This window comes from Nonomuraea candida, assembly GCF_000725485.1.
Lineage (GTDB): Bacteria > Actinomycetota > Actinomycetes > Streptosporangiales > Streptosporangiaceae > Nonomuraea > Nonomuraea candida.
The window spans coordinates 56709-112697 of record NZ_JOAG01000008.1 but is presented as its reverse complement, the minus strand read 5'-3'; the positions used below and the strand labels follow the sequence as shown (position 1 = coordinate 112697).

Here is a 55989-nt window from a genome sequence, read left to right as displayed (position 1 = left end):
GCCTGGCGGCCGAGCTCGCGCCCGACGTCGTCCTCATGGACCTGCGCATGCCCGGCCTGGACGGGGTGGACGCCATCCGCCTGCTGCGCGGCACGGGGCCGAGGGTGCTGGTGCTGACCACGTTCGACACCGACGTGCTGCCCGCGCTGGAGGCGGGGGCCGGCGGCTACCTGCTCAAGGACGCGCCGCCGGAGGAGCTCGTCCGCGCCGTGCGCGCCACCCACCGGGGGGAGACCGTGCTCGCCCCGGCCGTGGCGGGCCGCCTGGCCGAGCACCTGCGCAGGCCCGCCAGGGGCCGGCTGAGCAGGCGCGAGCTGGAGGTGCTGCGGCTGGTGGCGGAGGGGGCCACGAACAAGCAGGCGGCGCGGGCGCTGTTCATCAGCGAGGCCAGCGTGAAGACGCACCTGCTGCACATCTACACCAAGCTCGACGTACGCGACCGCGCCGCCGCCGTCGGCGAGGCCTACCGCCGCGGCCTGCTCAACCGGTAGCCGCATCGCTCCGGGTGGCCGCATCGACCCGGTAGCCGCATCGCTCCGAGTGGCCGTATCGCCCCCGGTAACCGCTCGCCCCCGGGGCCGCCGGCGCGGGATCGGGCCGGGAGTTACGGGCCCGATCTGATGGGCTGATAAGCGGTTTGGTGTGGTCTTCGGGGTGCGGTAGAGTTACCTGCGTCGCCGGGGAAGCCCGGCGAAACAGCTTGTGGACAGGGTCCCGTCGTCTAGTGGCCCAGGACGCCGCCCTCTCAAGGCGGTAGCGCCGGTTCGAATCCGGTCGGGACTACCACTGCCACAAGCGCGCGAAGGTCCCGTCGTCTAGTGGCCCAGGACGCCGCCCTCTCAAGGCGGTAGCGCCGGTTCGAATCCGGTCGGGACTACGCCGCCCTCTTCTCACGAAGAGGGCTTTTCGCTTTTCCAGACCGTTGCTTTTCTGCAGCCGTCTCACGGCGCCTTTCTTTTACGGCAGGGGGGGGGCGCCCCCCCCCCCCCCAGACGCCCCGCCCCCCTCCACGGAGACGCTCCTCCCCTTCTCCCCCCGTCCCCGGCCTCTTTTTTTTGCGGGCAGGCGCCGCCCCCCCCCCCCCGCCGTAGACGCCCGGCCTCCATCCAGGGAGACGCTCCTCCCGTTCACGCCCCGCCCGCCGTTACGCGCGCCCTCTTGACCGCCCGCGTGAGAGTCGTCGGCCGAACGACGCTCCCCTCGCAAGCCGCCGGCCGATCGACCATCCCCCCGAGAACGGTCCGCGCGCCTGCGGGGAGCGTGACGGAGCTGGTCCTCCAGCCGCTTCTCCTGCTCCAGATGCTCGAACAGCTCGCGTCGAGTCCCGCCACAGCGCACGTTCGACAACCCGCTCCCACGAGGAACCAGGACGATGCGGTAAGCGATGTAGCCGCCCCCGCTACCCTCCTGGATCACCCAGCCGGGCCAGTCCCTGCGTTCACCCGTCCCTGCTTCGTCAGCGGTGTTGATGGAACGTTCCATTGTCGCCTTTCGCATGTACTGTCAGAAGGCTTCGGGGTGCCGTGCTGGACGGGACCCAGCGGCGGCGGGCATCCGCACGACCGCCACGCTCATGGGGCGTCGTCCGTGGGCGCGGGGGAGCGCTGCAGGCCCCGCCGACTCCGGACAAGGGCCGTCTGCAGGGTGAGTGCGGCGGCCAGGGAGACGGCAGTCGACCGGCGGACCGTACGGTCGACACCGGCCGTCGCCATCTCCAGCGACACCTCCTGCAACAGGCGTGCCGTCCACCACGCCTGCCCGGACGCGTCCGTCTCGCAGGCGATCGCCCACTCGGGATAGGTACGTCGCAGCACCGCCAGTTGGCGAGCCGTCCAGTCCGTGAGGTCCAAGGCGCGCTTCCTGATCTCCAGCAACTCCGTCTCTGAGCGGCAGAGCAGGTCGTACATCTCGGCGTCGGTCAGCGCCATCTCCACCATCCATCGCGGCTGTTGACGGGTTATGTCGGGAATCGCGCGCACCAGCTTTGACCAGGAGGTTCGCGCCGTCCAAGAACTTTCCGCGCTTCGATGAAAAGCGCAGTGCCATAGTGGAAGAGTTCGGGGAGAACAAACCAGAGGGCTGATTGTGGAAGGACCGATTCCACGAATCCCACGAACAAGGAGGCCGCGGATGCCTCGCCGCTCCGACGATGTGGATCCAGCGGCTTCGCCGTGGCATCTGCTCGGCTCCGAGTTGCGGCATTGGCGGGAAGACGTGTGCCGTCTCAGTCAGCAGGAGGCGGCGGCGCATGCGTTGTGCGATCGCGGCGACCTGTCACGGTGGGAGCGTGGTCTCGCCCGAGTTCACCAGGACGTGGTTCGGCGCCTGGATGGGCTATATGGTGCCCAAGGGCGGCTTGAAGCGCTGCGTGCCTTCGCCGCACAGTTCGATCGCCTTCTGCAGAACGTTCCCGAGGCTTCCGTCTCCGATCTCGCGGAGGATGGTGACATGCATCGGCGTGCAGCGATGCAATTGCTCGTCGCGTTGGGCGCGGGCGCGGTCATACCGCCGGGCACCCTGGAGACGCTCTTCTCCGGGATCGATCACGCCTCCCGGGAACTCGACTCCGACGGCTGGGAAGAGGCCGTGTGGGAGCACGGCCTGTCCTACTACATTCAGCAGCCCGGCACTATCACGTGGTCGGTGACGGCCGACCTCGCCGAAGTGTCCCGGCTCCTCCACCGGACATCCTCGCCGCCGGTCCGCGCCGGGCTGCTGCGAGCCGGCGCGCAACTCGCGGTCGTGCTGGGCATGGAGATGAGTGACATCGGCGAGCAGCGCGCAGCACTCCAGTCGTGGAGGATGGCCCGCCGCGCGGCCGACGCGACCGGCGACCGCGGCTTGCGCGTGTGGGTGCGCGGACACGAAGCGAAATATGGGTTCTGGTCCGGACGTCCCGCCCCGGTCATCGCCCGCGTGGCCGATGACGCTCTGGACATCGCCGATGGCAAACCAAGCGTCGGCCTCGCGGCGGCGTTGCGCGCCAAGGCGTTCATCTCCGCCGGACGTGGCGACGCCCCAACCGCCAGGGCAACCCTGGACGCGCTGAAGGACGTGTGCGAGAAACTCCCCGGCGACAGCGACGAGATATCGCCTTTGTGGAGCTTCGGGGAGAGAGCCGCAGCGTGGGCGAGGGCTTACTCGTCCGCCCTCATCGGCGACACGAGAGAAGCGGGCGCGGCGGTGGATGAGGCGATCGCGCTGTGCCCGGCGACGTTCACCGCCGACATCACCCACTACGAGCTGGTGCGCGCTCTGGCGCTGGTCGGCGGTGGCGACCCTTCGGGAGGGCTCGTTCATGCGGTGACGGCCGCGAGGGGGTGGCCGATCAGCACGATGCGGACCTTCACCATCGGGCGCATCCTCGACGCGCTGCCGGAGAACGCCCGGGCTCTGGAACCTGCCCAGGAGTTGCGGGCGTTGACTGTCGCCCCTCGTCCGGAAGGATGATCAGCCGGCTGGGTGACCGCGCGTACGAGAAGCCCCGCCGGCCGTACGGGCCCCCGCCGTGGGCGGTGAGGGCACGTAGGCCGGCGCGGAGATGGCCTCAGCCGGCCGAGCGGGCCTTGAACAGGGCGCGGCGGGCGGCCTTGGCCACCTGCTTGTCCGGGTGGACCTGGGAGATCAGGTCGAGGAGCTCCTCCACGTGGGCGTGGGGGATCTTCCAGATGACCTCCAGGAGGTTGTTGACCATCTCGGGGCCGATGTCGCGCAGGCTGGTGACGAACTCCGAGCGGCCCAGGCCGGCCGAGATCGTCCACATGTCGAGGATCAGCCAGTGCGTGTCGTCCTGCGTCGGCTCGGGCGCGCCCTCCACCCCGAGCTGGCTCAGGTGGGTGGCCGCGTAGGGCCGCAGCGACGGCTGCTTGAGCGCCTCCTGCCAGGCCGGGATCGCCGCCTCGCCCAGCGTGCCGACGACGCTGGCCGCCTGCACCCTGATCAGCGCGTCGCTCTCGTCCTCGGCCGCCGCCTCCAGCAGCTCCTCGGCCGCCTTGGCGGGCTCGCGCAGCCGCATCCAGGCCGCGAACTCGGCGTCGGCCTCGTCCTCCGGCAGCTCCGCGCTCAGCGCGAGCAGCTCGTGGGCGCTCATGGACTCGATCGCGGGCCGGGCGTCCACCTCGATGTCGGCGTCGTCGATCAGGTGGACGACGCCTTCGGTGCCGAGCGGCGTGAGGCGGACGACGTCGTCCTCGACCTCGACCATGCCGTAGCCGGTCAGCCACTCCAGCGCGGAGTCGAGCGGGTCGCCCGCCGCCTCCCAGGCGTCGCCGCCCAGCTCGTCGAGGTCGGCGGCGGCCTCGGCCAGCTCACGCGCCAGCTCGGCGCGCGGGCGCGAGCCGCCGGCCAGCAGCAGCCGGACCAGCAGGCCGCGCGTCAGGCCGGCCAGGGCCATGGTGAGGTCGTCGTCGTCGAGCTCCGGGTCGCCGTAGTCGACCGAGTGCAGCCCGAGCATCCAGGCGTCGAGCACGTCCTCGTCGTCGTCGAACGGCCACTCCGCCGTGTCGTCCTGGACCGCCACCGTGCCGGCCTCGCCCGGCTCGAGGAACTCCAGGTCGACGGCGAGGTTCCAGATGTTCCACAACTGGGGCACGGCCTCGGACACCGGGCCGTCGGTCACGGGCCTGGGCAGGCCCGTGGCGGCCAGCGCCTCCTCGACCTCGGCGTCGGTGAGCAGCGTCTCCTCGCCCACCTTCCGCCCCGACCCCACCCACACGGCCAGATCGCGGGCCTTGGCGATCAGCGGCGCACGCCGTGCCGCCTCGGCCAGCTCGGAGTCGGGCCGGAGCCTGATCGTGTCGAGCTCGGCCAGGTCGTCGGCGAACGGCTCGAAGTCGCCCAGGTCGCCGGTCTCGTCCTCCTCGTCGTCGCCGTCGGACTCGTCGAGCAGCTCCTCCATGAGATCGACGAACTCGTCCTCGACGTCGTCCAGCTCGGCCTGCAGCTCCTCCAGGGAGTCGGAGCCCTTGTTCAGCCGGCCGGTCTGGGAGAGGAACGTCAGGTACGCGTCCACGGCCGGGAGCATCCCGTCGGCGGCTGCGTCGGGATCCTCCACGACCTTGGGCATGCGGTCCAGCAGCAGGTTACGCAGGTCGGCACGCTTCCACGTGCCGAGGTCCTGCGAGAAGGCGAGACGGTGCCACAGCGCCGCAGGCCCCACGAGCTCGGGGTCGCTACCGGGGGCGTTCGCACGCGCCCACATGATGAACTCTTCGAGCAGGGGTCGCAGCTCAGTGGCGGCTACCTCGATGCGATCGGTCACGCACTCAGGCTAGTGCGCCGGGGAGGCAGTCGGCTCCCCAAATACATCCTTTTGCTGATCATGACGTGCGCCGCATGGCCTCGGTGATCCGTTCGGCGGCGGCCATCACGGGCACCGCGTGGAGCCGTCCGGGCGCCCGCGTGAGCCGCTCGATGGGGCCGGAGACGGACACCGCCGCGATCACCTTGCCGCCGCTGCCCCTTATCGGCGCGGAGACGCTGGCCACCCCCTGCTCGCGCTCGCCCACGCTGTGGGCCCAGCCCCGGCGCCGCACGGAGGCGAGCGTGGCGGCGGTGAACTTGGCGCCGCGCAACCCGCGGTGCAGCCGGTCGGGCTCCTCCCAGGCCAGCAGGATCTGCGCCGCGGAGCCTGCCGTCATGGGCAGCGCCGAACCCACCGGAACCGTGTCACGCAGGCCGCTGGCCCGTTCGGCCGCGGCCACGCAGACCCGCTCGTCACCCTGGCGGCGATAGAGTTGCGCACTTTCTCCCGTCAGATCCCTGAGCTGCATCAGCACCGGCGCGGCCACAGCCAGCAGCCGGTCCTCGCCGGCCGCCGTGGACAACTCGGAAAGCCTCGGGCCCAGCACGAACCGGCCCTGTGTGTCACGACTCACAATGCGGTGGTGCTCAAGAGCGACGGCCAGCCGGTGGGCAGTGGGTCGGGCCAGGCCGGTGGCCTGAACGAGCTGAGCCAGAGAAGCGGGTCCCGCTTCCAGGGCGTTGAGTACAAGAACGGCCTTGTCGAGTACTCCGACTCCGCTAGAGTTGTCCATACACCGATACTGCAGTCTCGACATATGAGAAAGCAAGTCGGATGATTCTCAAGGAGGAGATCATGGGCCGCACACTGGCCGAGAAGGTCTGGGAGCAACACGTAGTCCGTCGCGCGGAGGGCGAGCCGGACCTGCTCTATATCGACCTGCACCTCATCCACGAGGTGACCAGCCCGCAGGCGTTCGACGGGCTCCGTCTCGCCGGCCGGAAGGTGCGGCGGCCCGATCTCACCATCGCGACCGAGGACCACAACGTCCCGACCGTGCTCGGCCCGATCGCCGACCCGGTGTCGAAGACGCAGGTCGAGACGTTGCGCAAGAACGCCGCGGAGTTCGGCATCCGGCTGCATCCGATGGGCGACGCCGGTCAGGGCGTCGTGCACATCATCGGCCCGCAGTTCGGCCTGACCCAGCCCGGCATGACGATCGTGTGTGGCGACTCTCACACCTCCACGCACGGCGCGTTCGGCGGCATCGCGTTCGGCATCGGCACCTCCGAGGTCGAGCACGTGCTGGCCACGCAGACGCTGCCCGCCTACCGGCCCAAGACGATGGCCATCGAGGTCTCCGGCGAGCTGCCCGCCGGCGTCACCGCGAAGGACCTGATCCTGGCCATCATCGCCAAGATCGGCACCGGCGGCGGCCAGGGCTACATCGTGGAGTACCGCGGCGAGGCCGTGCGCAAGCTCTCCATGGAGGGCCGCATGACCATCTGCAACATGTCGATCGAGGCAGGCGCCCGGGCCGGCATGATCGCGCCGGACGAGACCACGTTCGCCTACCTCAAGGGCCGCAAGCACGCCCCGCAGGGCGAGGCGTGGGACCAGGCGGTCGCATACTGGAAGACGCTGCGCACCGACGACGACGCCGTGTTCGACAAGGTCGTGGAGATCGACGCCTCGACGCTGACCCCGTTCGTCACGTGGGGCACCAACCCGGGCCAGGGCCTGCCGCTGAGCGAGTCCGTCCCGAGCCCCGAGTCGTTCGACGACCCGGTCGCCCGCTCGGCCGCCGAGCGCGCGCTGGAGTACATGGGGCTGACCGCCGGCACGCCGCTGCGCGAGATCGAGGTCGACACGGTCTTCGTCGGCTCGTGCACCAACGGCCGCATCGAGGACCTGCGCTCGGCCGCCGAGATCCTGCGCGGCCGCCAGGTCAAGACCCGCACGCTCATCGTGCCCGGCTCGATGATGGTCAAGAAACAGGCCGAGGAGGAGGGCCTGCACGAGGTGTTCAAGGCCGCCGGCGCCGAGTGGCGCGAGGCCGGCTGCTCGATGTGCCTGGGCATGAACCCCGACACGCTCAAGCCCGGCGAGCGCAGCGCCTCCACCTCCAACCGCAACTTCGAGGGCCGCCAGGGCAAGGGTGGCCGCACCCACCTGGTGTCGCCGCAGGTCGCCGCCGCGACCGCCGTCACCGGCCGCCTGACCGCGCCCGCCGACCTGTAAGGGAGATCACCGTCATGGAAGCCTTCACCACCCACACCGGTACGGCGGTGCCGCTGCGCCGCAGCAACGTCGACACCGACCAGATCATCCCGGCCGTCTGGCTCAAGCAGGTCAGCCGCACCGGTTTCGAGAAGGGCCTGTTCGCCGCCTGGCGCGAGGACCCGACGTTCGTGCTCAACGACCCCGCCTACGAGGGCGGCTCGATCCTGGTCTCCGGCCCCGACTTCGGCACCGGCTCCTCCCGCGAGCACGCGGTGTGGGCGCTGCAGCAGTACGGGTTCCGCGTCGTGATCGCCGCCCGCTTCGGCGACATCTTCCGCAACAACTCCACCAAGATGGGCCTGCTGCCGGTCGTCCTGCCGGGCGAGAAGGTCGAGGCCCTGCAGGCGGCCGTCGAGGCGGACCCGAAGCTGGAGGTGACCGTCGACCTGGTCGAGCGCCAGGTGCGCTGGGCCGATGAGGCCGTGCCCTTCGAGATCGACGACTACACCCGCTGGCGGCTGATGGAGGGGCTCGACGACATCGGGCTGACCCTGCGTCACGCCGACGACGTGGCCGCGTACGAGAATGGTCGGCAGCCATGGCTGCCGACGACCGTCTAGAAGACGACGAACTGGCGCGGCGGTTGCGCGATGCGCACCGCCGCGTCCGCATGCTGCCCACCGCCGCCAAGGAGCGCCTCGGGCGTCGCTACATCGCCATCTGCGATCTGGCCAAACACGATCCGGAACGGGCCGCCGCCCGCCTCGACGCGTTCCTGGCCTCCCTCGACGCTGCTTTCGACACGCCACGCGAGGGCGAAAACACGCTGGGTGATTGAGTTCCCCCGCGATCCCGCCTACTTTCGAGCGCGTAAGGGGTTTCTACGTCGAAGTCGTGAGCTGGAACCCCGAGCCGTAACTGGGGGAGCGGACTTTCATGAACAAGCGAGAACTCGTCGAGGCCATCACGGATCGGGTGGGCGACAGGAAGACGGCCACGGAGGCCGTCAACGCGGTCATCGACGCGATCCAGAAAGCCGTGGCCGGCGGCGACAAGGTCTCGATCACGGGCTTCGGCGCGTTCGAGATGGTGAACAAGCCCGCCCGCACGGCGAGGAATCCGTCGACCGGCGCCGAGATCAACGTCGCCGAGAGCTGGGCGCCGAAGTTCCGTCCCGGCTCCGATTTCAAGGAGCTCGTGAACGAGGGCGGCAAGAAAATCGGCAAGAGCAAGTAGATCCGGCCGTTCGCCACGCCCGGGCTCCGGCCCGGGCGTGCAGCATGTCCGGAAGTCCCGCGCGCCTGCGGTCACACCTCTCGGAGCCGGTCACGCCTTTCCGCGAGCCGCCCGTGCCCGCCGCGCCGCCCGTGCCCGCCGCGCCGCCCGTGCCCGCCGCGCGTCACGCGTCCGGCAGCGGGAAGGTGGACAGCGTGACGTAGGTGATCTGCCCGCCGGACATCGCGAGATTGACCCGCTGGCCCGTGCGCAGCAGCCGCAGCGGGCCCGCGTCGAAGGCGGGGGCGCCGAACTCCAGCACGCTCCCGTCGTCGAGGAAGACGGTGCCGGAGCGAGTGGTCTCGTCGAAGCTGCGTACCGTCGCCTGCACGCGATCAGAGTAATCGGTTGCCCGCCCGCGAGACGAGCGTTTGTCAGGCGGGCGGGGCGGTGGTGTCGGGCCAGAGTTCGGCGACGACGGCGGCCGTGTGGGCGCCCAGGCCCAGCGCGATGGCGGCGCGCAGGTCGTCGGGGGTGTCCACGTCGCGCCTGACCGAGTCGATCCCCGGCACGCACAGCTCCTTGGCCCCGCCGGCCAGGTGCCTGGCCCGCGACTCCCCGCCGAACCCGGGCGTGAACGGCATGCCGGCGCGTACGCCGTAGAACGTCGTGCCCACGTCGAGCGCGTCGGGCACGAACGCCTGGTCGAACTCGGCCGCCGCCTCCAGCGCCAGCGCCAGCTCGGCGGGCCGCAGGGCGGGCAGGTCGGCCTGGAGCGCGCCCACCGCGTCGCCGGGCGCCACGTCCACGGCGTGCGCGGCCCCCGTGCGCAGGGCGGTGTTCAGCCCCCGGTCGGGGTCGTGCACCACGTCGGCGCCCAGCGCGGCCAGCGGCCCGGCGGCGGCGGGGTCGGCCGTGACCACGATGACCCGCGCGACCGGCGGGCAGGCCAGCGCCGCCGCCACGGTGTCGCAGGCCACGGCCACGGCCAGCCGGGTGCGGTGCGGGCCCGTCGCGGCGGCCAGCCGGGTCTTCGCCGCGACGAGCGTCTTCACGGGAACGACCAGGGACCAGCGGATGCTCATCGAATCACCTTAAGCCTCAAGGGGGCTCTCCTCGGCGGGCGGCCGGTGGTGGAGCCGGAATCCCTATTCTTCAAGGGGGGGACCTGACAGAGGGTCAAGCATCGCGATCCCCCGCCTCGACATCCCGTGCGGCCAACCGGGAGACTGGGTCGCATCCCGTACGTGCTGGAGGAGTCCATGAGCCGCCCCACGCGACCATCGCGTTTTTGGGAGACCTTTGCCGTCGCCGTGGTGAAGCCGCTGTCACGGCTCCTGGTCAAGAAGGACTGGCGCAGGGGCGAGCGCATCCCGCGGACCGGCGGCGTCATCATCGCGACCAACCACCTGTCCTGGGCCGATCCGGTGCTGCTGTCGCACTTTCTCTACAACAACGGCCGCTGGCCGGTGATCCTGGCCAAGTCGGGTCTGTTCAGGGTGCCGTTCCTGGGCCGGGCCGTGACGGGGCTGCTGGCGATCCCGGTCGAGCGGGGCAGCGCCGAGGCGGCCAAGTCGCTGCGCATCTCGGCCCAGCGGCTCAGCGACGGGTGCGCGATCCTGTTCTACCCGGAGGGCACCTGCACGCGCGATCCGGACCTGTGGCCGATGGTCGGCAAGACGGGCGCGGCCAGGCTGGCGCTGGAGAGCGGCGCGCCGGTCATCCCGGTGGCCCATTGGGGCGCACACGAGCTGTTGCCGTACGGTGAGAAGAAGCCCAGGCTGTTTCCGCGCAAGACCTTCCGGGTCAGCGTGGGGCCGCCCGTGGACCTGTCGAAATACGCCGGCAAGTCGCCGCACGCCGACGTGCTTCGCGAGGCGACGGCCGACATCATGGCGGCGATCACCGAACAGCTCGCGGAGCTGCGCGGCGAGAAGGCGCCCGCGACTCCCTACGATCCCGCCGGACGGTGACGAGATGACGAAAGTGGCCGTGTTCGGCACGGGTTCGTGGGGCACCACGTTCGCCATGATCCTGGCGGAGGCGGGCAACGCGGTCACGCTCTGGGGCCGCAGGCCCGAGCTGGTCGAGGCGATCGAGCGCGACCACGTCAACCCCGACTACCTGCCGGGCGTGCCGCTCCCGGCCACGCTGCGGGCCACCACCGACCCCGAGCGGGCGCTGGCGGACGCCGACTTCGTGGTGCTCGCCGTCCCCTCGCAGGTGTTGCGCCCCAACCTGGCCGCCTGGCGCCCGCACATCCCGGCCAAGGCCGTGCTGGTGAGCCTGATGAAGGGCATCGAGCTGGGCACGACCAAGCGCATGAGCGAGGTGATCGGCGAGGTCGCCGAGGTGCCGCGGGAGCGGGTCGCGGTGGTCTCCGGCCCCAACCTGGCCCAGGAGATCGCCCAGCGCCAGCCCGCCGCCACCGTCGTGGCCTGCACCGACGAGTCGGTGGCCGAGCGGCTGCAGGCGATCTGCCACCTGCCGCCGTGGTTCCGCCCCTACACCAACCCCGACGTGGTCGGGGTCGAGCTGGGCGGCGCGGTGAAGAACGTGATCGCCCTGGCCGTGGGCGTCTCCGCGGGCATGGGCATGGGCGACAACGTCAGCGCCATGCTCATCACCCGGGGGCTGGCCGAGATCTCCCGCCTGGGGGCGGCGCTCGGGGCCGACGCGCACACGTTCGCCGGGCTGGCCGGGATGGGCGACCTGGTGGCGACCTGCACGTCCCCGCTGTCGCGCAACCGCACCTTCGGCGAGAACCTGGGCCGGGGCATGACGCTGGCCGAGGTCGTCGCCGCCACCAAGCAGACGGCGGAAGGCGTCAAGTCGTGCGAGTCGGTCCTGGAGCTGGCCAGGAAGCACGACGTGGAGATGCCGATCACCGAGGTCGTCGTCGGCGTCGTGCACGACGGCATGTCGCCGTCGGAGGCGGGCATGCTCCTCATGTCGCGCTCGCCCAAGCCCGAGCGGTACGGCGTGTGACCCCGGCCCGCGCCCCCGGGGCGCCCGCGGTGCGGACCCGGGCCCGGAGCGGCGCGGTCTACGTGTGAGAATGACCTGAATACGGCGTGCTTGGCTCGCTGTGACACGGACACCCCGGTAGATTCGGACACCATGAGCAAGCCACGCGTCGCCGTCGTTTTCGGAGGCCGCAATTCCGAGCACGCCGTGTCCCTGATGGGCGCGGGCAGCGTGCTGGATGCGATCGACAGGACCAAGTACGAGGTGATCCCGATCGGGATCGCCCAGGACGGCAGGTGGGTGCTGGCCGCCGCTGACCAGCGGTTCGCCATCGAGTCCGGCGAGCTCCCCGTCGTCGACACCAGCGGCGCGGCGCTGGCGCTGCCCTCGGGCGGCAGCTCGCTGGTGGCCTACGACCCCGGCAGCATCCCCGTCGAGCTCGGCTCGGTGGACGTGGTGTTCCCGGTGATGCACGGGCCGTTCGCCGAGGACGGGACGATTCAGGGGCTGCTGGAGATGGCCGGGGTGCGCTACGTCGGCTCCGGCGTGCTGGCCAGCGCCGTGGGCATGGACAAGGCCCACATGAAGACCGTCATGGCCGCCGCCGGCCTGCCGACCGGCCCTTACGTCGTCGTGCGTGACCGTGACTGGCGGCTCAACCGCGAGCTGGTGCTCAAGGAGGCCGAGGAGCTCGGCTACCCGGTCTTCGTCAAGCCGGCCAGGGCCGGTTCCTCGCAGGGCATCTCCAAGGCCGGTGACCGGGCCGAGCTGGAGGCGGCCGTGGAGTTCGCCCGGCAGCACGACCCCAAGGTGCTCATCGAGGCCGCGATCGTCGGCCGCGAGATCGAGTGCGCGGTGCTGCAGTCGCCGGGCGACGAGCCGGCGGCCGCGTCGCTGCCCGGCGAGGTGAGGGTCGAGGGCGGGCAGGACTTCTTCGACTTCGAGGCGAAGTACTACCCCGACCAGATGTCGCTGACCGTGCCCGCCGACATCCCGCAGGAGACGGCCGAGGAGCTGCGCGCGATGGCCGTGCGGGCGTTCGAGGCGCTGGAGTGCGAGGGGCTGGCGCGGGTCGACTTCTTCTACACCCCCGACGGCAAGCTGATCTTCAACGAGATCAACACCATGCCGGGGTTCACGTCGCTGTCGGTCGCGCCGCAGCTCTGGGCGGCCTCGGGCCTGCCCTACCCGGCGCTGGTCGACCGGCTCATCCAGCTCGCGCTGTCACGCTCAGCCGGGCTGCGCTGAGCCGCGCGGTCGTGCCGTGGCCTGGGCGATCGGGTCGGACAGGTCGGCGAGCACCTCGGCGGCCACGTGCTCGCCGCCGACCGTGACCTCCACGTAGGCGATGTCGGTCACGGCCGTGAACAGCGCGGGCCGCTCCGGATCGGCGAACCAGCCCACGCCGCGGATCTCCTGGAGCCGGTCGGTGGGCGCCATCCTCGCCGGCCGCGGCACGCCGCAGCGCAGCGCGATGGTGCCCGGCCCCCAGACGGCGACGTACGGCGACTCGGGCGTGGAGTCGCCGCGCTCGTCGCCGTCGAGGGTGGCGGGCAGCAGGGTGGCGAGCTTGTCGCAGGCCGCGACCGCCTCGCCCTGCGGGACGGGCGGATCGACCTGGACGGTGCCGCCGCAACCGGCGAGCGCTAGGAGAACGAGCAGGACGGCGACGGCACGCATGGAACGACTACTACCTTCAGATGTGGACGATCGGACACGTAAGCGTACGCGTGATTCCGCTCACGGCCTGAATCTGCGCGACGACGAGCTTGCCCAGCTCGTCGACGTTGTGGGCCTCCGCGCGCACGATCACATCGTAGGGGCCCGTCACGTCCTCCGCCTGAGTGACCCCGGGGATCCCGGAGATCTCGCGGGCCACGGCGGCGGCCTTGCCGACCTCGGTCTGGATAAGGATGTAGGCCTGCACCATCACGTCCTCCCGGGCGATTCGATCACGCCGAAGGGCCACCGTACCCTGTGTGCATCAGGAGGTGCGTCATCACAGTCGGAGATTTCGGCGAATTCGGTGTGGTAAATCGTATTACTGCTCGTCTTCCCCAGGGCGAGGCGGTGATGCTCGGTCCGGGTGACGACGCCGCGATGATCAGCGCCCCGGACGGCCGGGTCGTCGTCTCGACCGACCTCCTGCTGGAGGGCAGGCACTTCCGCCTCGACTGGTCCGGCGGCTACGACGTGGGCCGCAAGGCCGCCGCCCAGAACCTCGCCGACGTGGCCGCCATGGGGGCGACGCCGACGGCCGTCGTGGTCGGCCTGGGCCTGCCCGCCGACCTGCCCGTGGACTGGCTCGACGCGCTGACGGACGGCTTTCGCGACGAGTGCGCCACGGTCGGCGCGAGCGTGGCCGGGGGCGACGTCACCCGCTGCGACCTGGTGGTCATCGGGGTGACGGCGCTGGGCGACCTGGGCGGGCGGGCTCCCGTGCTGCGCTCGGGGGCCAGGCCGGGGCAGGTGGTGGCGGTCGCGGGGCGGCTGGGCTACTCGGCGGCGGGCTGGGCGCTGCTGGAGTCGGGGGTGCCGGCGGACTCGCCCGCCCTGCGGGAGGCCGTGGCCGGGCATCGCCGGCCGTGCCCGCCGTACCCGATGGGGCCGGTCGCGGCCGGGCTGGGGGCCAGCGCGATGCTGGACGTCAGCGACGGGCTGCTGCAGGACCTCGGCCACATCGCCGCGGCCAGCGGCGTGCGCGTCGAGCTGGACCCGCAGGCGTTCGCCGTGGACGAGCCGGTGGCGGCGGCGGCCAAGGAGCTGGGGGCCGATCCGCTGGAGTGGGTGCTCTCGGGTGGCGAGGATCACGCCCTGGCGGCGGTGTTCCCGGCCGGGGCCCGGCTGCCGGAGGGGTGGCGGGTCGTGGGCCGGGTGGTCGAGGGCGAGGGCGTGCTGGTGTACGGGCGGGAGCTCGGGGCGCGCGGCTGGGATCACTTTCGGTGATTACTTGTCCCGATTTAAGTGAAATTTTCCTAGTTTGGGGTAGCACTAGTGGGAATGCTGTGACAACGGCGTAGCAAAGGTGTTATGAAGATTGGCGGCCACTGTAACCGGAAGAAAGGGCAGCCATGGGCCGCCACGGCACAGGTGGATCCGACGACGGGGACGAACGGGGGAACAGCGCTTTCTGGGGTCCTGACGAGCAGGCCGAGCCGCCGGGCTGGCCGTCGCTGCCGGACCAGCCCGAGGTGACGGGGCAGTGGGCCCCGATGCCGCGGCGTACCGACCCGCCGCCCCCTCGCGGGCCCGAGCCGGAGCCGTTCGAGACCACCGGGGCTTTCGCGCTGCCCAACGACCTCGCCGGACCGCCGGCCAACGACCCTGCGGGTGCCTTCCCGCCGCCGAGAGGACCGAGGGAGGACGAGGCCGGGCCCTTCGAGGTGACCGGCGCCTTCGCCGTGCCGCCGGAGTGGAACCCGAACCGCCAGGGCGACGGCCCGCAGAACGGCCCTGCCACCGGTCCCGCCGGCGGCCCTCCGAGCGATCCTTTCCGCAGCCCCGACCAGACGGCCGTCTTCGGCGGTCCCGCGCAGGGGCGGCCCGGTCCCGGCCCCGGCCAGGGGCAGCCCAGCCCCGGCCAGGGGCAGCCCGGCCAGGGGCAGCCCGGCCCCTTCGACCGGCCGGGGCCCTTCGACGGGCCGGCCGAGCGGACGGCCTTCTTCGACGGCCCCCTTGATGGCCCCCTTGATGGCTCCCTTGATGGCTCCGGGCCCTTCGACGGGCCGGCGGAGCGTACCGCGTTCTTCGACGGCCCCGGCGACCGTCCCGGGCCGTTCGACGGGCCGGACGACCGCCGTGACCCCTTCGGCGACCCGGAGCGTACGGCCAGGTTCGACGCGCCACCCGGCCCCGGCTCCGGCCCCTTTCACGGCGGCCCGCCGGAGCCCGGCGACGTCAAGGTGGCCGGCGAGCCGACCACCGGACCGGCCCCGGCGTGGGCGAGCGCCGAGACGGGCTTCCTCGGCTCCGGCTGGACGGACGACTCCGCCGCCGCGCCGGAGGAGCCCCAGGGCCGCCGCGGGCGCCGCAGGTCCGGCCGTGGCGGCGGTGGCGGCGGCGACGATGCCCTGGCCGCGCCCTCGGGGCCCGGCAAGGGCCGGGTGGCGCTGCTCTCGGTCGCGGCCGTGGCCGTCGTGCTCGGCGGCACCGTGATGGGCGTCAAGCTCATGAGCTCGGGCGACCCGGCCAAGTGCGAGGGCACGACCTGCGCCGCCGTGCAGTCCAGCAGCGGTCGGCCGGCGCCCTCGATCTCCGAGCCCGCCGAGGAGGAGACCGAGCCGGTCTCCGAGGAGGAGCCGGTGGAGGAGGCCGACGAAGAGGAGAGCGAGCCCTCCAAGACGCCGACGCCGACGGTCACGTCCAACGTGCGCACGCCGCCCCGCGCGACCTCCGCCACGCCCACGCCGACCAAGAGCAAGGTCAGGAAGAGCACCAGGCCCGAGGCGGAGCCGCCGGCGGACCGGCCGGCCAGGGAGAGCGCGCCGGAGACGCCGGACGCGACGACGACGCTGGACGAGACCGACCCCAACGTCGCGCCGAACGACGGCACCACTCCCGCCCCGGTCGTGACCACGACGCCCGAGTCCGTCGGCATCAGCGGCGGCTCCGTCAACGTCAAGCAGACGATCCGGCAGCGGGTGGCCAGCTACTCGGCCAAGCTGCAGCTCTCCAACACCTCCGCGCAGACGCTGGCCGCCCCCACGATCTCCGTCCCCGTGGACGGCAAGGTCGTGAAGGTGGACGGCGCCGAGTGGACGCAGGACGGCGACCTGCTGATCATGGACGTGCCGGAGACGCTGGCCGCGGGCGACACCGTCGAGGTCACGTTCACGGCCACGGGCCGCGGCTCCGAGGCCCAGAACTGCGGCCTGGTCGAGGGGGAGTGCGTCGTCACCTGAGGATGACGGCCGGGCGTCGTCACCTGAGGATCACGGCCGGGCGTCGTCACCTGAGGATCACGGCTGGGCGCCGCCTGAAGGTGCGGGTCGCGGCGTCCGATCGCCTGGCCGGGCAGGCCGGACGTCCCCGCCTGGCAGGTGAGGTTGGATGGGGTACATGACGGTTTCGACCCCTCCACGCGTGCTGACGGTCGCCGGCTCAGACTCCGGGGGCGGCGCCGGCATCCAGGCCGACCTCAAGACCATGCTGGCCCTGGGCGTCCACGGCATGAGCGTCATCGCCGCGGTGACGGCCCAGAACTCGCTGGGCGTCCAGGGATACTGGGAGCTGCCGCCCGAGGCCGTACGCGCGCAGCTCGACTCGGTGCTCGGCGACATCGGCGCGCAGGCGGTCAAGACCGGCATGCTGGCCTCGCCCGCGCTCGTGGAGACGGTCGCGGACGTGCTCGGCCGCCATGCCGCCCCGCTGGTCGTCGACCCCGTCGGCGTGTCCAAGCACGGCGACTCGCTGCTCGCGCCCGAGGCCGTCGAGACGCTGCGCACGCGCCTGCTGCCCGTGGCGACCGTGGTGACGCCCAACCTGCCGGAGGTCGAGCAGCTCACCTCCGTCAAGGTCGAGGACGAGAACGGGCTGCGCCGGGCCGCGGAGGCCGTGCTGGCGCTGGGGCCGACGTGGGCGCTGATCAAGGGCGGTCACCTGCCGGGGCCGCCGGTGGACCTGCTCACCGACGGCGACCGCGAATACCGCTTCGCCGCCGAACGCCTCGACAACCGTCACACCCACGGCACCGGCTGCACGCTCGCCTCCGCCGTCGCCGCCCGCCTCGCGCTGGGCGACGACGTGTCGGCGGCGGTGGGCGCGGCGAAGGAGTACGTCACGGGCGCGATCGCCGGGGGCTTCCCGCTGGGCGCCGGCATCGGCCCGGTGGACCACGCCTGGCGCTGGCGCTCCTAGAACGGCTTCGCGAACGGCGGCGCGGGCGTGGCGAAGAACCGCTTGGCGAACGGGGGCGCGGGCGTGGCGAAGAACCGCATCGCGAACAGCGGCGCGGGCATGACAAAGGCCCGCTGCTCCCCTGCGGGAGGCGGGCCTTCGTGTGACGCGCGAGCTAGCGGGTGACCTTGCCCGCCTTGATGCACGAGGTGCACACGTTCAGCTTCTTCGGCGTGCCGCCGACGACCGCGCGGACCGTCTGGATGTTGGGGTTCCAACGACGACGGGTGCGGCGGTGCGAGTGGGAAACGTTGTTGCCGAAGGTCGGCCCCTTGCGGCAGACATCGCAGACGGAAGCCACGGTATCGCTCCTTAAAACAGTCGATGTAGCCCTGTCCGCTGATGCATTCCGGGCGGAGGGCATGCCGGGACAACCGGCCAGCCAGACGAGAATATCTGATCCACGCCGATGGGCGCGAACCGACGCATCTGGACCGGAGCCCGGGCGGCGATATTCTCCTCGACAACGGTAGCGCACCTTGGGAGGTCGGAGGGCACCTATGAAGATCCTCGACCCGCCCGCGGTGCGGCGCTGGGCGCGGCTGGCCGCCGACGCCCTCGGCCGGGCCCGGACGGAGATCGACGCGCTCAACGTCTTCCCGGTCGCCGACGGCGACACCGGCACCAACCTCCACCTGACCATGCTGTCCGCCGCCGAGGCCGTCGAGTCGCTGCCCGACGACGTGGACGCCGCCGTGGTGTGGCAGACGCTGTCGTACGGGGCGCTGGTGGGCGCGCGCGGCAACTCCGGGGTGATCGTCAGCCAGGCGCTGCGCGGGCTGGCGGAGGTGCTGAAGGACGGCCCCGACCTGCGCGCCGGGCTGCTGCGCGCGGCCCTGCTCGCCAGGGAGGCGGTGGCCAGGCCGGTCGAGGGCACGGTGCTGAGCGTGCTGGAGTCGGCGGCGCGGGCCGTGCAGGAGGTGGAGGGCGGCCTGCCCGAGGTGGCGCGGCAGGCGGCGGGAGAGGCGCGCGCGGCGCTGCGCCGTACGCCCGACCAGCTTGAGGTGCTGGCCCGCAGCGGCGTGGTGGACGCCGGCGGCGCCGGGGCGGCGATCGTGCTGGAGACCCTCGCCGCGGTGATCACCGGTGTGCCGGCCGGCCACTACGACGTGCCGGCGCCCACCTCGCGGGTGACGCCGAGGACGGAGGTGGGGGCGGGCTACGAGGTGATGTACCTGCTCGACGCCGGCGACCGGGCGGTGGCGGCGCTGCGTGAGGAGCTCGACGCCATGGGCGACTCGCTGGTCGTGGTCGGCGGCGACGGGCTGTGGAACGTGCACGTCCACGTGCCGGAGGCGGGGCCCGCGGTCGAGGCGGGGGTGCGGGCGGGCAGGCCGCACCGGATCAGGATCACGTACCTGGCGGAGCGCGCCCACAAGGGCTCGGCGGGCAGGGGCGTCGTGGCGGTCGCCGAGGGAGACGGGATCGCGGCGCTGTTCGAGGAGTGCGGTGCGGTCGTGGTGCGCCGCGCGTCCGGCACGCGGCCCGCGCTGCCCGAGATGCTGGCCGCGATCAGGCAGGCGGGCGGCGAGGTCGCGGTGCTGCCCGACGACGACGGCGTGCGGGCGGTGGCCGCGGCGGCGGCGGAGATCGCCCGCGAGGACGGGATGACGGTCAGCGTCCTGCCGACCGAGGCGACCGTGCAGGGGCTGGCCGCGCTGGCCGTGCACGACCCGCTGCGCCGCTTCGACGACGACGTGGTGGCGATGGCGGACGCGGCGGGCCACACGAGGTACGCGCACGTCGCGGTGGCCGACAGGGAGGCGTTCACGAGCGCCGGGATGTGCCGGCCGGGCGACGTGCTGGGCCTGATCGGCGGGGACGTCGCGGTGATCGGCGGCTCGGTCGACGCCGTGGCCGCCATGGTCGTGGACCGGATGCTGGCCGGCGGCGGCGAGCTGGTCACGCTGGTCACGGGCGCCGGAGCGCCGGCGGGCCTGACCGGCCGCCTGGAGGACCACCTGGCGCGTACGCGGCCCGACGTGGACCTGGCCGTCTACGACGGCGAGCAGGCCGGCCACCCGCTCCTGATCGGCGTGGAGTGACCCCGGGGGCGTCGCCAGGGTGATCGCCGCAGCGTGTCGCCGGCCTGATGACCTCCAGGTCTCGCCGGGGTGATGACCCAGGGCGTCGCCGGGGTGGTGCCCCGGGGGCGTCGCCGGGATTCCTGTCGGCCCGGCGCGGTAGAACTTAATGCCGTGAGCCGTTTCGACGAGCCTCTGACGAAGGCGCTCGACCCGAAGACCGCCAAGCTGCTGCACAGCGTGCTCGGCCTGGAGACGGTCGGCGACCTGCTGCGCCACTACCCGCGACGCTACGCCGAGCGCGGCGAGCTGACCTCGTTCGACGCGCTGGAGGTCGACGAGCACGTCACCGTGGTCGGCGAGGTGACCAGGCTGATGCGCAAACCCATGCGCAACCGCGGCGGCACCTGGCTGGAGGTCGAGGTCGTCGACGGCGACCGCAACAGGATCTACCTGTCGTTCTTCGGCAAGGGCTCCCACGTGGCCGAGTCCCGGCTCAAGCCGGGCCGGCGCGGGATGTTCGCCGGGAAGGTGGGGCTGTTCGGGGCGCGCGCCAACCCGCGCTGGCAGCTCGCCCACCCCGAGTTCGAGCTGTTCGAGGAGAGCGAGGCGAGCGCGGAGGAGTTCGCGTCGGTGCCGGTGCCGATCTACCCGGCGGGCAAGGACCTGACGCCGTGGGCGATCAGGCGCGCGATCGGCGTCGTGCTCGACACGCTCGGCCCGCTGGACGATCCGCTGCCCGCCGCCCTGCGGGCCCGCCACGGCCTCCAGGAGCTGGGCGAGGCGCTGGTCTCCATCCACCGGCCGAAGGACTTCGCGGAGGTGGCGCGGGCGCGCGACAGGCTGAAGTTCGACGAGGCGTTCGTGCTGCAGGCCGTGCTGCTGCAGCGGCGGCAGGCCGCCACCGCCTGGCCCGCCAGGCCCAGGCCGCGGCGTCCCGACGGGCTGCTGGCCGACTTCGACGGGCGGCTGCCGTTCTCGCTCACCGAGGGGCAGGCCCAGGTGGGCGAGGAGATCGCCGCCGACCTGGCGCGCGAGCACCCCATGCACCGGCTGCTGCAGGGCGAGGTCGGCGCGGGCAAGACGGTGGTGGCGCTGCGGGCGATGCTCCAGGTGGTCGACGCCGGGGGTCAGGCGGCCCTGCTGGCGCCCACCGAGGTGCTGGCCCAGCAGCACCACCGCTCGATCACCAACATGCTGGGCGACCTGGCGCAGGGCGGCATGTTCGGCGGCACGGCGGTCACGCTGCTGACCGGCTCGATGGGCGCGGCGGCCAGGCGCGCGGCGCTGCTCGACGCGGCGTCCGGCACGGCGGGGATCGTCGTCGGCACCCACGCGCTGCTGCAGGAGCACGTGCAGTTCGCCGACCTGGGGCTGGTCGTGGTGGACGAGCAGCACCGCTTCGGGGTGGAGCAGCGTGACGCGCTGCGCGAGAAGGGGGGCGGGGGCCGGCCGCACGTCCTGGTCATGACCGCCACCCCGATCCCGCGCACGGTGGCCATGACGGTCTTCGGCGACCTGGAGGTCTCGACGCTGTCGCAGCTCCCGTCGGGCCGCGCGCCCATCACCACCCACGTGGTGCCCGCCGCCGAGAAGCCCCACTACCTGGAGCGCACCTGGCAGCGGGTCCGGGAGGAGGTGGCGCTGGGGCGGCAGGCCTACATCGTGTGCCCCCGCATCGGCGACCTGGAGGGCGACGAGGGCGACCTGTCGGCGGCGGCCTCCGACGACGACCGCCGCCCGCCGCTGGCGGTCCTCGACGTGGCCGAGCTGCTGACCCAGGGGCCCTTCCACGACCTGCGGGTCGGCACGCTGCACGGCAAGCTCCCGCCCGAGGAGAAGGACGCCGTCATGCGTTCGTTCACGCGCGGCGAGCTCGACGTGCTGGTGGCCACGACCGTGATCGAGGTCGGCGTCGACGTGCCCAACTCCTCCGTCATGATCATCATGGACGCCGACCGCTTCGGCGTCTCCCAGCTCCACCAGCTCCGCGGCCGGGTCGGCCGGGGCGGACTGCCCGGCCTGTGCCTGCTGGTCTCCGACTTCCCGGAGGGCACCCCCGCCCGGGCCCGCCTCGACGCGGTGGCCGCCACGCTCGACGGGTTCGAGCTGTCGCGGGTCGACCTGGAGCAGCGGCGGGAGGGCGACGTGCTGGGGGCGGCGCAGTCGGGCAAACGCTCCTCGCTGAAGCTGCTGCAACTGCTGCGCGACGAAGACGTGATCGGCACGGCGCGCGACGAGGCGGCGGCGCTCCTGGCGCAGGACCCCGAGCTGACGGGCCACGAGGGCCTGCGGGCCGAGATCGATCGCCTGCTGGCGGACGAGCGCGCCGAATACCTGGAAAAGACCTGATCCCGGCGCCCGGCTTCGCTGAACCGGACGCCTGGTCGGCGGCGCGGGTGTGGCGGTGCCCGCGCAGGGCCGGGGAGGGTGCGCGCGAGATCGCGAGAGCGCGCGGCTGAAGCGAGAAAAGAACCCAGCCGCGGGGACGGCCTCCCCCCGAATGCCGTCCCCGGCTGGGCCCACCCTCGGGTCAGGTGCCGAGGGAACCGGCGTGCGGAAGGGCTCACGATCACGCCGGTCGGCCTTCACGTGGGTCACCTCGAAGGCCGCAGAATCATCATGCGGGCCCGGCCGCCCGATGTGAATCACCCTTGCGCCTTCGAGGCAGACACTTGTCCACTCTTGACCTGCGCGAACATGCGGAACAATGGGTCACATGACGCGGATCATCGCAGGCGTGGCAGGTGGGCGGCGGTTGACGGTGCCGCCGGGGCGCGGGACGAGACCGACCAGCGACAGGGCGAGAGAAGGGATCTTCTTGACGCTCGACTCCCTGTACGGCCTGCGCGGCGCCCGCGTGCTGGACCTCTACGCCGGCTCTGGCGCGATCGGCCTGGAGGCGCTGTCGCGGGGCGCGGCCGAGGCCGTGCTGGTCGAGTCCGACCCCAAGGCGGTCCGGACGATCAAGGACAACGTGCGCTCCCTCGGCCTCGACGGCGCCCGCGTGGTGGCCGACAAGGTGGAGCGGCTGCTGGCGAAGGGCCCGGGCGCGGTGCCGGCCCCCGGCCCGGCGCGCGGTCCGGGTGAGGTGCGAGGTCCAGGTGAGGTGCGAGGTCCGGGCGAGGTACGCGGCCTGGGTGAGGTGCCGGGTTCGGGCGGGGTGCGGGGTTCGGGCGAGGGGCGGGGCCTGGGCGAGGGCTCCGGTGAAGGCCCTCATGACGGTCCTCCCGGCGGCGAGCCGTTCGACATCGTCTTCGCCGATCCGCCGTACGCCGTGTCCGACGACGAGGTGCGGGCGGTGCTGGAGTCGCTCCGGGACCACGGCTGGCTGGTTGATGAGGGATTGGTGGCGTTCGAGAGGGAAAGCAGGGGAAAGCCCCTGATGTGGCCGGAAGGCTACGTTGAGGAGAGGGTCCGTCGATATGGTGAAGCGTCCGTTTGGTACGGTCGCGCCGCCGGGAACCCGTAGACCTGGGAGGCGTCTTGCGCCGCGTAGTCTGCCCGGGGTCGTTCGACCCCATCACCAATGGCCACCTCGACATCATCGGCCGCTCCGCGCGGCTGTACGACGAGGTGACCGTGGCAGTCCTCATCAACGTCGAGAAAAGCAGCCTGTTCACGGTTGACGAACGGATCGAGATCCTGCAGACCGTGACGAAGGAGTTTCCGAACGTCAAAGTGCGGAAATTCCATGGCCTGCTGGTCGATTTCTGCAGGCAGAATGACATCCCCGCCATCGTCAAGGGCATCAGGGTCGTCAGCGACTTCGACTACGAGCTGCAGATGGCGCAGCTCAACTACCGCCTGTCGGGGGTCGAGACGCTGTTCATGCCCACGAACCCCGAATATTCGTTCCTCTCCTCCTCCCGGGTGAAGGAGATCGCCCGGTATGGCGGGGATGTCGCGGGGCTCGTGCCCGATCTCGTGCACAAGCTGCTCATCGAGCGGCTCAGGGGCTGAGCGCGAGCTGCTATCCTTTCATTTCGGCCTTGTACGACGGCGATCGTTTTCGCCATGCCTAGCGAGAGCAGGATGACTCAGCACCTCGACCCCCGCTCCCCGTGGGTGATCTCCACCCATGACCTGGGTAAGCGGCCGGGAACGATGCGGCAGTTGGCCCTGACCCTCCCGGCACCGGCAGACCTCGGCGTCGACATGATCGGTGTCCCCAAAGACGCCGAAGTCGAGCTGGACCTCCGGCTCGAAGCAGTGATGGAAGGCGTGCTCGTCTCGGGCACGGCGCAGGCCCCGCTCGCCGGGGAGTGCGCGCGGTGCCTCGATCCGGTCTCCTCGGAGATCGAGGTCGATCTGCAGGAGCTGTTCTTCTACTCCGACGAGGACGCCTCGGAGGAGGATTCGCTGCTCGACGGCGAGCTGCTCGACCTCGAGCCGACGTTCCGCGACGCGGTGGTGCTCGCACTGCCGCTGAGCCCCGTGTGCGGTGAGGACTGCCCGGGTCTCTGCGCGGAGTGCGGGGTCAAGCTGGCCGAGGCCGGCGAAGACCACCGGCACGAGAAGATCGACGCCCGGTGGGCGTCGTTGCAAGGTCTGATTACCGACAAAGATAACGATCAGGAGAAGTGACGTGGCCGTCCCGAAGCGAAAGATGTCGCGGAGCAACACCCGCGCCCGTCGCTCCCAGTGGAAGACGACTGCTGTCGCCCTGGTGAGCTGCCCGCAGTGCCGTTCGCCCAAGCAGCCGCACATCGCGTGCCCCACCTGCGGCACCTACAACCGTCGTCAGGTCATCGAGCCGTCCGCCTGATCCGCCATCGGGAGAGCCGGCTCCGGCCCGCCGTCACGACGGCGGACCGCGGCACGGGTTTCCCGTCAGCAGTTGACGTGATGCCGACCGGGTGCGATTGTGCCTCGGTCGGCGTTACCGTCTCAGTGCGCGCGGCGGCGGTTCGCCCGCGGTCGTGGTGGACGCCGGGGCTACGTGCTACCCCGACGCCCACCACGTTTTCGGGCATCATGCGCAGCCGGCGCGCCTCGTGAATGATGTCCGAGGAGGAAGCACGTGGGCGCAGGTCCTAAGCCGGTGGCCGTGGAGGTCGCCAGAGACGAGCTGGAGCGGGTCCTGTCGGTCGGCCTGGACCCCGACATTCTCGAGCGGGCGCTGACGCACCGCTCCTACGCGTACGAGAACGGCGGCCTGCCCACCAACGAGCGCCTGGAGTTCCTGGGCGACTCGGTGCTGGGCCTGGTGGTCACCGACACCCTCTACCGCAACCACCCCGACCTGCCGGAAGGTCAGCTCGCCAAGCTGCGGGCCGCGGTGGTCAACATGCGCGCGCTGGCCGACGTGGCCCGCGGCCTCGGCCTGGGCCGGTTCCTGCGGCTCGGCAGGGGCGAGGAGGGCACCGGCGGACGCGACAAGTCGTCCATCCTGGCCGACACCCTTGAAGCGCTGATCGGCGCGATCTACGTCGACAAGGGGCTCGACGAGGCGTTCCGGGTCGTCCACCTGCTGTTCGACCCGCTGATCGTGCGCTCGGCCTCGCTCGGCGCCGGGCTCGACTGGAAGACCTCGCTGCAGGAGCTGACCGCCTCCGAGGCGCTGGGCGTGCCCGAATACCACGTCGAGGAGAGCGGCCCCGACCACGCCAAGTCGTTCACGGCCATGGTGCGGGTCGGCGGCGAGTCCTACGGCTCGGGCACCGGGCGCAGCAAGAAGGAGGCCGAGCAGCAGGCGGCCGAGGCGGCCTGGACCCGCATCAGGGCCCGCCGCGACCAGCGGGAGAGCCAGCCCACGGGCTGACCGCCCCACCCCTGCGGCCCCGCCCGCCACCCCCGGACCCCCGCCGCTCCGGCCCGGCCGGAAGGGAACGGCTCACCGGACCGGCCGCACCGGGCGGGAACAGGCCACCGGACCTGGCTCGACGGACGAAACAGGCCGCCGGAGCCGGTGCGACGCGCGAGAAAGGCCGCTGGAGCGGGCGGGAAGGCGGATGGCGCGGGCCGGTGTTGTCCGCAGGGTGAGATTCGTGTTCCCCCAGCGATGGAGAGGCGGGGTCGGAAGTGCCTGAGCTGCCGGAGGTCGAGGTCGTCAGGCGCGGCCTCGCGCGATGGGTGACCGGACGCGAGATCGCCTCGGCGGAGGTGCTGCACCCCCGCGCGATCAGGCGGCACGCCCCGGGCGCCGACGAGTTCACCGACCGGCTCAAGGGCCGTACGGTGCTGTCGGCGCGGCGGCGCGGCAAGTACCTGTGGCTTCCGCTGTCGGGCGCGGAAGAGGCGCTGCTGGCGCACCTGGGGATGAGCGGCCAGCTCCTCGTCGTCGATCAGGACTCCCCGCCGGAGAAGCACCTGCGGGTCCGCCTGCGGTTCGCGGACGGCGGCCCCGACCTGCGCTTCGTCGACCAGCGCACGTTCGGCCACGTCATGCTGACCCCGCTGGCCGGGGACGTGCCGGAGCCGATCTCCCACATCGCCCCCGACCCGTTCGAGGCGGCGTTCGACGAGGCCGGGTTCACCCGCAGGCTCAGGGCCAGGCGCACCGAGATCAAGCGGGCGCTCCTCGATCAGTCGCTGATCAGCGGCGTCGGCAACATCTACGCCGACGAGGCGCTGTGGATGGCCAGGCTGCACGGCTCCCGTTCCACGGAGACGCTCACCCGGCCCAAGGTGGCCGAGCTGCTCGCCGCCGTCCGCACGGTCATGAGCGCCGCCCTGGAGCAGGGCGGCACGTCCTTCGACAGCCTGTACGTCAACGTCAACGGCGAGAGCGGCTACTTCGAGCGCTCGCTGGAGGCGTACGGCCGCCGTGACCTGCCCTGCTCCCGCTGCGGCACGGCCATCAGGCGCGAGGTGTTCATGAACCGCTCGTCCTACTCCTGCCCGCGATGCCAGCGACGGCCGCGCTGAGCAGCGTGAGCGCGGCGCCGGCCCACATCACGGCGGAGACGGACAGGCCGTCTGTGAGCCGGCCGCCGATGAACGAGCCGAGCGCGATGGAGACGTTGAACGCGCCCACGTAGAGCGCCGTGCCCATCTCGCCGGCGCCCGAGCGCATGATCCACAGTTGCAGGGTCACCCCGACGCCGCCGTAGCCGAGGCCCCAGACCACGAGGGCGGCCAGCGGCGGCAGGCCGACCAGCACGAGGGCCGCCATGGCCACCGCCATGAGCAGGACCAGCACGATCAGCGTGATCTGGGGGTTCCTGGCAGCCCGGGCGCCGGCGGCGAAGTTGCCCAGGACCCCGGCGGCGCCGTACACGAGGAGGGCGGCGCTGACCAGGGCGGGGCCGGCGCCGGCGACCTGCTCCATGAACGGGCGGACGTAGGTGTAGGCCGCGAAGTGGCCCGAGACGGTCAGGGTGGTCAGGACGAGGACGAGCACGACCGGCCCTGAGAGCCACGAGGAGCGCTTGTCCGGCGCGGGGGAGGGCGAAGGACCGGCCTGCGGCTTCAGCGGCGGCAGCGTGGCGGCCAGCAGCGCGACCAGGACCAGGGCCAGCACCGCCGCCGCGACGAACGCGCTGCGCCACCCGGCGAACGACGACACGAACGTCCCCGCCGGCACCCCCAGCACCGACGCCACGGACACCCCGCCCAGGATCACCGAGGTGGCCCGGCCCACCGAGGGCTCGGGCACCAGCCGCACGCCCAGCCCGGCCGCGAACGCCCAGAACCCGCCGATGCTCACCCCGGTCAGCACCCGGGCGGCCAGCATGACCGGATGGCTCGGCGCGAGCGCCGCCGCCAGGTTCGCCACCGCCAGCAGCGCCATCAGCCCGATCAGCAGGACGCGCCGGTCGGTCCGGCGCGCGGTGACGGCCAGCAGGGGCGCGGAGACGGCCGCCACCAGCCCGGGGGCCGACATCGCCATGCCGGCCGTGCCGGGGGAGACGCCGAGGTCGGCGGCCATCGAAGTCAGCAGGCCGACGGGCAGCATCTCGCTGGTCACCACGGTGAACGTGCCCACCCCGACCGAGGCCACGGCGAGCCAGCGCGCCCGTACGGCGCCGGAAACGTCAGTCACAGTCATGACGCCCAGCCTCTTGCCGGCCGCGCACGGGAACAATGACGAACCTCGAAGGCTTGGTTTAGGCAGGCTAAGCGATCGAGAAGGAGGCGGTATGGAGTTCAGGGAGCTGGAGTGCTTCATCGTGCTCAGCGAGGAGTTGCACTTCGCGCGTACGGCGGAGCGCCTCTACCTGTCACCCGGTCGCGTCAGCCAGCTCCTGCGCTCTCTGGAGACGAGGATCGGCGGCCGGCTCCTCGAGCGTACGAGCAGGCGCGTGCGGCTGACGCCGCTCGGCGAGCGGTTCCTGGCCGACCTGAGACCCGCCTACGACGGCCTGGCCGGCGCCGTGACCAATGCCAAGGCGGCGGCCCGCGAGGTGACGGGGGTGCTCAGGGCCGGCTTCCTGGCCACGCCCACCGACGTGGTCACCGGCAGCGTGCGGGCCTTCGAGCGCCGCAACCCCGGCTGCGTGGTCGAGCTGGTCGAGATCCCGCTCTCCGACCCCTTCGGCAAGCTGCGGGCGGGGCAGGTGGACATCGCGTTCACGCTGCTGCCCGTGGACGAGCCCGACCTGGCCACCGGCGGCGCGCTGAACAACGTCTCCCACCGCATCGGCCTGTCCACCCGCCACCCGCTGGCGGGCCGGGCGGTGATCGGCGTGGAGGAGCTGGCCTCGATCCCGCTCATCGGGCTCTGCGGCCCGGCGCCGCGCTTCTGGCACGAGCGGATCGCACCCTCCGTGACCCCTTCCGGACGTCCGATTCCCCTCGCCGGCAGGGTGGCGACCACGCAGGAGGGCTTGACTCAGGTGGCGCTCAACCGGGGCGGAATGCTGTTGTGCACGCCCACGGCGCTCCAGCACCACCGCCCCGAGATCGTCTTCGTGCCCGTCAACGGGCTGCCCGCCTCGATCTTCGGGCTGGCCTGGGTCAAGGCCCGCGAAACGGCCGCCATCAGGGCGTTCAACGAGGCGGCGGAGGCCAGGGCGGGCGTAGTGGAATCCTTGGTGGCGTGAGGGCCCGCGGCGTGACGGCCCGCGGGAACGAGGAGCCCGCCGGCGCGACGGCCCGCGGGGCGAGGACCCGCCGGCCGGGCGCCGGCCGGCGGGTGTGGCGTGAGGAGAAGAGATGCCGGAGAGCGGCGGGGACGCCCGGCTGACCGCGTGGGTGCGGGGCAGGGTCCAGGGTGTGGGTTTTCGCTGGTGGACCCGGGCACGGGCGCTGGAGCTCGGCCTGGTGGGCTGGGCCCGCAACACCGACGACGGCCGCGTCGAGGTGGTCGCGGAGGGGCCGCGCGAGGCGTGCGACAAGCTGCTGGCGCTGCTCAGAGGTTGCGACACGCCGGGCAGGGTCGATGGAGTAGTGGAACGCTGGAGCGAACCCCGAGGTAGTTTGGGGGGTTTCGTGGAGAGGTAGTCGCTTTCGTTAAACGGCCCAAATAGGGTATAGTTAGGTGTCGGGAGTGCCCATCAGTAGGGCGCAGCGGTTCGTTCGACTTGACCGCCCACACTGCCGGTGCGACTCTTGTTAGGTACCACGCGCACCCCTCCCGCGGAATAGAAGTGCGCGAACCAGTCTGGTCACTCAGCGTGGAGGACCCTTTACCATGGCGAAGGCTCTACTCGGCCACGTCGGCGGTCCTGACCCTCGAATGGTCTCGGAGATGCGCCGCCTGCAGCAGCGTATCCGGGATCTCGAGGCAGAACTCATCCGACTTCAGGCCACGAATGACGCTCTTGCGGCGCAAACCCGCGACGAGGCTCTAAGCCGCGTGCAAGAGCGCGAGCCGGCACTCACCTGAGAGTGATCGGAGCGCAAGACCCAGGGACGTCTCGAAGAGGCGTCCCTTGTTATTTGCCCCGAATGCCCAACTCCTGGTCAAGCCGGGCCCTGACCGTCCATGCCCACGTCGGGCGGTGAGGACCAGTAGGCTTTTCCGGAGTCCGTTCAGGGGAGAAGGGGGGTCGCGCTCTTGTACTTGAAGACCCTCACCCTGCGCGGCTTCAAATCCTTCGCCTCCGCGACCGCCCTGCGGTTCGAGCCCGGCATCACCTGCGTGGTCGGCCCCAACGGCTCCGGCAAGTCCAACGTCGTCGACGCCCTGGCCTGGGTCATGGGCGAGCACAGCGCCAAGTCGCTGCGCGGCGGCAAGATGGAGGACGTCATCTTCGCCGGCACCTCCTCCCGCCCGCCGCTCGGGCGCGCCGAGGTGACGCTGACCATCGACAACACCGACGGCGCGCTGCCGATCGACTACACCGAGGTCACGATCAGCCGGCTGATGTTCCGCTCCGGGCAGAGCGAATACGCCATCAACGGCGACACCTGCCGCCTGCTCGACATCCAGGAGCTGCTGTCCGACTCGGGCATCGGGCGCGAGATGCACGTCATCGTGGGGCAGGGCCAGCTCGACGCCGTCCTGCACGCGGGCCCGGAGGATCGGCGGGCGTTCATCGAAGAGGCCGCGGGCGTGCTCAAGCACCGCAAGCGCAAGGAGAAGGCGCTGCGCAAGCTCGACGCGATGCAGGCCAACCTGACCCGCGTCCAGGACCTCGCCACCGAGCTGCGCCGCCAGCTCAAGCCGCTGGGCCGCCAGGCCGAGATCGCCCGCAAGGCCGCCGTCATCCAGGCCGACCTGCGCGACGCCAGGCTCCGCCTGCTGGCCGACGACGTGTGCATCCTGCGGGCCACGCTGGAGCGCGAGGCCGCCGACGAGGCCGCGATCACGGCCCGGCGGCGGCAGGTCGAGGCCGAGCTGGCCGAGGCGCAGCAGCGCGAGGCGGCGCTGGAGGCCGCCGAGGCCGAGACGCAGCCCCGGCTGGCCGCCGCCCAGGAGACCTACTTCCGGCTCTCCTCCCTGCGCGAGCGCATCACCGGCCTCGAACAACTGGCCGCCGAGCGCCACCGGCACGCCCTCGACGCCGCCGCCATCGAGCGCCGCGGCCGCGACCCCGAAGACCTCGAACGCGAGGCGGCCGAGGTGCGCGAGCGGGAGCTGATCCTCAAGGCCGAGCTCGAACAGGCGCAGGAGCTGCTGGAGGAGGCCGTCGAGCGGCGGGCCGAGGCCGAGGCCGCGCTGAGCGCGGAGGAGCGCCGCCTGGCGATGGCCGCCAGGGCCGCCGCCGACCGGCGCGAGGGCCTGGCCAAGCTGCGCGGCCAGGTCGACTCCGTACGCAGCCGCGCCCGCGCCGCCGAGGAGGAGCTCGGGCGGCTCAGGCAGGCCGTGGCCGACGCGGCCGAGCGCGAGCGGCAGGCCAGGGAAGACCTGGAGGCCCAGCGCCTGGAGGAGCCCGCGGCCGATCCCGCGCTCGCCGAAGAGCTGGCCACCGCGCAGGCCGTGGTCGAGGAGGCCAGGGCGGTCGCCGACGAGGCGCGCGCCGCGGCGGAGGAGGCCAAGTCGGCCCTCGACGCGCCGCGCGCGGCGCTGCAGGCCGCCAAGGCGGGCGTGGGCACCGCCCGCGCCGCCGACCAGGAGGCGCAGCGCTCGGTGGCCGCGCTGGCCGCCCGGCGCGACGCCCTGGAGCTGGGCCTGGCCAGGGGCGACGGCGGCGCGGCGCTGCTGGAGGCCGGCCTGGGCGGCGTGCTCGGCCCCCTGGCGGCGTCGATGCAGGTCACGCCCGGCGCCGAGCCGGCGGTGGCCGCCGTGCTGGGCCCGGTGGCCGAGGCCATCGCGGTCAAGAGCCTGGACACCGCGGTCGAGGCGCTCGACCTGCTGCGCGCCCAGGGCTCGGGCCAGGCGACGCTCCTGGTGGCGCTGGGGGGTGACGGCCAGGAGCCGCTCGCCGGGCGCCCGCGCGCGCAGGCCCCCGGCGGCGGCCGGTGGGCCGCCGACCTGGTGACGGTGCCCGAGCACCTGCGTCCCGCCCTCGACCACGTGCTGGCCGGCGTCGTGGTCGTGGACGACCTGGCGAGCGCGCGGTCGGTCGTCGAGCGCGACCCCCGCCTGCGGGCCGTGACGACCGGGGGCGACCTCGTGGCCGCCCACCTGGCCGCGGGCGGCGCTGAGGGCGGCACCTCGGTGCTGCAGGTGCGCGCGGCGCTCGACGAGGCCGTCAGAGACCTGGAGGAGGCCGAGGCCACGGCCGAGGCGAGCGCCGTGGCGCTCGACGCGGCGCTTGAGGCGGAGCAGGCCGCGCAGGCGGCGCTGGAGGCCGCCCAGGCCCAGGTGAGCGAGGCCCAGACCGCCGTCACCACCGCCCAGGCCGGTGTCAGCGCCGCTCAGGGCGCGCTCGACCAGGTCAGGGCCCGCCAGCGGGAGGCCGACCAGCGCAACGCCGCGGCGGCCAGGCGGCTGGCCCAGCTGGAGGCCGCCGCCAACGCGGCCCGCGACGAGGCCGAGCGCCTGGCGGTGAGCGTGACCAGGGCCGAGGAGGCCCGTACCGAAGGGCTGGCGGAGCTGGCGGAGCTGGAGGTCCGGCTGGCCGAGGCCGAATACTCCCAGGAGCTGGAGACCGAGCCCACCACCGACCTGCGCGACGACCTGTCGGGCGCCGTCGAGGCGGCCAGGCAGCGCGAGATGGAGACCCGGCTGCAGGTGCGCACCGCCGAGGAACGCGCCAAGGGCATCGAAGGCCGCGCGGACGGCCTGCTGCGGGCCGCGGCGCGCGAGCGCGAGGAGCGCGCCCAGGCCGCCGCGCGGCGGGCCGCGCGCAGGCGCCAGGCGGCGCTGGCCGAGGCCGTCAGCAAGGGCGCCAGGCAGGTGCTCGCGGCGCTGGCCGACTCCGTCCGGCTGGCCTCCAGGGAGCGTGACGAGGCCGACCTGGCCAGGGTGGCCGTGGACGCCGAGCTCAAGCAGGTGCGGGTGCGCGTGCGCGAGCTGGGCCAGGAGCTCGACAAGCTGGTCAACCGGGTGCACGGCAACGAGATGGCCCGCACCGAGCAGCGGCTGCGGCTGGAGCAGATGGAGCAGCGGGCGCTGGAGGAGTTCGGCGTCGACGCCGAGTCGCTGATCGCCGAATACGGCCCCGAGGCTCCCGTGCCCGGCGAGCCGCCCGTCCCCTACGTGCGCGAGGAGCAGGAGAAGCGCGCCAGGGCCGCCGAGCGGCAGATGAACCAGCTCGGCAAGGTCAACCCGCTGGCGCTGGAGGAGTTCGCGGCCCTGGAGGAGCGGCACGCCTTCCTCAACTCCCAGCTCGAAGACCTGAAGAAGACCAGGCGCGACCTGCTGACCGTGGTCAAGGAGGTCGACGACCGGGTGGAGCAGATGTTCGCCTCCGCCTACGAGGACGTCGCCCGCGAGTTCGAGCAGATCTTCGGCAGGGTGTTCCCCGGCGGCGACGGGCGGCTGGTGCTCACCGAGCCGTCCGACATGCTGACCACCGGCATCGAGGTCGAGGCCAGGCCGCCGGGCAAGAAGGTCAAGCGGCTGTCGCTGCTGTCGGGCGGGGAGCGCTCGCTGACGGCGGTGGCGTTCCTGATCTCGATCTTCAAGGCGCGGCCGTCGCCGTTCTACGTGATGGACGAGGTCGAGGCCGCCCTCGACGACACCAACACGCAGCGGCTGCTGATGTTGTTCGAGGAGCTGAGACAGAGTTCACAGCTCATCGTCATCACCCACAACAAGCGCACGATGGAGATCGCCGACGCGCTCTACGGCGTCTCCATGCGGGGTGACGGCGTGACTCAGGTGGTCAGCCAGCGGCTGCGGGAGCGCGAATCCGCCTGATCGGCACGACCCGGGTGGTGGCCCTGTTGTTCGGACTGGGGCGGACGATCTGGAAAACTGACATCTTGTGGATGGTTACCTCGGCGTCATCGTGATCGTGGCCGTCGTCGCCCTGCTGGCGGCCGGCGGTCTGTTCCTGCTGTTCAGGCCGGGGCGCAAGACGCCCCCGCCGGTCAAGCCGCCAGAGGCTCCCGTGCTTCCCGAGGAGGAGAAGCGGCCCGCCGGCGCGGGCGAGGAGGCGGAAGGCGCGACCACCACGCTTCCGCCGCCGCCGGTCAAGCCCGCCGAGCCGGTCGTCGTCGAGCCCGAGGTCGAGGTTCCGCCGCCGTCCGCGGGCCGGATGGTGCGGCTGCGCTCGCGCCTGGCCCGCTCGCAGAACGCGCTCGGGCGCGGCCTGCTGGAGCTGCTGTCGCGCGACCGCCTCGACGACGAGGTGTGGGACGAGATCGAGGAGAGCCTGATCACGGCCGACGTCGGCGTCGCGCCGACCCGCGCCATGGTCGAGGAGCTGCGCACCAAGGTCAAGGTGCTGGGCAGCCGCACCCAGGAGGAGGTGCGCGCCCTGCTCAGGGAGCAGCTCCTGGCCCAGATCAATCCCGACCTCGACCGCACGCTGCACGTCCGGACGCACGGCGAGCGGCCCGCGGTGGTCCTCGTCGTGGGCGTCAACGGCACCGGCAAGACCACCACCACGGGCAAGCTGGCGCGCTCGCTGATCGGCGACGGCAAGAAGGTGGTGCTCGGCGCGGCCGACACCTTCCGCGCCGCCGCGGCCGACCAGCTCCAGACCTGGGGCGAGCGGGTGGGCGCCGACACGGTGCGCGGCCCCGAGGGCGGCGACCCGGCCTCCGTGGCCTTCGACGCGGTCGCCAGGGGCATCGAGGAGAAGGTCGACGTCGTCATCGTCGACACCGCGGGCCGCCTGCACACCAAGACGGGCCTGATGGACGAGCTGGGCAAGGTCAAGCGGGTCATCGAGAAGAAGGCCACGGTCGACGAGGTGCTGCTGGTCCTCGACGCCACGACGGGCCAGAACGGCATGCGCCAGGCCCAGGTGTTCGCCGAGGTGGTCAACATCACCGGCATCGCGCTGACCAAGCTCGACGGCACCGCCAAGGGCGGCATCGTGATCTCGGTGCAGCGGGAGCTGGGGGTGCCGGTCAAGCTGGTGGGGCTCGGCGAGGGGCCCGACGACCTGGCGCCTTTCGACCCCGAGGTGTTCGTGGACGCGATCCTGGGCGAGTAGTTCCGGCTGCCCCGTAACTTCCTGGCGGAAGAGGTCTTACCGGATGGAATCTTGTTAGGCGACTTTTCAATGTGTTGACATGTACCGGTCATCAAATGATCGTTCGGTCCCACAGAGACGTGAAAGGCCGCCCATGAAGAAGATCGTCGTACACCGCCCAGGCACTGTGAAGCCCACCGCCGCGGCCGCGCCGAGGCACAGCGCCTGATCGCAGGCCCGAAGTCAGAAGCCGGCGTCCCGCCGTGGGGCGCCGGCCACGCCGGACCAGTGAAGAGGCAGCGGTGGACACGATCTTCCTCGACGCGGACCGCCGCATCGGCGGGCCCTACACCATGGCAGCCGCGCTGCTCGACCATCTGGTCCCGCCCGCGCTGGAACGCCGGCCCGCCCTGGTGGCCGCGCACGACATCGAGATCGGGGTCGCCGCGCCGCACCTCCGCGAGGTCGTGGCGGCGGCCTTGCGCGACCTCGACCCCGCCCGCCTGCCGGAACCCGAAGCCGCCCGCCTGCGCGACCTCCAGTCCGCCCGCCTGGGCGACCTCGGACCCGCCCGCCTGGGCGACCTCGGATCCGCCCGCCTGGGCGATCTCGGACCCGCCCGCTTACCGGGCCCCGGGTCCGGCCGCTCGCGGGACGCCGGCTCCGGCCTCCTGCGGCGGTCGGTGGCCGACGGGCTGCCCAGGGAGCAGCGGGTGCTCGTGCCGGGCGCGCGCCGCACCCTGCGGATCGCCAACGGCCTGGCCGAGTTCGTCCGCGACTGCCTGACCCGCCCGCTCACCGTGACCGTGGCCAACCTGGGCGAGGCCGACCCGACCGACGCCGAGCTGGTGACCGTGCTGCGCCGCCGCCTCGACCCCGGCCTGCTGACGATCGTGGAGGGCCCGTCGGCCCCCGGCGCCGGCCCGCTGCGGGCCGACTTCGACCGCTACCGCGACGAGGGCTTCCACCACGCCATGGCCGAGTCGGGCACCGAGGCGCTGCGCGGGCTGGCGTACGAGGACGACCCCGGGCGCTGGCAGCTCCTCCTGCAGCGGGTGGCGGCGTCGCTGGAGGCGATCGGGCGCGAGGACGAGGCCCGCGAGCTGTACGACCGGGCCCGGCGCGAGAGCACCGACCCCAAGCACCGCGCCACCGTCGCGTACGGCACCGCCATGATCCTCGTACGCCACCACGACCCCGCCCGCCGCGACCCCGAGCGGGCCCTGGCCTGGATCAACGAGGCCATCACGATCACCTCCCTGCTGCCCGACCCCAAGGAGCGCGCCTTCCACCTCGGGTTCGACCTCAACGGCAAGGCCCTGGTCGAGCTGCGCAGGGGCCGCCGCGAGGCCGCGCTGGAGCTGGTGGAGCGGGCCATCGGGCTGGCCGAGACGCACCTGCCGGACGAGCACCCGATCCACCGCCTCGTGCTGTACGCCAACCGGGCCCAGCTCCTGTCCCTGGCGGGCAGGAAGGAGGCGGCCCTGGCCGACTACACGCGGGCGATCGAGACCGACCCCGGCTACCCCGACTACTACCTCGACCGCGGCAACCTGCTGCACGAGCTGGGCCGGTCGGCGGAGGCGCTGGCCGACTACGAGACGGTCATGCGGCTCAGCCCGCCCTTCCCGGAGGCGTACTACAACCGCTCGGAGGTGCGCTACGCCGCGGGCGACCTGGAGGGGGCCCGCGCGGACCTGGACCACACGCTGGAGCTGGACCCGGAGTTCGCCCCCGGGTACGTCAACCGCTGCGGGCTGTACGCGGCCATCGGCGACCACGTGCGGGCCAGGCGGGACGCCGAACGGGGGCTGGAGCTGGCGCCGGGGGACCCGCACCTGCTGTGCGTGCTGGGCCAGGTGGAGCTGGCCGAGCAGCACTATCCGGAGTCGCGGATGGCCTTCGACCGGGCGCTGGAGCGCGATCCGGAGCTGGTGGCGGCGTGGGCGGGCCGGGCCGAGCTGGCGTACGAGCGGGGTGACCACGAGGCGGCGCTGGCCGACCTGACCCGCGCGCTGAAGCTGGCGGAGACGGCCGAGCTGCTGTTCAACCGGTCGGTCGTGTACCATGCGGCGGGCCTGACGGCCCAGGCGCGGCAGGACCTGCTCAGGGCCGCCGAGCTGGCCCCCGGGGACGAGGACGTCTGCCAGGCCCTCGACGACACCTGAGACCGCGCGAGGGGCGCCCGGACCGGCCGGGAACGGCGGCGGGAGACAGGCCGGGTGCCGGGGCGCCCGGACCGTCCGGGGACGGTGACGGGAGCCGCGCAAGCGCCCCGAGGAGGTGGCGGGACCGGGATCAGGTGCGGGTGAGGGGGCCGATGGGGACGACCAGCGGGGTGCCGGCCACCGGGTCGGCGATGACCTTGGCGTCCAGCTCGAACACCTCGCGCAGCAGGTCCTCGGTCAGCACCTCGTGCGGTGCGCCCGAGGCGATCACCCGGCCCGCGCGCATGGCGACCAGGCGGTCGGCGTAGCGGGCGGCCAGGTTCAGGTCGTGCAGGACCATGACGACGGTGCGCCCGCCCTCCTGGTGCAGATGCCGGACCAGCTCCAGCACCTCCACCTGGTGCGCCAGGTCCAGGAACGTGGTCGGCTCGTCGAGCAGCAGCAGGTCGGTGCCCTGGGCCAGCGCCATGGAGATCCAGGCCCGCTGCCGCTGCCCGCCGGACAGCTCCTCCAGCGGCCGCTCGGCCAGGTCGGCCAGGCCCGTCATGTCGAGGGCCGCCGCGACCGCGCCCTCGTCGTCGGAGGACCACTGCCGGTACCACGTCTGGTGCGGATGCCGCCCGCGCGCCACCAGGTCGGCCACCGTCAGGCCCTCGGGGGCGGAGGGCGCCTGCGGCAGCACGCCGAGGACCTTGGCCACCTCTCGGGTGGGGAGCCGGTCGATGCGCTTGCCGTCCAGCAGCACCTCGCCGCCCTGCGGCTTGAGCAGCCGGCCGAGGGCGCGCAGCAGCGTGGACTTGCCGCAGCCGTTCGGGCCGATGATGGTGGTCACGGTGCCGGCCTCGACGCCGAGGTCGAGGCCGTCCACGATGACGCGCTCGCCGTACCCGAGCTTGACGCCGGCGGCCCGCAGTCGCACGTTCGCGGCCTGCGGATCGGGCTCGGCGGCCTGCGCTCTCACTTTCGCGACCTCCAGATCAGGTGGATCAGGTACGGCGCGCCCAGCACCGCCGTGACGATGCCGACGGGCAGCTCCAGCGGCGAGAACGCGGTTCTGGCGATCAGGTCGGCGCCCGTGGTGAGCACGCCGCCGACGACGGCCGAGCAGAGCAGCGGCGGCCGGCCCGAGCGGTCGAGCCGCAGCGCGATCTGCGGGGCGGCCAGCGCCACGAACGCGATCGGCCCGGCCGACGCGGTGGCCACGGCGGCCAGCAGCACGGCGGCCAGGATCATCAGGGCGCGGGCCGGGTTCATGCGCACGCCGAGCGCGGTGACCGTGTCGTCGCCGAAGCGCAGGGCGTCGAGCGAGCGGGTGCCGAGCAGGGTCAGCGGCACCAGCACGGCCAGGGCCAGCGCCGTGGGCGTCACGTGCTCCCAGCCGCGCCCGTTGAGCGAGCCGCTGATCCAGACCATGGCCCGGCTGGTGTCGTTGACGTCCCCGACGGTCAGCAGCCAGAACTTCAGGTTGGTGAACACCGCCGCCACCCCGATGCCGACCAGCACCAGGCGGTAGCCGTCCAGGCCGCGCCGCCAGGCCAGGGCGTAGACGACCGTCGCGCCGAGCAGGCCGCCGAGCAGGGCGAGGGCGGGGATGCCGAGGGTGGACAGCAGGCCGCTGGCGCCGCCGTACGCGCTGCCACTGGCGACCACGCCGGCGACCACGGTGACGGAGGCGCCGGTGGTGACGCCGAGGATCTCGGGGCTGGCCAGCGGGTTGCGGGCGATCGACTGGATGATGGCGCCCGACAGCGCGAGCGCGGCGCCGACCAGGGCGCCGGTGAGCGCGCGGGGCAGGCGCAGCTCCATGATGACGAAGTGGGCGGCGCTGCCGGGGTCGAAGGTGCCGGCGACCACCTCGGGCAGCGTCAGCTCGATGTCGCCGATGCGCATGTTCAGGGCCATGAGCAGGGCGAGCAGGACGAGGCCGGTCAGCGTGACGGCGACGCCGCGCGGCCGTACCCGCCAGGACAGGCCGCCGACGCGGAGGGGCAGGGTGGTCATCACAGGCGCACGGGCTTTCTGCGGCGTACGAGGGCGACGAAGAAGGGCGCGCCGAGCAGCGCGAGCACCACGCCCACCTCCAGCTCGCCGGGCGGGGCCACCACGCGGCCGATCACGTCGGCGGCCAGCAGCAGCGCCGCGCCGATCAGCCCCGAGTACGGCAGCAGCCACCGGTGGTCGGTGCCCGACAGCGGGCGGGCCAGGTGCGGCACGATGAGCCCGACGAAGGCCAGCGAGCCGCAGGCGGCCACGGCCGCGCCGGACAGCAGCGTGACGGCGGCCACGCCGATGGTCCTGGTCATGGCGATGTTCTGGCCGAGGCTCCGGGCGACGTCCTCGCCGAGGGAGAGCGCGTTGAGCCCGGGGGCGTTGACCAGCGCGAGCACCAGCCCGGCCAGGACGAACGGCAGCACCTGCCACACCACGTCCCCGCCCCTGGCGGCGATGGAGCCGGCCTGCCAGAAGCGGAAGACGTCCATCGCCTGCTCGTCGAGGAGCACGATGGCCGAGGTCAGGGCGTACAGCAGGGCGCTGACGGCGGTGCCCGCGAGCGCGAGCGTGACCGGGGTGGGCCCGCCCCTGCCGCCGGCCATGCCGAGCGCGAACACGGCCACGCTGGCGACCAGCGCGCCGGCCAGGCCGTACCAGATGTAGACGAGCAGGCTGGAGGCGCCGAGCAGGATGATCGAGGCCACCATCGCGAACGCGGCCCCCTGGGTGACGCCGAGCAGGCCGGGGTCGGCCAGCGGGTTGCGCGTGTGGCCCTGCATGAGCGCGCCGGCCACGCCGAGCGCGATGCCCGCCAGCACGCCCAGCACGGTCCTGGGGACGCGCAGGGAGCGGATGACGATGTCGTTCTCGGTGCCGGTCGGGGCGGTCAGCGCGTGCCAGGCGTCGCCGAGCGGCACGGACTTGGAGCCGATCGTGATGCTCAGCACCACCGCGACCGCCACGGAGGCGAGCAGGACCAGCAGGACGGTGACGCGGCGGTGGCGGATGCCGTGGAGACGCGGGGCGACGGCGGTTGCGCTCACCCATGTCCTCCTCGACGTTGCCCGATCCCGCTGAAGTATGCCAGCTTAGGCAGGGCTAACCTAATTTAGGTTTGCCTTACTTTTTTGGGAAGGAATCTGATGAGACCCTTGCGTGTGCTGGCCGCCGCCCTGCTCATGGCGGGCGTGGCCGCCTGCGGTTCGACCGGTTCGACGGGGACGACCGGGGCGGGCACGGAGGCGGGCGCGGGTGCGGCGGGCGGGGAGACGGCGGGCGCGGCGCCGTTCCGGACCGTCAAGCACGCGATGGGCGAGACCGCCATCCCCGCGCAGCCGAAGCGGGTGGTGGCGCTCGACCAGAGCTTCGTGGACGCGGTGCTGACGCTGGAGACGCCGGTGGTCGGGTACACGACGTACCGGTCGATCGACACCGCGCTGCCCGGCTATCTCGGGACGGTCGCCGAGCGGCACGGCAAGGAGGCCACCCCGGTCGGCACGCTGGAGCAGCCGAGCCTGGAGAAGATCATGGCGCTCAAGCCCGACCTGATCGTCTCGGCCAAGGTGCGCCACGAGGCCCTGTACGCCAAGCTCTCGAAGATCGCGCCGACCGTGTTCAGCGAGACCACCGGGGCCATCTGGAAGGAGAACCTCCGCCTCATGGGCCAGGCCCTGGGCAAGGAGGACCTGGCCGACGCGCGGATCAAGGCGTACGAGCAGCGGGCCGCCACGATCGGCGCGGCGATCAAGGAGAAGGAGGGCGAGCTGCCCACGATCTCCATCGTGCGCTTCGCCGGCGAGCCGACGACCCGGCTGTACGTCGAGAACTCCTACTCGGGCCTGGTCATGAAGGACGTCGGGTTCCCGCGTCCCGAGGGGCAGCCGACCGTGCGGGACACCATCGCGGTCGACGTGAGCCAGGAGCGCATCCTGGACCTGGACGCCGACCACATCTTCGTCGCCACCTACCCGGACCCGGCGTCGGAGGGGCCGAAGGAGAAGTTCGTGAGCAACCCGCTGTGGGGCAAGCTCAAGGGCGACAAGCACGAGGTCAGCGACCTGACGTGGATGAGCGCGGTGGGCATCCAGGGGGCGCACGCGATGCTGGACGACGTGGCGAAGATCTTCGCCGTGGACCCCGCGAAGACGGCCTGACCCCTCTTCCAAGGCGACCCGCGCCGCTCTTTCAGGGCGACCCGCGCCGCTCTTTCAAGGCGACCCCGGGCCGCGCGGCAAGGCCCGGCCCGCCGGAGCGGGCTAGACGGGCAGGAAGGCGCGGAACTCCGCCAGGTGGGGCGCGAGGTCCAGGCCCTGCTCCGCCAGCCAGCGCGGGTCGCCGTACGTGCCCTTGTACCGGTCCCCGCTGTCGCACACCAGGGTCACGATGCTGCCCTGCTCGCCGGCCTGCCGCATCTCGTTGATGAGGTCCACGCAGGCCGCCATGTTGGTGCCCGTCGAGCCCCCGACGTCCAGCCCCGTCACCTCGCGCGTCCAGTGCATGGCCGCGATCGAGCGGGCGTCGGGCACGGCGATCATGCGGTCGATGACCGTGGGCTGGAAGGAGGGCTCCACGCGGGGCCGCCCGATGCCCTCGATGCGCGAGCCGCGCGCGGTGACCGTGGTGTCGCCGGAGATCCAGCTCGGGTAGAAGGCCGAGCCCTCGGGGTCGACCACGGCCAGGCGGGTGGCGTGGCGGCGGTAGCGGATGTAGCGGCCGATGGTGGAGGAGGTGCCGCCGGTGCCGGCCCCGACGACGATCCACGCCGGTTCCGGATGGGGCTCCAGGGACATCTGGGAGAAGATGGACTCGGCGATGTTGTTGTTGCCGCGCCAGTCGGTGGCCCGCTCGGCGTAGGTGAACTGGTCCATGAAGTGGCCGCCGGTCTCGTCGGCCAGACGGTGAGATTCGTCATAGATCGCGCCGGCGTCGTCGACCAGGTGACACTTGCCGCCGTAGAACTCGATGAGGTGGATCTTCTCCGGCGACGTGGACGCGGGCATGACCGCGATGAACGGCAGGCCGAGCAGGCGGGCGAAATAGGCCTCGCTGACGGCCGTGGAGCCGCTGGACGCCTCCACGATCGTGGTGGACGGGCCGATCCAGCCGTTGGCCAGGCCGTACAGGAATAGGGAGCGGGCCAGACGGTGTTTCAGTGAGCCGGTTGGGTGCACCGACTCGTCTTTCAGGTAGAGGTTTACACCCCAGTGCGTGGGCAGCGGAAAGACGTGCAGATGTGTGTCGCAACTTCGGTTGGCGTCGGCCTCGACCTTGCGTATGGCCTCAGCCACCCAGCGGCGTGTGCCCATGTCATGCCGGTCCAGGAAACTCATTCTCATACGCTATCCCATGTGACTCTCGCCACTATTCCTACAGAATTGGGTGGGTAGTGTTATGATAATGAGACTTGTCCGGCCGTGGACGTGACCACGCACGCCGCGAGCAGATGGACGATCAACCCCTTCTGACCAAGACGGAACCCTCTAACGCGCCCCTTAGGCGGGGCTTGCGAGAATGGAACCGCTGTCAGGCGGCTTGTGCCGAATCGGGGGATAGCGCAAGGGGGAATGAAAAATTGATCACTATGACCGATGAGCAGCGTCAGGATTGGTTCGAGCGCGATGTCGTGCCCGTGACGTCGCAGCTTTTCGCCTCCGCCATGCGCCTGACCCGTAACACCGCCGACGCGGAGGACCTGGTGCAGGAGACGGTGGCCAAGGCGTACACGTCCTACCACCAGTTCCGTGAGGGCACCAACCTCAAGGCCTGGCTGCACCGGATCCTCACCAACAACTTCATCAACGACTATCGGAAGAAACAGCGCTCGCCGAAGTTGTCCGCCGCCGAGGACATCGAGGACTGGCAGCTGCACGCGGCAGAGTCGCACAGCTCGACGGGCCTGCGCTCGGCCGAGACCGAGGCGCTCGACCGCCTGCCCGACAGCGTCGTGATGAACGCCCTGCGCTCCCTGCCCGAGGACTTCCGCGTGGCGGTCTACCTGGCCGACGTCGAAGGGTTCGCGTACAAGGAGATCGCCGAGCGCATGGGCACGCCCATCGGCACCGTGATGTCGCGGCTGCACCGTGGCCGCCGCCAGCTCCGGGGGATGCTGGAGGAGTACGCGCGCGAAGAGGGCGCCGTGCGCCTGCCGGCCCAGCGCGCCGCCTAGTGCCCCGGCGACCGGTGCTCCGGCGATCTCATCCTGAGATGAAGGCGGACCCGCAGCAGCCCGTCTTCCCCGCGTAAATCCACCAGATCGCACAACTGCCTGCTGATCCAGAGCCCGTATCCCCTAGGGGATTCGGGCTCTGGTGGTATGTAGCCGGGCAAGGGGTCGTCGAGGGCGCCCCCGGGGTCGGCGATCTCGCAGACCAGCTCGCCGTTCTCGACCCACATGGTGATCGTGCCGTGGCCGGCGCCGTGCTCGACGCTGTTGGCGGCGATCTCGGAGACGCTGATCACCAGCGAGGTGATGAGGTTGCGGTCCATGCCGGCGGCCCTGGCGTAGTCGCCGACGGTCTGGCGCAGCCGTTTGAGCTCCCTGCCGGTGAAGCGGATGGTCTCGGCGCCGGGGCCGGGCTCGGGCAGCGGGGCGCGGTCGCCGTTCAGCACCAGCTCGTGGGGCTCGACGAACCGGCCGCTGGTCACCTCGCCGTCCGCGCCGAGCAGCACGGGATGGTTGACCGGGCCGTAGTCGAGCACGCTCTTGGGGACGTTGCGCACGTCGTAGCAGCACAGCATGGTCGCGGCCGCGGCGCGCAGGGCGGCGTTGAGCACGGAATCGCAGCGGATCAGCTCCCTGATCTCGCGCGCGCTCCGGCCGGCCCAGTCGGCCTCGCCGATCACCAGGGTGCGGCGGCCGCGGGTGTACTCGTGGTAGGCGGCCAGCATCCGGTAGGGGTGGTCGTACCAGGAGTCGGGGGAGCGGAAGTCGACGCGCCCGCAGTCGCGCCCCAGGCGATCGGCCAGCCTGTCCAGCCGGTCCTGGGAGGTGATCACCAGCACGCGCCTGCCCTCGTCCAGCGCGGAGCGCACGCGCGGCACGGCCAGCTCCAGAAAGGACTCCTCAGAGTCGTACGGCACCGCGACGTGCTTCAACGAGCCACCAGGGCGCACGGGCGAAACGTAGCAAGCGCTAGAGGTGCTGCGCAACGGCTATGAGCGCCACCGCGACGAGCGCGCAGGCCACGCCGGCCACCTGCACGCCCCGCAGGCGCTCCCCGAGCACCCGGTTGGCCAGCAGCAGCGTGCTGGCCGGATAGAGCGAGACCAGCACGGCGACGAGGCTGAGCAGGCCGTCCTGCTGGGCCAGAAGATAGAGCACGTTGGCCGCCATGTCGAGCACGCCGGCCGCCACGATGATGTGCAGCGACGCGGGCCCCGGCCGCAGCGCGCGCCGGGCGAGCAGGGCCAGCAGCGCCACCGCGGACACCGACGACAGCCGCGCGCCGACCAGCGGCCACAGGCCGGCCTCGTCGGGGGCCATGGCGAGCAGGATGTAGAAGCCGCCGAAGCCCGCCCCGGCGGCCAGCGCGGTCAGCACCGACGACAGCGAGGAGCGCCCGCCGCCCGGCTTGTCCTGGCTGATGAGCAGCACCGAGCCCAGCGCCAGCGCCACCCCCACCAGCGCCCAGAAGCGCGGCCGCTCGCCCGTGGCCAGCCCGAACGCCACCGGCAGCGCGGCCGAGGTGACCGCGGTCGCCGGCGCGACCACGGACATGACGCCCGTGGCCAGCGACCGGTAGAACAGCACCAGGCCGGCGGCCCCGGACAGGCCCGCGGCCAGCCCCCACGACAGCGCCTCGGCGCCGTAGACGCCGGGCAGCAGCGGCAGCAGGCCGAGCACCAGCGCCAGGCCCGCGATCTGGGAGAGCACGACGACGGAGAACACCTGCGAGCGTCGCGTGGCCAGGCCGCCGAAGAAGTCGGCCGTGCCGTAGACGATCGCGCAGGCCGTCGCCAGGATCACCGTCATTGGAACACCGTCATTGGAACACCGTCACTGTGGAGCCCTCCAGTTCACTCTGTTGCACTATTAGTGCAACACAAAGAGTACAACGTGGTGCAAACTCTTTTCACTACACTGAACTGCCATGGAGGACCCGGAGCTGATCACCCAGGCCATCGCGAACAACGTGCGCGCCCAGCGCGCGCACCGCGGGCTGACCCTCGACGCGCTGGCCGCCAGGTCGGGGGTGAGCAGGGGCATGCTGGTCCAGGTGGAGCAGGGCCGGACCAACCCCAGCGTCTCCACGCTGACCCGGATCGCCTCCGCGCTCGGCGTCACCGTGGCCAGGCTGGTCGAGGTGTCCGACGTGCCGATGGTGCGAGTGGTGGACAAGTCGGACGTGGTGGCCTTCCGCCAGGGCGCGACCGAGGCGCGGCTGCTGGTCGGCGCGGACATGCCGATGATCCTGGAGCTGTGGGACTGGCGGCTGGCGCCCGGCGAGCACCACGACGGCGACGCCCACCCGCCCGGCACCCGCGAGATGCTCACGGTGCTGGAGGGCGAGCTGACGCTGACCGTGTACGGCAAGGGTCACGTGATCGGGAAAGATGATGCCGTGCTCTTCACCGCCGACCGGCCCCACCGCTACGCGAACCGGGGCGAAGGGGATCTCAGGTTCGTGATGGTCGTGGCCGAGCCCCGCCAGACCCATGAGGCCCGCCACCACCAGGACCCGTCCTACCCGTACGACTCGCACGACCACCGGGACTCCGATGACCAATAACCGCGAACACCTCCCGCGTCACCCGGCGGAGTTTCATGATTACTCCATGTCTTGTACGGCTGATGCCCGTTGTTGGGTACATCCCTTGTATGCGGTGACCGCGCCCGGCGAACATCGCGTGGATCACGAAACGTCGGCAGGGGGTGGCGTGTGAGTGAGGCCCGAGCGGCGACGGAGAAACTCCACGCGGAGCTGCACGGTCTGGGCGTCACCAGTGCGTACGAGATGGGCGACGACGAGACCATCTCGGTGTGGATAGGGCTGGTCGTGCGTTATAGGGATGGGTTTTACCGGTGGCAGGAAGGACCGGTGAAACGTCGGCATCTGGGTACGGATCCGGTCGGATGTGCCATGCGCGTGGCGCGCCGTTACCAGGAATTGCAGGCGGATGTCCCACTCTGGTGGGACGACCTGGCCAGGGAGCTGCGGGGGGCACCGGTCCAGGAATATCCGTAGGCCCCCGCATGCGGCGCTTCGGGGGGAAGCATGCGCGTATGGGCCTTGCCGCTGGCTCTTGTCGCCCTGGTCAGTTGCGTCACACAATCGGTGCCGCGCCGTCCGCAGCCGTCCAGGGCGCCGGTCGCCCCGCCCAGACCCGTCGCCGTCGACCCCGTGGTGCTGGCCAAACGGCTGCTGTCGATGCAGCACGGCTGGCCGCGCAGCCGCAAGTTCGACTGCTCGCGCCTCAAGTGCGTGGCCCTGACCTTCGACGACGGCCCGGGGGAGCACACCTGGCGGCTGCTCGACCTGCTGCGCAGCCGCGATGTCAGGGCCACGTTCTTCGTCATCGGGCAGATGGTGGCGGCCGACAAGGGCGGGCGCGTCGTCCGGCGCATCGTGGAGGACGGGCATGAGCTCGGCAACCACTCGTGGAGCCATCCGCCGCTGGCCGAGCTGCCGCCCGAGGCGCTGAAACGGGAGCTCAGGCACACCGCCGACCTCGTGTGGAAGCTGACGGGGGTGCGGATGCGGGTGATGCGGCCGCCGTACGGGTCGACCGACGACCAGGTCGAGGCCGAGACGCGGCGCGAGGGCCTGGCCCAGATCCTGTGGAGCCTCGACACCCTCGACTGGCGCGACCGGGTCGCCGCCACCGTGGCCAAGCGGGCCGGCCGGGCCGAGCCCGGCTCGATCGTGCTGCTGCACGACATCCACCGCAGCACGGTGGACGCGATGCCGGCGGTGCTCGACACGCTCGGCAAGAAGGGCTACACGTTCGTCACGGTGTCGGAGCTGTACGGCCGGACCCCGGCGCCCGGCCGCACGTACACCGCGCGGTGACCAGGAGGAAAGACTGTCGGCGGGGCATGGCACTCTTGTACGCATGGGTTTCACCGGCTTCCCCGACGAAGCGTTCCTCTACTACGAGGGCCTGGAGGCGGACAACTCGAAGGCCTACTTCACCCGGCACAAAGCGCTCTACGAGGAGGCCGTGCGCGCGCCCATGCTCGCGCTCACCGACGAGCTGGCGGCGGAGTTCGGGCAGGCCCACCTCTTCCGGCCCTACCGCGACATGCGCTTCTCCAAGGACAAGACGCCCTACAAGACGCACCAGGGCGCGTTCGTGGAGGCCATGCAGGGCATCGGGCTCTACGTCGAGATCGGTGCGGAGGGGCTGTTCGTGGCGGGCGGCGTCTACTCCACCGCCTCCGACCAGGTGGCCCGCTACCGCGCCGCGGTCGACGAGGACCTGTCGGGCAAGCCGCTGGAGGCGATCGCGCAGGAGCTGACGGCCGCGGGCTACGAGCTGATGGGCGAGCGGCTCAAGACGCGGCCCCGGGGGTTCGACGAGGGCCATCCGCGCATCGGGCTGCTGCGGCACAAGTCGTTGTTCGCCGGGGTGCGCTTCGAGCCGCAGGAGTGGGTGCACACGCCGGAGGTGCGCGGGCGGGTGGAGCGCGCGTGGCGGGCGTTCGGGCCGCTGGTGGCGTGGCTGTGCGAGCACGTGCGCGGGAGCGAGCTGCCCCGCCGCTGAGCTGGGCCGCCCGGCCGGACCGCCTGATCGGACCGCCTGATCGGACCGCCTGGCCGGGCTGCCTGGTCGGGCTGCCCGGCCGGACCGCCTGGTCGGGCTGCCTGGTCGGGGCCGTGACGTGAGGCGTGCCCGGCGGCGGGTCAGCGGGGTGTGGTGGAGGTGACCACGATCTGGTCGCCCTTCAGGATGCGGTCCACCGTCTGTCCAGCCGCCGAGGAGGCCGCCGTGGTGCCCGCGGCCAGCAGCAGCGCCAGCGTCGGCGCCGCCAGGCTCCGGATGCTGCGCAGGTTGCGCACCCGCGCCCACGGCTCGCCGGCCAGGTGCATCATCCGCCACTCCCAGAACAACCCGAGCCCGATGCACACCATCATCACCTGCCCGACCACGATGGCCACCACCTGCGTCTTGTCGAGGGCTCCGATGTCCGGTTCGGCGAGGGTGGACAGGTAGCCCGACAGCTCGGTCAGCAGCGCCGCGGCCGTCAGGTGCAGGGCCTTGGTCATGGGCTGGGTGCCGCGGATGCGCGGGTAGAAGTAGCCGAACAGGAACCCGAAGGCGGGCAGCGTGATCAGATAGCGGCCGTCGAAGACGAAGCTGGTCAGGTCCACGCCCTCCGGCCAGCCGTACACGAGGGCGAAGGGCAGGCTCAGCAGCAGGCTGACGGTGAAGGCGTGCACGCCGTTGTGCCAGGGCGTGCAGCCGGCCGTGGTGGCGAACGCGGTCTCCGGATGCCTCCCGTGCCGGTTCAGCGCCGCCTCCAGCGTGTTGCGCTGCTGGTCGAAGTCGGCCATCGACATGTCGCCCGCGCCGATCCTGGCCTGCCCGAGGCGGTAGAGCTCCTGTTCGGAGACCAGCAGCAGCCGCTTGTGCAGGGCGGCCCGGACGAGCTGCCGGTGCTCCTCCTGGTTGGCCGGCTCGGGCAGCGCCATGCGCGGCCCGGTGAGCAGCCAGCGGGCGGTGCCCCAGGCCACCAGCGAGGTGATGGCGAGCAGGGGCAGCGGCACGTCGATGTCGGCCAGCGTGGTGCTGCCGCCGGGCGTGATGTAGAGCACCATCAGCACGGCGATCATGGTGGACTCCACGACGGGGCTGTCGATCGCGGCCACCTGCCCGCCGAGCCGCCGCAGCCGCAGCACCAGCATCACGAACCCGAGCAGCAGCAGCCCCAGCACGCCTCGCACGATCGGCGTGAGGGTGAGGCTGCCGATCATCGGCTCGGGCTGCGACACGGCCAGGCTCCACGAGCCCGAGTCCAGCCACTCGGTCGGCCAGCCCTGCACGAGCAGGCTGATCAGCACGGCGCCCACGACGGCCTGGCGGCTCCACTGCTTGGTCGCCACGGCCATCGCGGCGATCGGGATCAGCGCCCAGCTCAGCGCGAGGACCAGCCGGATGCTGTCGGGCGGGTACACCCCGCTCAGCAGCGCCCGCAGCCACAGCGCCAGCGCCAGCAGCCCGATCGCCGCCTCGGCCGACAGGACCACCAGCCGCACGACCACCGGCCGCACGCCCAGGTCCACGCTGAACGCCACCGCCGAGCCGGCCGCCGCCACGGCCGCCACCGCGCCGCCGGCCATCAGGGCCGAGCCGGAGAGCTGCCCGTGCAGCCACGACCAGATGAGCATGCCGAGCCCGATCAGCACGCCGGCCCCGGTCACGATCAGCAGGTCACGGCTGTTCCACGGCGGGCTGGTGGGCAGCACCCGGCCGGCGTGCCGCAGCGCGAGGAGGGGGACGGCGACGAAGAGGATCACGTACGCCACCGCCGACCAGTCCTCGGCGAACAGCGGGATCAGCAGCGCGGGCGCGGCCAGCATCAGCCCGATGAACAGCTCCCTGTTGGCCAGCCGCGCCCACCAGCCCTGGCCCAGCGAGCGCAGCAGGAAGGCGAGCAGCACGATCGCGGTGAGCACGCCGAGCGCGGTGGCCCAGGAGAAGTCGTCGGCCACCACGACGTCGGCGAACCCGTACGAGTCCGGGGCCAGCGTCATGCTCACCGGGTAGGCGCCGACGGTGAACGCCAGCCGGTCCTCCTGCTCCAGCTCCGGCGTGATGCCTTCCAGGCGCAGTACCGTCCACTCGCCGGGCAGCACGGTGACGGCGCGGCCGGTCACGATCAGGGGGAAGGCGTTGGGCTCCTCGAAGCCCAGCTTCAGCAGCGCGTCCATGCGCAGCTGCCGCAGGATCGTCACGGTGAACTGGGCCGTGGTGTGCTCGCTGCTGGAGGTGAGCACCGGCGCCAGGCGCGTGGTGGGCGCCAGCCCGGGGCCGTCCACCTTGAGCGGGCCGAAGGCGGCGTCGGTGACCTGCTGCAGGGTGCCGGGGAAGCCGCCGCCCTGGCGCAGCGCCTCCAGCAGCGGGTCCTTGGGCGCGAGCTGCAGCCGGTGGATGATGGTCACCTTGACCTGGCGCTGCCGGGGGTCGAGCCGTCCTTCAGGGACGGCCTCCAGGTCGCGCTCCTCGGCCCTGGTGACCGTCACCTCGGTGGTGGCCTTGCGGGCCCAGCGCACGTCGGGGTCGGCGCGCGTGGCGGCCGCCACCCACGGGTTGGGCGCCGCGGTGCCCTTGGGCGGCGCGGGCCCTGCTACCGGTCTGGCCGCAATGGTGCACCAAACGATCGCCCCCAACGACACCAGCGCCAGCCCGAACGCGATTGCCATCCGGAGCTTTCCCACAATTTGGATGATTCTCCGGCATGCGGGATTGTTCTATCTCGTGGGGTCACGGTGTGATTACAGCTCTTCCCATGACAACTTTTCTTTACGACGTGACACGGGAGAGTTCATCAATCGCACGTGGCCGGGCCGGGAGGCTTACTGCCCGTACTTACCCGGAAGCCGCGTTAAGCTCGCAAAAAGCGAACAAAACGCGGCCGGGGAAACTTCTGTCAGCCCCGCTTGGCGCGGGCGGCGGCGCGGCCACGGGTGGCGGCGTTCAGCTCGACCTTGCGGATGCGCACGGCGTCGGGAGTGATCTCCACGCATTCGTCCTCGCGGATGAACTCCAGCGCCTGCTCCAGCGACAGGACGCGCGGCGGGATCAGCTTCTCCGTCTCCTCGCTGGTGGAGGAGCGCATGTTGGTGAGCTTCTTCTCCTTGGTGATGTTGACGTCCATGTCGTCGGACCGGGAGTTCTCGCCGATGATCATGCCTTCGTAGACCTCGGTGCCCGGCGAGACGAACAGGACGCCGCGCTCCTGGAGGTTGAGCATGGCGAACGCGGTCACCGGGCCCGACCTGTCGGCCACCAGCGAGCCGTTGTTGCGGGTGCGCAGCTCGCCGAACCACGGCTCGTAGGAGTCGAACACGTGGTGCACCAGGCCGGTGCCGCGCGTCTCGGTGAGGAACTCGGTGCGGAAGCCGATCAGCCCGCGGGCCGGCACCACGAACTCCATCCGGATCCAGCCGGTGCCGTGGTTGGTCATGTGCTCCATGCGGCCCTTGCGCACCGCCAGGAGCTGGGTGACGGCGCCCAGGTATTCCTCCGGGCAGTCGACGGTCAGCCGCTCGACGGGCTCGTGCACCTTGCCGTCGATGGTCTTGGTGACCACCTGGGGCTTGCCGACGGTCAGCTCGTAGCCCTCGCGGCGCATCTGCTCGACCAGGATGGCCAGCGCCAGCTCGCCGCGGCCCTGCACCTCCCAGGCGTCGGGCCGGTCGGTGGGCAGCACGCGCAGCGAGACGTTGCCGACCAGCTCCTTCTCCAGGCGGTCCTTCACCATGCGGGCGGTGACCTTCGAGCCCTTGACCTTGCCGACCAGGGGCGAGGTGTTGGTGCCGATGGTCATCGAGATGGCCGGCTCGTCGACCGTGATCAGCGGCAGCGGGCGCGGGTCGTCGGGGTCGGCCAGCGTCTCACCGATCATGATCTCGGGGATGCCCGCGATGGCGATGATGTCGCCGGGGCCCGCCTCCTCGGCCGGCTTGCGCTCCAGCGCCTCGGTCATGAGCAGCTCGGTGATCTTGACCTTCTGGATCGACCCGTCGGTGCGGCACCAGGCCACCTGCTGGCCCTTGCGGAGGTGCCCCTGGTGGATGCGGCACAGCGCGATCCGGCCCAGGTAGGAGGAGGCGTCGAGGTTGGTGACGTGGGCCTGCAGCGGCGCGCTCGGGTCGTAGGTCGGCGCGGGGATCGTCGACTTGATGATGTCGAACAGCGGCTCGAGGTCCTCGGAGTCGGGCATGCCGCCGTCGGCGGGACGCTCCATGGAGGCCCGGCCGGCCTTGGCGGAGGCGTAGACGATCGGGAAGTCGATCTGCTCCTCGGTGGCGTCGAGGTCCATGAACAGCTCGTAGACCTCGTCGACGACCTCCTTGATGCGGGCGTCGGGGCGGTCGACCTTGTTGATGCACAGGATGACCGGCATCTTGGCGGCCAGCGCCTTGCGCAGCACGAACCGGGTCTGCGGCAGCGGCCCCTCGGAGGCGTCGACCAGCAGCACGACACCGTCGACCATCGACAGCCCGCGCTCGACCTCGCCGCCGAAGTCGGCGTGGCCCGGGGTGTCGATGATGTTGATGGTCATGCCGCCGTGCTGGACCGCGGTGTTCTTGGCGAGAATGGTGATGCCCTTCTCGCGCTCGAGGTCGTTGGAGTCCATGACGCGGTCGTCGACGTCCTGGTTGGCGCGGAATGCCCCGGACTGCCAGAGCATGGCGTCGACCAGCGTGGTCTTGCCATGGTCGACGTGCGCGATGATCGCGATGTTCCGCAGGTCGTCGCGGCTGTTCAAAGGCATGATGACGTCTCGCTCTGTGTCGTGGGGGCGGCCGCGCGAAGTCGCGACCTCATAAGTCTAGTTGATCCCCTCTCATGGCAGGAGCGGGACGGGATGGCGGAGGGCGTACGCGCGGATGTCCGGGGGGTGACCGCCGGTGTACGCGCGGCAACGGGACGGCGGCGGGACGGCGGCGGGACGGCGGCGGGACGGCGGCGCGCACCTACATAGGGGGTTGCACAATTGTGCGCATGGCAAGCGCGGGCGGCTTACCTAGATTGTCGGCATGACCTGGACAGAGCTGGTGATGGCAGCCGCGCCGATGCAGGCCGAACAGCCGGCGGTGAGCGACGTCAGAACCGGTGAGGTGCTGTCCTACGCGGCGTTCGCCAGGCGGGTCACCCGCGCCGCGTCGGGACTACGCGCCCAGGGCCTGCGTTACGGCGACCACGTGCTGGTCAACGTCCCGCTCGGGGCCAACCTGCCCGTGGCGGTGCACGCGGTGGCCTGGGCGGGCGGGGTCGCCGTGCTCGGGGCCCACGGCGTCGCCCGCATGATGATCACCCAGGACCCCTTCGACCCGGCCGCGGCCAAGGTGGACCAGGTCTTCTCCTTCCGTCCCGTGCCGGGCGCCAGGCCGTTCGCCGACCTGCTGGGCGTCGGCTCGCTGGAGTTCGGGCCGCTGGCGGGGCCGGCGCTCACGGTCGACGGCCGGCGGTTGTTCGACAACACCGAGCTGGCGACCGACCTGCGCAGGCTCGCCACCCGGCTGGTGGTCGGCAAGGACGACATCGTGATCAGCGCGGTGAGCGAGCCGTTCCGGGGGCTGCGGGTGATCGATTTAGCGATGACGGCCGGCGCCCACGTCGTGGTCGCCCACGAGCCGAGCGTGGTCGGCTGCCGGGTGCTGGCGCAGGAGCGCCGCGCCACGGTGGTGGTCGCGCCGTACGACCTGGCCAGACGACTGCTCGGCGATCCCATCCTGCGTGTCGTCGATGAAAGGGCGGTCGTGAGCTCGCTTGTCCTGTGAAAAGTGCGACACTGTGGGAGAGTGTGATCCTTCCGCGACGCAGGGTGAGCACATGCCAACTTCCCCCCGGCACAACCTTCCGGCAGAGCCCAACCGGTTCGTGGGCCGCGAGCGCGATCTCGACGACCTGCACGGCCTGTTCGGCGAGACGCGAGTCGTGACGCTGTGCGGGGTGGGCGGCATCGGCAAGACCCGGCTGGCCCTGAGGGTGGCGGCCGGGCTGGTGCCCGCCTACCCCGACGGCGTCTGGCTGGTGGAGCTGGCCAGGTTCGGGCGGCCCGAGCTGGTCGAGCAGGAGATCGCGCGCGTGCTCGGCGTGCGCGAGGAGGCCAGCAGGCCGCTCCTCGACACCGTGACGGCCCGCCTGCGCGACCAGCGCTGCCTGCTGGTGCTGGACAACTGCGAGCACCTGGTCGACAGGTGCGCCGAAGTGGTCGCGGCGCTGGTGGCGGCCTGCCCGTCGTTGCGCGTGCTGGCCACCAGCAGGGAGCCGCTGCGCATCGCCAGCGAGCTGATCTGGCGGGTGCCGCCGCTCGACCTGCCCGACACCGGCCCGCCGCACGCCGCCGAGGCCGAGGCCGCGCCCTACCAGCCGCCCGGCCTGGCGCCCGATCCGGCGTCCTACCCGCCGCCCGGCCTGCGGCCTGACCTGCCGCCCGACCTGGCGGCCGACCTGGGGTCCGACCTGCCGTCCTACGCCCCGTCCCGGACGGCGTCGCCCGGGGTGGCCATGTCCGACGTGGAGTCCGTGCAGCTGTTCATGGACCGGGCGGCCGCGGCGGGCACCAGGCTGGGGCCGGAGAGCCTGGGCGACGTGGTGCGGCTGTGCCGGGCGCTCGACGGGCTGCCCCTGGCTCTGGAGCTGGCCGCGGCCCGCACGAGCCTGCTCAGCCCCGGGCAGATCGCCGACCGCATAGACGACCGGTTCTCGCTGCTCACCACCGGCGGGCGCACCGCCCCCGTGCGGCAGCGCACGCTGCTGGCGGCCGTGGAGTGGAGCTACGACCTGCTCTCGGCCAAGGAGCAGGTGCTGCTGCGCCGGTTGTCGGTGTTCGCCGGCGATTTCGACCTCGACCTGGCCGAGCAGGTCTGCGCCGAGCGGCCCATCGCGGGCGGCGAGATCGTCGACCTGCTCGGCGCCCTGGTGGACAAGTCCCTGGTGCTGTGCGACGAGAGCCGCAGGCGCTACTGGCTGCTGGAGACCATCAAGCGCTACGCCGTCGAGCGGCTCGACCAGGCCGGCGAGCGCGAGGTCCTGCGCGAGCGGCACCTCAACGTGCTCTGCGAGCTGCAGGAGCGCCACTTCACCACCGAGATGGTCGAGCCCGCCACGCCCTGGGCGCGGCGGCTGGAGGCGCTGACCGCCAGCCGCGACCTGGTGGACGACCAGCGGGTGGCGCTCGACTGGGCCGTCGAGTCCGGCAACGTGGGTCTGGGCCTGCGCCTGTGCCGGACCAGCACGGGGCTGCTGCCCATCAGGGGCAACCTGACGGAGATCGTCGGCTGGGTCGAGCGCCTGCTCTCGCTCGACATGACGGGGGTGTCGGCCGACGAGATCGCGCACGCGAAGGCCTACCTCGCCTACGGGCTGGAGGCGCGCGACGAGCTGAGCAGGTCGCTGGAGGCGGCCGAGCAGAGCCTGGCCGGGATGGATCGCGACAACGTGTTCCCGCGCTGCGTCATGCACAGCCTGATGGTCATCGTGCTGCTGCGGATGGGCCGCTCCGACGAGGCGCTGCACCACGCGGAGGAGGGCCTGGCCCTGGCCACCGCCTCGGGCGACACCTGGAACCAGGCGGCCGGGCTGCTCGGGCTGTCGGCGGTGGCGCTGACCAGGGGCCGGCTGCGCGAGGCGCAGCGGCACGGCGAGGAGGCGCTGGCGCGGGCCCGCGAGCACGGCCACCGCTGGCTGATGGCCAGGGCCGCCGCCCAGCTCGGCGCGGTGGCCGAGGCGCGCGGCGACCTGGTGACCGCCCAGGCCCAGTACGAGATGGCCGTGCCGTGGCTGCGCGAGCTGGGCAGCGATCTCGACCTGGCGCGCTGCCTGGCCAGGATCGGCAGGGTGGCGGCGATGCTGCACGAGTTCGGCGCCGCGCGCCGGCGGCTGGCCGACAGCCTCGCGCTGGGCCGGGCCACCGGGCAGCGGCAGGGCGTGGCGCGCTGCCTGGTGGGGCTGTCGGTGCTGGCCGAGTACGAAGGCGACCTGGAGGGCGCGGTGCTGGCGGCCGCGGCGGCGGCGGGCCTGCGCGAGTCGATCGGGCAGCACTCCGCCACGATCAGGATCGAGGAGCTGCTCGGCCGGGCCCGCACCAAGCTGGGGGAGGGGCGCACCACGGCGTTGTGGTCGCGCGGCCGGGCGATGAGCCCCGACGACGCCGCCCGCCACGTGCTGCAGGGCGAGCGGCTGTCGCACAAGACGCCGGTGACGGCCGAGCCCGTGCGGCACTCGCTGCTGACCGCGCGCGAGCGGGAGATCGCCGGGCTGCTCACCCGCGGGCTGTCCAACCGGGGCATCGCCGAGGAGCTGGTGATCAGCCCGGCGACGGTCGCCCGGCACATCGCCAACATCATGGAGAAACTCGGCTACACCTCGCGGGCGCAGATCGCGGTGTGGGCGGCCGAGCACGCCGAGCATCCCAAGGCCCGCACCTAGACCTCCGGGGCGGCGCCGCGGGCCCGCGCCGCCGCCCCGGACGCCTGCGCTCGGGCCCCGAACAGGCCCTCACTCTTCTGCATAGGGATCTGCATATTCCGCCCCATGTGTGCACGAGACGCCCTCCCTACGGTGGGCCCCATGGATGAGCGCATCGTGATGGTGGACTCGGGGACGGGCCTGAGACTCACCGAAGAGCAGCTGGACGAGAGGTCCGCGGTCGCGACCGTCCAGTTGCGGCGCAGAGGAGTGCGCGCTGGGGACACCGTGCTCATCTGCCTGCCCGTCGGGCCCGACCT

52 protein-coding genes, 2 tRNA genes and 1 pseudogene (2 of these 55 running past the window's edge) are annotated in these 55989 nt (G+C 72.0%); 38 read left to right on the top strand and 17 right to left on the bottom strand.

All coding sequences use genetic code 11. The features are described from left to right. The 3 genes from IO39_RS07900 to IO39_RS07890 form a co-directional block, all read left to right on the top strand. Positions 1-491: the 3' portion of a response regulator gene (locus tag IO39_RS07900; protein WP_043618379.1), read on the top strand. It extends 124 nt beyond the left edge of the window; the window shows 491 of its 615 coding nt (coding positions 125-615); its start codon lies off the left edge, out of view; its stop codon occupies positions 489-491. Between the two features lie 219 nt (positions 492-710). Continuing rightward, positions 711-786, top strand: a tRNA-Glu gene (locus tag IO39_RS07895). Positions 787-804: 18 nt separating this feature from the next. Further along, a tRNA-Glu gene (locus IO39_RS07890) sits at positions 805-877 on the top strand. A 694-nt stretch (positions 878-1571) separates the two neighbouring features. Here IO39_RS07890 and IO39_RS07885 read toward each other — a convergent pair. Continuing rightward, the gene (locus tag IO39_RS07885; RefSeq protein WP_157548015.1) at positions 1572-1928 is read right to left on the bottom strand and encodes a hypothetical protein; all 357 of its coding nucleotides are present in this window, start codon (positions 1926-1928) and stop codon (positions 1572-1574) included. Positions 1929-2130: 202 nt separating this feature from the next. Between IO39_RS07885 and IO39_RS07880 the strand changes: the two genes are divergently transcribed. Continuing rightward, on the top strand, positions 2131-3450 hold the full coding sequence (locus IO39_RS07880) for a helix-turn-helix domain-containing protein (protein ID WP_084772461.1): 1320 nt from the start codon (positions 2131-2133) through the stop codon (positions 3448-3450). A gap of 97 nt (positions 3451-3547) precedes the next feature. Here IO39_RS07880 and IO39_RS07875 read toward each other — a convergent pair whose 3' ends face one another. Then, complete coding sequence (locus IO39_RS07875; RefSeq protein WP_043618370.1) at positions 3548-5260, bottom strand: hypothetical protein; 1713 nt, start codon at positions 5258-5260, stop codon at positions 3548-3550. A 58-nt stretch (positions 5261-5318) separates the two neighbouring features. Beyond that, complete coding sequence (locus tag IO39_RS07870) at positions 5319-6035, bottom strand: IclR family transcriptional regulator (protein ID WP_043618626.1); 717 nt, start codon at positions 6033-6035, stop codon at positions 5319-5321. A gap of 62 nt (positions 6036-6097) precedes the next feature. Here IO39_RS07870 and leuC point away from each other — a divergent pair, with 62 nt between their 5' ends. From leuC to IO39_RS07850, 4 genes are all read left to right on the top strand, one after another. Further along, positions 6098-7483, top strand: a complete 1386-nt coding sequence (gene leuC / locus IO39_RS07865) for a 3-isopropylmalate dehydratase large subunit (protein ID WP_043618624.1) — start codon at positions 6098-6100, stop codon at positions 7481-7483. A 14-nt stretch (positions 7484-7497) separates the two neighbouring features. Continuing rightward, complete coding sequence (gene leuD / locus IO39_RS07860) at positions 7498-8085, top strand: 3-isopropylmalate dehydratase small subunit (protein ID WP_043618367.1); 588 nt, start codon at positions 7498-7500, stop codon at positions 8083-8085. Continuing rightward, positions 8064-8303, top strand: a complete 240-nt coding sequence (locus IO39_RS07855; RefSeq protein WP_052422579.1) for an SCO5555 family protein — start codon at positions 8064-8066, stop codon at positions 8301-8303. The genes leuD and IO39_RS07855 overlap by 22 nt, the downstream gene beginning before the upstream one ends. 98 nt (positions 8304-8401) lie before the next feature. Then, entirely contained in the window at positions 8402-8701 is a 300-nt protein-coding gene (locus IO39_RS07850) for an HU family DNA-binding protein (RefSeq protein ID WP_043618364.1), read from the top strand. Between the two features lie 163 nt (positions 8702-8864). Here the strand turns inward: IO39_RS07850 and IO39_RS07845 are convergent, their stop codons facing one another. Together IO39_RS07845 and cofC are read right to left on the bottom strand one after the other, a co-directional pair. Continuing rightward, positions 8865-9071: a hypothetical protein gene (locus tag IO39_RS07845; protein ID WP_043618361.1), complete on the bottom strand. Its 207-nt coding sequence runs from the start codon at positions 9069-9071 to the stop codon at positions 8865-8867. Between the two features lie 43 nt (positions 9072-9114). Then, complete coding sequence (gene cofC / locus IO39_RS07840; protein WP_043618358.1) at positions 9115-9765, bottom strand: 2-phospho-L-lactate guanylyltransferase; 651 nt, start codon at positions 9763-9765, stop codon at positions 9115-9117. 231 nt (positions 9766-9996) lie between these two features. On the opposite strand from cofC, the gene IO39_RS07835 reads away from it, so the two are divergent. From IO39_RS07835 to IO39_RS07825, 3 genes are all read left to right on the top strand, one after another. Beyond that, positions 9997-10653: a lysophospholipid acyltransferase family protein gene (locus IO39_RS07835; RefSeq protein ID WP_245641857.1), complete on the top strand. Its 657-nt coding sequence runs from the start codon at positions 9997-9999 to the stop codon at positions 10651-10653. A gap of 4 nt (positions 10654-10657) precedes the next feature. Beyond that, a complete protein-coding gene (locus IO39_RS07830) occupies positions 10658-11668 on the top strand; it encodes an NAD(P)H-dependent glycerol-3-phosphate dehydrogenase (protein WP_043618354.1) in 1011 nt (336 codons plus the stop codon). A gap of 132 nt (positions 11669-11800) precedes the next feature. After that, entirely contained in the window at positions 11801-12895 is a 1095-nt protein-coding gene (locus tag IO39_RS07825) for a D-alanine--D-alanine ligase family protein (protein WP_043618351.1), read from the top strand. On the opposite strand, the gene IO39_RS07820 is transcribed toward IO39_RS07825, so the two are convergent. Both IO39_RS07820 and IO39_RS07815 read right to left on the bottom strand, forming a co-directional pair. Further along, the gene (locus IO39_RS07820) at positions 12878-13327 is read right to left on the bottom strand and encodes a DUF3515 family protein (RefSeq protein ID WP_052422578.1); all 450 of its coding nucleotides are present in this window, start codon (positions 13325-13327) and stop codon (positions 12878-12880) included. The two genes, IO39_RS07825 and IO39_RS07820, sit on opposite strands and share 18 nt — an antisense overlap. Before the next feature lie 16 nt (positions 13328-13343). Beyond that, positions 13344-13577, bottom strand: coding sequence for an Lrp/AsnC family transcriptional regulator (locus IO39_RS07815; RefSeq protein WP_043618611.1), 234 nt, complete (start codon positions 13575-13577; stop codon positions 13344-13346). A gap of 53 nt (positions 13578-13630) precedes the next feature. Here IO39_RS07815 and IO39_RS07810 point away from each other — a divergent pair, with 53 nt between their 5' ends. The 3 genes from IO39_RS07810 to thiD all read left to right on the top strand — a co-directional run bounded on the left by IO39_RS07810 (position 13631) and on the right by thiD (position 17503). Then, positions 13631-14593 (top strand): thiamine-phosphate kinase, encoded by a 963-nt coding sequence (locus tag IO39_RS07810; protein WP_043618610.1) that lies wholly within the window; start codon positions 13631-13633, stop codon positions 14591-14593. 125 nt (positions 14594-14718) lie between these two features. After that, positions 14719-16548, top strand: coding sequence for a hypothetical protein (locus IO39_RS07805; protein ID WP_043618348.1), 1830 nt, complete (start codon positions 14719-14721; stop codon positions 16546-16548). A 148-nt stretch (positions 16549-16696) separates the two neighbouring features. After that, positions 16697-17503 (top strand): bifunctional hydroxymethylpyrimidine kinase/phosphomethylpyrimidine kinase, encoded by an 807-nt coding sequence (gene thiD / locus IO39_RS07800; protein ID WP_084772459.1) that lies wholly within the window; start codon positions 16697-16699, stop codon positions 17501-17503. Positions 17504-17657: 154 nt separating this feature from the next. Here the strand turns inward: thiD and rpmB are convergent, their stop codons facing one another. Beyond that, entirely contained in the window at positions 17658-17843 is a 186-nt protein-coding gene (gene rpmB / locus IO39_RS07795) for a 50S ribosomal protein L28 (RefSeq protein WP_043618345.1), read from the bottom strand. A gap of 199 nt (positions 17844-18042) precedes the next feature. Between rpmB and IO39_RS07790 the strand changes: the two genes are divergently transcribed. The 9 genes and pseudogenes from IO39_RS07790 to mutM all read left to right on the top strand — a co-directional run bounded on the left by IO39_RS07790 (position 18043) and on the right by mutM (position 26436). Then, positions 18043-19587, top strand: coding sequence for a DAK2 domain-containing protein (locus tag IO39_RS07790; protein ID WP_043618342.1), 1545 nt, complete (start codon positions 18043-18045; stop codon positions 19585-19587). Positions 19588-19740: 153 nt separating this feature from the next. Next, positions 19741-21918, top strand: coding sequence for an ATP-dependent DNA helicase RecG (gene recG / locus IO39_RS07785; RefSeq protein WP_043618338.1), 2178 nt, complete (start codon positions 19741-19743; stop codon positions 21916-21918). Positions 21919-22285: 367 nt separating this feature from the next. Next, positions 22286-22612, top strand: a pseudogene (locus IO39_RS51840) (RsmD family RNA methyltransferase); the annotation flags it as partial. Then, complete coding sequence (locus tag IO39_RS57515; protein WP_245641865.1) at positions 22589-23038, top strand: RsmD family RNA methyltransferase; 450 nt, start codon at positions 22589-22591, stop codon at positions 23036-23038. The pseudogene IO39_RS51840 and the gene IO39_RS57515, both read left to right, overlap by 24 nt. Before the next feature lie 14 nt (positions 23039-23052). Next, positions 23053-23529, top strand: a complete 477-nt coding sequence (gene coaD / locus IO39_RS07775; protein WP_043618332.1) for a pantetheine-phosphate adenylyltransferase — start codon at positions 23053-23055, stop codon at positions 23527-23529. 72 nt (positions 23530-23601) lie between these two features. Then, the gene (locus tag IO39_RS07770; RefSeq protein WP_043618590.1) at positions 23602-24153 is read left to right on the top strand and encodes a YceD family protein; all 552 of its coding nucleotides are present in this window, start codon (positions 23602-23604) and stop codon (positions 24151-24153) included. A gap of 1 nt (position 24154) precedes the next feature. Next, on the top strand, positions 24155-24334 hold the full coding sequence (gene rpmF, locus IO39_RS52330) for a 50S ribosomal protein L32 (protein ID WP_033409409.1): 180 nt from the start codon (positions 24155-24157) through the stop codon (positions 24332-24334). 276 nt (positions 24335-24610) lie between these two features. Further along, complete coding sequence (rnc, locus tag IO39_RS07765) at positions 24611-25330, top strand: ribonuclease III (protein WP_052422576.1); 720 nt, start codon at positions 24611-24613, stop codon at positions 25328-25330. A 260-nt stretch (positions 25331-25590) separates the two neighbouring features. Continuing rightward, positions 25591-26436, top strand: coding sequence for a bifunctional DNA-formamidopyrimidine glycosylase/DNA-(apurinic or apyrimidinic site) lyase (gene mutM, locus IO39_RS07760; RefSeq protein ID WP_043618330.1), 846 nt, complete (start codon positions 25591-25593; stop codon positions 26434-26436). On the opposite strand, the gene IO39_RS07755 is transcribed toward mutM, so the two are convergent. Next, positions 26384-27559 (bottom strand): MFS transporter, encoded by a 1176-nt coding sequence (locus IO39_RS07755; protein WP_043618585.1) that lies wholly within the window; start codon positions 27557-27559, stop codon positions 26384-26386. The two genes, mutM and IO39_RS07755, sit on opposite strands and share 53 nt — an antisense overlap. A 91-nt stretch (positions 27560-27650) precedes the next feature. On the opposite strand from IO39_RS07755, the gene IO39_RS07750 reads away from it, so the two are divergent. The 6 genes from IO39_RS07750 to IO39_RS07725 all read left to right on the top strand — a co-directional run bounded on the left by IO39_RS07750 (position 27651) and on the right by IO39_RS07725 (position 36595). Continuing rightward, positions 27651-28553, top strand: coding sequence for a LysR family transcriptional regulator (locus tag IO39_RS07750; protein WP_043618327.1), 903 nt, complete (start codon positions 27651-27653; stop codon positions 28551-28553). A gap of 112 nt (positions 28554-28665) precedes the next feature. Further along, positions 28666-28953 (top strand): acylphosphatase, encoded by a 288-nt coding sequence (locus IO39_RS07745; RefSeq protein WP_043618324.1) that lies wholly within the window; start codon positions 28666-28668, stop codon positions 28951-28953. A gap of 190 nt (positions 28954-29143) precedes the next feature. Next, the gene (locus IO39_RS57510) at positions 29144-29338 is read left to right on the top strand and encodes a hypothetical protein (RefSeq protein ID WP_043618321.1); all 195 of its coding nucleotides are present in this window, start codon (positions 29144-29146) and stop codon (positions 29336-29338) included. A gap of 171 nt (positions 29339-29509) precedes the next feature. Next, positions 29510-33202: a chromosome segregation protein SMC gene (gene smc, locus IO39_RS07735; RefSeq protein WP_043618319.1), complete on the top strand. Its 3693-nt coding sequence runs from the start codon at positions 29510-29512 to the stop codon at positions 33200-33202. Between the two features lie 67 nt (positions 33203-33269). Beyond that, entirely contained in the window at positions 33270-34448 is a 1179-nt protein-coding gene (ftsY, locus tag IO39_RS07730) for a signal recognition particle-docking protein FtsY (RefSeq protein WP_043618316.1), read from the top strand. 281 nt (positions 34449-34729) lie between these two features. Next, entirely contained in the window at positions 34730-36595 is a 1866-nt protein-coding gene (locus IO39_RS07725; RefSeq protein WP_043618313.1) for a tetratricopeptide repeat protein, read from the top strand. 130 nt (positions 36596-36725) lie between these two features. Here the strand turns inward: IO39_RS07725 and IO39_RS07720 are convergent, their stop codons facing one another. Genes IO39_RS07720 through IO39_RS07710 form a run of 3 tightly spaced genes read right to left on the bottom strand, consistent with a single transcriptional unit; the run spans position 36726 to position 39630 of the window. Then, entirely contained in the window at positions 36726-37556 is an 831-nt protein-coding gene (locus IO39_RS07720; protein WP_043618310.1) for an ABC transporter ATP-binding protein, read from the bottom strand. Continuing rightward, positions 37553-38596: a FecCD family ABC transporter permease gene (locus IO39_RS07715; protein WP_043618307.1), complete on the bottom strand. Its 1044-nt coding sequence runs from the start codon at positions 38594-38596 to the stop codon at positions 37553-37555. The genes IO39_RS07720 and IO39_RS07715 overlap by 4 nt, the downstream gene beginning before the upstream one ends. Then, a complete protein-coding gene (locus tag IO39_RS07710) occupies positions 38596-39630 on the bottom strand; it encodes a FecCD family ABC transporter permease (protein ID WP_043618305.1) in 1035 nt (344 codons plus the stop codon). The genes IO39_RS07715 and IO39_RS07710 overlap by 1 nt, the downstream gene beginning before the upstream one ends. A gap of 99 nt (positions 39631-39729) precedes the next feature. Here IO39_RS07710 and IO39_RS07705 point away from each other — a divergent pair, with 99 nt between their 5' ends. Next, the gene (locus IO39_RS07705; RefSeq protein ID WP_043618302.1) at positions 39730-40740 is read left to right on the top strand and encodes an ABC transporter substrate-binding protein; all 1011 of its coding nucleotides are present in this window, start codon (positions 39730-39732) and stop codon (positions 40738-40740) included. A gap of 102 nt (positions 40741-40842) precedes the next feature. Here the strand turns inward: IO39_RS07705 and IO39_RS07700 are convergent, their stop codons facing one another. Continuing rightward, the gene (locus IO39_RS07700) at positions 40843-41916 is read right to left on the bottom strand and encodes a PLP-dependent cysteine synthase family protein (RefSeq protein WP_043618299.1); all 1074 of its coding nucleotides are present in this window, start codon (positions 41914-41916) and stop codon (positions 40843-40845) included. A gap of 251 nt (positions 41917-42167) precedes the next feature. Here IO39_RS07700 and IO39_RS07695 point away from each other — a divergent pair, with 251 nt between their 5' ends. Then, a complete protein-coding gene (locus IO39_RS07695) occupies positions 42168-42752 on the top strand; it encodes a sigma-70 family RNA polymerase sigma factor (protein WP_043618296.1) in 585 nt (194 codons plus the stop codon). Here IO39_RS07695 and IO39_RS07690 read toward each other — a convergent pair. Together IO39_RS07690 and IO39_RS07685 are read right to left on the bottom strand one after the other, a co-directional pair. Then, complete coding sequence (locus IO39_RS07690; protein WP_169789031.1) at positions 42749-43681, bottom strand: sensor histidine kinase; 933 nt, start codon at positions 43679-43681, stop codon at positions 42749-42751. The two genes, IO39_RS07695 and IO39_RS07690, sit on opposite strands and share 4 nt — an antisense overlap. Before the next feature lie 37 nt (positions 43682-43718). Then, positions 43719-44558 (bottom strand): EamA family transporter, encoded by an 840-nt coding sequence (locus IO39_RS07685; protein WP_043618290.1) that lies wholly within the window; start codon positions 44556-44558, stop codon positions 43719-43721. Positions 44559-44676: 118 nt separating this feature from the next. On the opposite strand from IO39_RS07685, the gene IO39_RS07680 reads away from it, so the two are divergent. The 4 genes from IO39_RS07680 to IO39_RS07665 all read left to right on the top strand — a co-directional run bounded on the left by IO39_RS07680 (position 44677) and on the right by IO39_RS07665 (position 47290). Further along, complete coding sequence (locus IO39_RS07680) at positions 44677-45315, top strand: helix-turn-helix domain-containing protein (protein WP_084772454.1); 639 nt, start codon at positions 44677-44679, stop codon at positions 45313-45315. Between the two features lie 150 nt (positions 45316-45465). Beyond that, positions 45466-45771, top strand: a complete 306-nt coding sequence (locus tag IO39_RS07675) for a hypothetical protein (protein ID WP_043618286.1) — start codon at positions 45466-45468, stop codon at positions 45769-45771. Positions 45772-45801: 30 nt separating this feature from the next. Further along, entirely contained in the window at positions 45802-46596 is a 795-nt protein-coding gene (locus IO39_RS07670) for a polysaccharide deacetylase family protein (protein WP_043618281.1), read from the top strand. A 43-nt stretch (positions 46597-46639) separates the two neighbouring features. Further along, the gene (locus IO39_RS07665; RefSeq protein WP_043618278.1) at positions 46640-47290 is read left to right on the top strand and encodes a DUF2461 domain-containing protein; all 651 of its coding nucleotides are present in this window, start codon (positions 46640-46642) and stop codon (positions 47288-47290) included. Between the two features lie 140 nt (positions 47291-47430). Here the strand turns inward: IO39_RS07665 and IO39_RS07660 are convergent, their stop codons facing one another. Both IO39_RS07660 and typA read right to left on the bottom strand, forming a co-directional pair. Further along, entirely contained in the window at positions 47431-49950 is a 2520-nt protein-coding gene (locus IO39_RS07660; RefSeq protein WP_157548013.1) for a hypothetical protein, read from the bottom strand. A 227-nt stretch (positions 49951-50177) separates the two neighbouring features. Beyond that, positions 50178-52028 carry a translational GTPase TypA gene (gene typA, locus IO39_RS07655; protein ID WP_043618272.1) on the bottom strand — a complete coding sequence of 617 codons (1851 nt, stop codon included), beginning with the start codon at positions 52026-52028 and terminating at the stop codon, positions 50178-50180. Positions 52029-52293: 265 nt separating this feature from the next. On the opposite strand from typA, the gene IO39_RS07650 reads away from it, so the two are divergent. The 3 genes from IO39_RS07650 to IO39_RS50380 form a co-directional block, all read left to right on the top strand. Beyond that, entirely contained in the window at positions 52294-53037 is a 744-nt protein-coding gene (locus tag IO39_RS07650) for an AMP-binding protein (RefSeq protein ID WP_157548011.1), read from the top strand. Between the two features lie 52 nt (positions 53038-53089). Next, positions 53090-55690 (top strand): LuxR C-terminal-related transcriptional regulator, encoded by a 2601-nt coding sequence (locus IO39_RS07645; RefSeq protein ID WP_157548009.1) that lies wholly within the window; start codon positions 53090-53092, stop codon positions 55688-55690. 141 nt (positions 55691-55831) lie between these two features. Next, on the top strand, positions 55832-55989 hold the 5' end (the start) of the coding sequence (locus tag IO39_RS50380; RefSeq protein WP_052422573.1) for an AMP-binding protein. It continues 223 nt past the right edge of the window; the window shows 158 of its 381 coding nt (coding positions 1-158); its start codon is at positions 55832-55834; its stop codon lies off the right edge, out of view.

What these genes read in the sequence shown, in the direction of transcription:
- IO39_RS07885 (WP_157548015.1), bottom strand. Translation starts at nt 1,928, where the DNA reads ATGGCGCTGACCGACGCCGAGATGTACGACCTGCTCTGCCGCTCAGAG.
- IO39_RS07880 (WP_084772461.1), top strand. Translation starts at nt 2,131, where the DNA reads ATGCCTCGCCGCTCCGACGATGTGGATCCAGCGGCTTCGCCGTGGCAT.
- IO39_RS07870 (WP_043618626.1), bottom strand. Translation starts at nt 6,035, where the DNA reads ATGGACAACTCTAGCGGAGTCGGAGTACTCGACAAGGCCGTTCTTGTA.
- leuC (WP_043618624.1), top strand. Translation starts at nt 6,098, where the DNA reads ATGGGCCGCACACTGGCCGAGAAGGTCTGGGAGCAACACGTAGTCCGT.
- leuD (WP_043618367.1), top strand. Translation starts at nt 7,498, where the DNA reads ATGGAAGCCTTCACCACCCACACCGGTACGGCGGTGCCGCTGCGCCGC.
- IO39_RS07855 (WP_052422579.1), top strand. Translation starts at nt 8,064, where the DNA reads ATGGCTGCCGACGACCGTCTAGAAGACGACGAACTGGCGCGGCGGTTG.
- IO39_RS07850 (WP_043618364.1), top strand. Translation starts at nt 8,402, where the DNA reads ATGAACAAGCGAGAACTCGTCGAGGCCATCACGGATCGGGTGGGCGAC.
- cofC (WP_043618358.1), bottom strand. Translation starts at nt 9,765, where the DNA reads ATGAGCATCCGCTGGTCCCTGGTCGTTCCCGTGAAGACGCTCGTCGCG.
- IO39_RS07830 (WP_043618354.1), top strand. Translation starts at nt 10,658, where the DNA reads ATGACGAAAGTGGCCGTGTTCGGCACGGGTTCGTGGGGCACCACGTTC.
- IO39_RS07825 (WP_043618351.1), top strand. Translation starts at nt 11,801, where the DNA reads ATGAGCAAGCCACGCGTCGCCGTCGTTTTCGGAGGCCGCAATTCCGAG.
- IO39_RS07820 (WP_052422578.1), bottom strand. Translation starts at nt 13,327, where the DNA reads ATGCGTGCCGTCGCCGTCCTGCTCGTTCTCCTAGCGCTCGCCGGTTGC.
- IO39_RS07815 (WP_043618611.1), bottom strand. Translation starts at nt 13,577, where the DNA reads ATGGTGCAGGCCTACATCCTTATCCAGACCGAGGTCGGCAAGGCCGCC.
- IO39_RS07805 (WP_043618348.1), top strand. Translation starts at nt 14,719, where the DNA reads ATGGGCCGCCACGGCACAGGTGGATCCGACGACGGGGACGAACGGGGG.
- thiD (WP_084772459.1), top strand. Translation starts at nt 16,697, where the DNA reads ATGGGGTACATGACGGTTTCGACCCCTCCACGCGTGCTGACGGTCGCC.
- IO39_RS07790 (WP_043618342.1), top strand. Translation starts at nt 18,043, where the DNA reads ATGAAGATCCTCGACCCGCCCGCGGTGCGGCGCTGGGCGCGGCTGGCC.
- IO39_RS07770 (WP_043618590.1), top strand. Translation starts at nt 23,602, where the DNA reads ATGACTCAGCACCTCGACCCCCGCTCCCCGTGGGTGATCTCCACCCAT.
- IO39_RS07755 (WP_043618585.1), bottom strand. Translation starts at nt 27,559, where the DNA reads ATGACTGTGACTGACGTTTCCGGCGCCGTACGGGCGCGCTGGCTCGCC.
- IO39_RS07750 (WP_043618327.1), top strand. Translation starts at nt 27,651, where the DNA reads ATGGAGTTCAGGGAGCTGGAGTGCTTCATCGTGCTCAGCGAGGAGTTG.
- IO39_RS07745 (WP_043618324.1), top strand. Translation starts at nt 28,666, where the DNA reads ATGCCGGAGAGCGGCGGGGACGCCCGGCTGACCGCGTGGGTGCGGGGC.
- IO39_RS57510 (WP_043618321.1), top strand. Translation starts at nt 29,144, where the DNA reads ATGGCGAAGGCTCTACTCGGCCACGTCGGCGGTCCTGACCCTCGAATG.
- IO39_RS07715 (WP_043618307.1), bottom strand. Translation starts at nt 38,596, where the DNA reads ATGACCACCCTGCCCCTCCGCGTCGGCGGCCTGTCCTGGCGGGTACGG.
- IO39_RS07705 (WP_043618302.1), top strand. Translation starts at nt 39,730, where the DNA reads ATGAGACCCTTGCGTGTGCTGGCCGCCGCCCTGCTCATGGCGGGCGTG.
- IO39_RS07700 (WP_043618299.1), bottom strand. Translation starts at nt 41,916, where the DNA reads ATGAGTTTCCTGGACCGGCATGACATGGGCACACGCCGCTGGGTGGCT.
- IO39_RS07695 (WP_043618296.1), top strand. Translation starts at nt 42,168, where the DNA reads ATGACCGATGAGCAGCGTCAGGATTGGTTCGAGCGCGATGTCGTGCCC.
- IO39_RS07685 (WP_043618290.1), bottom strand. Translation starts at nt 44,558, where the DNA reads ATGACGGTGATCCTGGCGACGGCCTGCGCGATCGTCTACGGCACGGCC.
- IO39_RS07680 (WP_084772454.1), top strand. Translation starts at nt 44,677, where the DNA reads ATGGAGGACCCGGAGCTGATCACCCAGGCCATCGCGAACAACGTGCGC.
- IO39_RS07670 (WP_043618281.1), top strand. Translation starts at nt 45,802, where the DNA reads ATGCGCGTATGGGCCTTGCCGCTGGCTCTTGTCGCCCTGGTCAGTTGC.
- IO39_RS07665 (WP_043618278.1), top strand. Translation starts at nt 46,640, where the DNA reads ATGGGTTTCACCGGCTTCCCCGACGAAGCGTTCCTCTACTACGAGGGC.
- IO39_RS07660 (WP_157548013.1), bottom strand. Translation starts at nt 49,950, where the DNA reads ATGGCAATCGCGTTCGGGCTGGCGCTGGTGTCGTTGGGGGCGATCGTT.
- typA (WP_043618272.1), bottom strand. Translation starts at nt 52,028, where the DNA reads ATGCCTTTGAACAGCCGCGACGACCTGCGGAACATCGCGATCATCGCG.
- IO39_RS07650 (WP_157548011.1), top strand. Translation starts at nt 52,294, where the DNA reads ATGACCTGGACAGAGCTGGTGATGGCAGCCGCGCCGATGCAGGCCGAA.
- IO39_RS07645 (WP_157548009.1), top strand. Translation starts at nt 53,090, where the DNA reads ATGCCAACTTCCCCCCGGCACAACCTTCCGGCAGAGCCCAACCGGTTC.